This window comes from Microtetraspora glauca, from assembly GCF_040656155.1.
In the GTDB taxonomy this organism is placed as follows: domain Bacteria; phylum Actinomycetota; class Actinomycetes; order Streptosporangiales; family Streptosporangiaceae; genus Microtetraspora; species Microtetraspora glauca.
Map to the genome: position 1 here is coordinate 1 of NZ_JBFALK010000003.1, position 56,218 is coordinate 56,218.

At 70.1% G+C, this 56,218-nt stretch carries 52 protein-coding genes, 2 pseudogenes and 1 riboswitch (1 of these 55 cut by a window edge); of the genes and pseudogenes, 29 read left to right on the forward strand and 25 right to left on the reverse strand.

Annotated features, from left to right (window positions below; genetic code table 11):
* Positions 1 to 398 precede the first annotated feature (398 nt).
* From AB0I59_RS06215 to AB0I59_RS06235, 5 genes are read left to right on the forward strand one after another with little or no spacing between them, the layout of a single operon-like run.
* Positions 399 to 1,259, forward strand: a complete 861-nt coding sequence (locus AB0I59_RS06215) for a branched-chain amino acid ABC transporter permease (RefSeq protein ID WP_358130637.1) — start codon at positions 399 to 401, stop codon at positions 1,257 to 1,259.
* Positions 1,259 to 2,275, forward strand: coding sequence for a branched-chain amino acid ABC transporter permease (locus AB0I59_RS06220; protein ID WP_061252620.1), 1,017 nt, complete (start codon positions 1,259 to 1,261; stop codon positions 2,273 to 2,275). Before AB0I59_RS06215 ends, AB0I59_RS06220 begins: the two co-directional genes overlap by 1 nt.
* Positions 2,272 to 3,042, forward strand: coding sequence for an ABC transporter ATP-binding protein (locus AB0I59_RS06225; RefSeq protein ID WP_061252619.1), 771 nt, complete (start codon positions 2,272 to 2,274; stop codon positions 3,040 to 3,042). The genes AB0I59_RS06220 and AB0I59_RS06225 overlap by 4 nt, the downstream gene beginning before the upstream one ends.
* Positions 3,023 to 3,730, forward strand: coding sequence for an ABC transporter ATP-binding protein (locus AB0I59_RS06230; protein ID WP_061252618.1), 708 nt, complete (start codon positions 3,023 to 3,025; stop codon positions 3,728 to 3,730). The genes AB0I59_RS06225 and AB0I59_RS06230 overlap by 20 nt, the downstream gene beginning before the upstream one ends.
* Before the next feature lie 28 nt (positions 3,731 to 3,758).
* Positions 3,759 to 4,985 (forward strand): ABC transporter substrate-binding protein, encoded by a 1,227-nt coding sequence (locus tag AB0I59_RS06235; RefSeq protein ID WP_061252617.1) that lies wholly within the window; start codon positions 3,759 to 3,761, stop codon positions 4,983 to 4,985.
* Positions 4,986 to 5,115: 130 nt separating this feature from the next.
* Here AB0I59_RS06235 and AB0I59_RS06240 read toward each other — a convergent pair whose 3' ends face one another.
* Positions 5,116 to 5,880: an SDR family NAD(P)-dependent oxidoreductase gene (locus tag AB0I59_RS06240; protein ID WP_358130642.1), complete on the reverse strand. Its 765-nt coding sequence runs from the start codon at positions 5,878 to 5,880 to the stop codon at positions 5,116 to 5,118.
* A 263-nt stretch (positions 5,881 to 6,143) separates the two neighbouring features.
* On the opposite strand from AB0I59_RS06240, the gene AB0I59_RS06245 reads away from it, so the two are divergent.
* Positions 6,144 to 7,361: a hypothetical protein gene (locus tag AB0I59_RS06245; protein WP_358130645.1), complete on the forward strand. Its 1,218-nt coding sequence runs from the start codon at positions 6,144 to 6,146 to the stop codon at positions 7,359 to 7,361.
* Between the two features lie 113 nt (positions 7,362 to 7,474).
* Here the strand turns inward: AB0I59_RS06245 and AB0I59_RS06250 are convergent.
* A pseudogene (locus tag AB0I59_RS06250) lies at positions 7,475 to 7,634 on the reverse strand (response regulator); the annotation flags it as partial.
* A 17-nt stretch (positions 7,635 to 7,651) separates the two neighbouring features.
* Positions 7,652 to 7,846, reverse strand: a complete 195-nt coding sequence (locus AB0I59_RS06255; protein ID WP_358130648.1) for a DUF6131 family protein — start codon at positions 7,844 to 7,846, stop codon at positions 7,652 to 7,654.
* A 312-nt stretch (positions 7,847 to 8,158) separates the two neighbouring features.
* Between AB0I59_RS06255 and AB0I59_RS06260 the strand changes: the two genes are divergently transcribed.
* The 3 genes from AB0I59_RS06260 to AB0I59_RS06270 are packed head-to-tail and all read left to right on the forward strand — an operon-like array spanning position 8,159 to position 11,157.
* A complete protein-coding gene (locus AB0I59_RS06260) occupies positions 8,159 to 8,335 on the forward strand; it encodes a hypothetical protein (protein ID WP_358130651.1) in 177 nt (58 codons plus the stop codon).
* 27 nt (positions 8,336 to 8,362) lie between these two features.
* Complete coding sequence (locus tag AB0I59_RS06265) at positions 8,363 to 8,809, forward strand: ATP-binding cassette domain-containing protein (RefSeq protein ID WP_358130654.1); 447 nt, start codon at positions 8,363 to 8,365, stop codon at positions 8,807 to 8,809.
* Between the two features lie 56 nt (positions 8,810 to 8,865).
* Complete coding sequence (locus AB0I59_RS06270) at positions 8,866 to 11,157, forward strand: hypothetical protein (protein WP_358130657.1); 2,292 nt, start codon at positions 8,866 to 8,868, stop codon at positions 11,155 to 11,157.
* 124 nt (positions 11,158 to 11,281) lie between these two features.
* Here the strand turns inward: AB0I59_RS06270 and AB0I59_RS06275 are convergent, their stop codons facing one another.
* A complete protein-coding gene (locus AB0I59_RS06275) occupies positions 11,282 to 12,037 on the reverse strand; it encodes an SDR family oxidoreductase (protein WP_358130660.1) in 756 nt (251 codons plus the stop codon).
* A 458-nt stretch (positions 12,038 to 12,495) separates the two neighbouring features.
* The gene (locus AB0I59_RS06280; protein WP_358130662.1) at positions 12,496 to 13,746 is read right to left on the reverse strand and encodes a low temperature requirement protein A; all 1,251 of its coding nucleotides are present in this window, start codon (positions 13,744 to 13,746) and stop codon (positions 12,496 to 12,498) included.
* Between the two features lie 324 nt (positions 13,747 to 14,070).
* Positions 14,071 to 14,261: riboswitch (cobalamin riboswitch) on the forward strand.
* 229 nt (positions 14,262 to 14,490) lie between these two features.
* Here AB0I59_RS06280 and AB0I59_RS06285 point away from each other — a divergent pair.
* Genes AB0I59_RS06285 through AB0I59_RS06300 form a run of 4 tightly spaced genes read left to right on the forward strand, consistent with a single transcriptional unit; the run spans position 14,491 to position 19,224 of the window.
* Entirely contained in the window at positions 14,491 to 15,708 is a 1,218-nt protein-coding gene (locus AB0I59_RS06285) for an ABC transporter substrate-binding protein (protein WP_358130665.1), read from the forward strand.
* Positions 15,705 to 16,781 carry a FecCD family ABC transporter permease gene (locus tag AB0I59_RS06290; RefSeq protein ID WP_358130667.1) on the forward strand — a complete coding sequence of 359 codons (1,077 nt, stop codon included), beginning with the start codon at positions 15,705 to 15,707 and terminating at the stop codon, positions 16,779 to 16,781. The genes AB0I59_RS06285 and AB0I59_RS06290 overlap by 4 nt, the downstream gene beginning before the upstream one ends.
* A gap of 2 nt (positions 16,782 to 16,783) precedes the next feature.
* Positions 16,784 to 18,679 carry an ATP-binding cassette domain-containing protein gene (locus tag AB0I59_RS06295; protein ID WP_358130670.1) on the forward strand — a complete coding sequence of 632 codons (1,896 nt, stop codon included), beginning with the start codon at positions 16,784 to 16,786 and terminating at the stop codon, positions 18,677 to 18,679.
* Complete coding sequence (locus tag AB0I59_RS06300) at positions 18,676 to 19,224, forward strand: DUF7676 family protein (RefSeq protein ID WP_061252611.1); 549 nt, start codon at positions 18,676 to 18,678, stop codon at positions 19,222 to 19,224. Before AB0I59_RS06295 ends, AB0I59_RS06300 begins: the two co-directional genes overlap by 4 nt.
* A gap of 81 nt (positions 19,225 to 19,305) precedes the next feature.
* On the opposite strand, the gene AB0I59_RS06305 is transcribed toward AB0I59_RS06300, so the two are convergent.
* A complete protein-coding gene (locus tag AB0I59_RS06305; protein ID WP_358130673.1) occupies positions 19,306 to 21,261 on the reverse strand; it encodes an aconitate hydratase in 1,956 nt (651 codons plus the stop codon).
* A gap of 586 nt (positions 21,262 to 21,847) precedes the next feature.
* Here AB0I59_RS06305 and AB0I59_RS06310 point away from each other — a divergent pair.
* The 3 genes from AB0I59_RS06310 to AB0I59_RS06320 all read left to right on the forward strand — a co-directional run bounded on the left by AB0I59_RS06310 (position 21,848) and on the right by AB0I59_RS06320 (position 23,363).
* Positions 21,848 to 22,258, forward strand: a complete 411-nt coding sequence (locus AB0I59_RS06310) for a L,D-transpeptidase (RefSeq protein WP_358131579.1) — start codon at positions 21,848 to 21,850, stop codon at positions 22,256 to 22,258.
* Between the two features lie 129 nt (positions 22,259 to 22,387).
* Positions 22,388 to 22,714, forward strand: coding sequence for a pyridoxal-phosphate dependent enzyme (locus AB0I59_RS06315; RefSeq protein WP_358130676.1), 327 nt, complete (start codon positions 22,388 to 22,390; stop codon positions 22,712 to 22,714).
* Between the two features lie 13 nt (positions 22,715 to 22,727).
* Positions 22,728 to 23,363 (forward strand): pyridoxal-phosphate dependent enzyme, encoded by a 636-nt coding sequence (locus AB0I59_RS06320; RefSeq protein ID WP_358130679.1) that lies wholly within the window; start codon positions 22,728 to 22,730, stop codon positions 23,361 to 23,363.
* Between the two features lie 103 nt (positions 23,364 to 23,466).
* On the opposite strand, the gene AB0I59_RS06325 is transcribed toward AB0I59_RS06320, so the two are convergent.
* Genes AB0I59_RS06325 through AB0I59_RS06335 form a run of 3 tightly spaced genes read right to left on the reverse strand, consistent with a single transcriptional unit; the run spans position 23,467 to position 25,579 of the window.
* Positions 23,467 to 23,709, reverse strand: coding sequence for a hypothetical protein (locus AB0I59_RS06325; protein ID WP_358130682.1), 243 nt, complete (start codon positions 23,707 to 23,709; stop codon positions 23,467 to 23,469).
* 53 nt (positions 23,710 to 23,762) lie between these two features.
* A complete protein-coding gene (locus tag AB0I59_RS06330) occupies positions 23,763 to 24,641 on the reverse strand; it encodes a carbohydrate kinase family protein (protein WP_358130685.1) in 879 nt (292 codons plus the stop codon).
* Positions 24,642 to 24,646: 5 nt separating this feature from the next.
* Positions 24,647 to 25,579, reverse strand: coding sequence for a pseudouridine-5'-phosphate glycosidase (locus AB0I59_RS06335; RefSeq protein WP_061252605.1), 933 nt, complete (start codon positions 25,577 to 25,579; stop codon positions 24,647 to 24,649).
* A gap of 119 nt (positions 25,580 to 25,698) precedes the next feature.
* Here AB0I59_RS06335 and AB0I59_RS06340 point away from each other — a divergent pair, with 119 nt between their 5' ends.
* The 5 genes from AB0I59_RS06340 to AB0I59_RS06360 all read left to right on the forward strand — a co-directional run bounded on the left by AB0I59_RS06340 (position 25,699) and on the right by AB0I59_RS06360 (position 30,966).
* A complete protein-coding gene (locus AB0I59_RS06340) occupies positions 25,699 to 26,601 on the forward strand; it encodes a LysR family transcriptional regulator (protein ID WP_061252604.1) in 903 nt (300 codons plus the stop codon).
* Positions 26,602 to 26,682: 81 nt separating this feature from the next.
* Positions 26,683 to 27,645 carry a M55 family metallopeptidase gene (locus AB0I59_RS06345; RefSeq protein ID WP_358130689.1) on the forward strand — a complete coding sequence of 321 codons (963 nt, stop codon included), beginning with the start codon at positions 26,683 to 26,685 and terminating at the stop codon, positions 27,643 to 27,645.
* Between the two features lie 163 nt (positions 27,646 to 27,808).
* Positions 27,809 to 28,921 (forward strand): ABC transporter substrate-binding protein, encoded by a 1,113-nt coding sequence (locus AB0I59_RS06350; protein ID WP_358130692.1) that lies wholly within the window; start codon positions 27,809 to 27,811, stop codon positions 28,919 to 28,921.
* Between the two features lie 391 nt (positions 28,922 to 29,312).
* Positions 29,313 to 29,453: a hypothetical protein gene (locus tag AB0I59_RS06355; RefSeq protein WP_358130695.1), complete on the forward strand. Its 141-nt coding sequence runs from the start codon at positions 29,313 to 29,315 to the stop codon at positions 29,451 to 29,453.
* A 274-nt stretch (positions 29,454 to 29,727) separates the two neighbouring features.
* Positions 29,728 to 30,966, forward strand: coding sequence for an MFS transporter (locus AB0I59_RS06360; protein ID WP_061252601.1), 1,239 nt, complete (start codon positions 29,728 to 29,730; stop codon positions 30,964 to 30,966).
* 19 nt (positions 30,967 to 30,985) lie between these two features.
* Here AB0I59_RS06360 and AB0I59_RS06365 read toward each other — a convergent pair whose 3' ends face one another.
* Complete coding sequence (locus AB0I59_RS06365) at positions 30,986 to 31,576, reverse strand: TetR/AcrR family transcriptional regulator (protein ID WP_061252600.1); 591 nt, start codon at positions 31,574 to 31,576, stop codon at positions 30,986 to 30,988.
* A 188-nt stretch (positions 31,577 to 31,764) separates the two neighbouring features.
* Here AB0I59_RS06365 and AB0I59_RS06370 point away from each other — a divergent pair, with 188 nt between their 5' ends.
* Positions 31,765 to 34,158: a beta-glucosidase family protein gene (locus AB0I59_RS06370; RefSeq protein ID WP_358130698.1), complete on the forward strand. Its 2,394-nt coding sequence runs from the start codon at positions 31,765 to 31,767 to the stop codon at positions 34,156 to 34,158.
* A gap of 168 nt (positions 34,159 to 34,326) precedes the next feature.
* On the opposite strand, the gene AB0I59_RS06375 is transcribed toward AB0I59_RS06370, so the two are convergent.
* The 9 genes from AB0I59_RS06375 to AB0I59_RS06415 all read right to left on the reverse strand — a co-directional run bounded on the left by AB0I59_RS06375 (position 34,327) and on the right by AB0I59_RS06415 (position 44,028).
* On the reverse strand, positions 34,327 to 35,778 hold the full coding sequence (locus tag AB0I59_RS06375; RefSeq protein ID WP_061252598.1) for an aldehyde dehydrogenase family protein: 1,452 nt from the start codon (positions 35,776 to 35,778) through the stop codon (positions 34,327 to 34,329).
* Positions 35,775 to 36,443 carry an HD domain-containing protein gene (locus AB0I59_RS06380; RefSeq protein WP_061252597.1) on the reverse strand — a complete coding sequence of 223 codons (669 nt, stop codon included), beginning with the start codon at positions 36,441 to 36,443 and terminating at the stop codon, positions 35,775 to 35,777. The genes AB0I59_RS06375 and AB0I59_RS06380 overlap by 4 nt, the downstream gene beginning before the upstream one ends.
* The gene (locus tag AB0I59_RS06385; protein WP_061252596.1) at positions 36,440 to 37,717 is read right to left on the reverse strand and encodes an NAD(P)/FAD-dependent oxidoreductase; all 1,278 of its coding nucleotides are present in this window, start codon (positions 37,715 to 37,717) and stop codon (positions 36,440 to 36,442) included. The genes AB0I59_RS06380 and AB0I59_RS06385 overlap by 4 nt, the downstream gene beginning before the upstream one ends.
* Before the next feature lies 1 nt (position 37,718).
* Positions 37,719 to 38,039, reverse strand: coding sequence for a 2Fe-2S iron-sulfur cluster-binding protein (locus tag AB0I59_RS06390; protein ID WP_061252595.1), 321 nt, complete (start codon positions 38,037 to 38,039; stop codon positions 37,719 to 37,721).
* A 19-nt stretch (positions 38,040 to 38,058) separates the two neighbouring features.
* Entirely contained in the window at positions 38,059 to 38,826 is a 768-nt protein-coding gene (locus tag AB0I59_RS06395; protein ID WP_358130704.1) for an SDR family NAD(P)-dependent oxidoreductase, read from the reverse strand.
* 4 nt (positions 38,827 to 38,830) lie between these two features.
* The gene (locus AB0I59_RS06400; RefSeq protein ID WP_358130707.1) at positions 38,831 to 40,654 is read right to left on the reverse strand and encodes a PEP-utilizing enzyme; all 1,824 of its coding nucleotides are present in this window, start codon (positions 40,652 to 40,654) and stop codon (positions 38,831 to 38,833) included.
* Between the two features lie 37 nt (positions 40,655 to 40,691).
* A complete protein-coding gene (locus tag AB0I59_RS06405; protein WP_061252593.1) occupies positions 40,692 to 41,801 on the reverse strand; it encodes a PEP/pyruvate-binding domain-containing protein in 1,110 nt (369 codons plus the stop codon).
* The gene (locus AB0I59_RS06410) at positions 41,798 to 43,057 is read right to left on the reverse strand and encodes a cytochrome P450 (RefSeq protein WP_358130709.1); all 1,260 of its coding nucleotides are present in this window, start codon (positions 43,055 to 43,057) and stop codon (positions 41,798 to 41,800) included. Before AB0I59_RS06410 ends, AB0I59_RS06405 begins: the two co-directional genes overlap by 4 nt.
* 194 nt (positions 43,058 to 43,251) lie before the next feature.
* Positions 43,252 to 44,028, reverse strand: coding sequence for an IclR family transcriptional regulator (locus AB0I59_RS06415; protein WP_082776441.1), 777 nt, complete (start codon positions 44,026 to 44,028; stop codon positions 43,252 to 43,254).
* 508 nt (positions 44,029 to 44,536) lie between these two features.
* Between AB0I59_RS06415 and AB0I59_RS06420 the strand changes: the two genes are divergently transcribed.
* A complete protein-coding gene (locus tag AB0I59_RS06420; RefSeq protein WP_061252836.1) occupies positions 44,537 to 45,091 on the forward strand; it encodes an EF-hand domain-containing protein in 555 nt (184 codons plus the stop codon).
* A 16-nt stretch (positions 45,092 to 45,107) separates the two neighbouring features.
* Here the strand turns inward: AB0I59_RS06420 and AB0I59_RS06425 are convergent, their stop codons facing one another.
* Positions 45,108 to 45,389 (reverse strand): radical SAM protein, encoded by a 282-nt coding sequence (locus AB0I59_RS06425; protein WP_358130714.1) that lies wholly within the window; start codon positions 45,387 to 45,389, stop codon positions 45,108 to 45,110.
* 202 nt (positions 45,390 to 45,591) lie between these two features.
* The gene (locus AB0I59_RS06430; protein WP_358130716.1) at positions 45,592 to 46,086 is read right to left on the reverse strand and encodes a hypothetical protein; all 495 of its coding nucleotides are present in this window, start codon (positions 46,084 to 46,086) and stop codon (positions 45,592 to 45,594) included.
* Between the two features lie 277 nt (positions 46,087 to 46,363).
* On the opposite strand from AB0I59_RS06430, the gene AB0I59_RS06435 reads away from it, so the two are divergent.
* A complete protein-coding gene (locus tag AB0I59_RS06435; protein WP_358130719.1) occupies positions 46,364 to 46,921 on the forward strand; it encodes a TetR/AcrR family transcriptional regulator in 558 nt (185 codons plus the stop codon).
* A gap of 71 nt (positions 46,922 to 46,992) precedes the next feature.
* Complete coding sequence (locus tag AB0I59_RS06440) at positions 46,993 to 48,657, forward strand: alpha/beta fold hydrolase (RefSeq protein WP_358130722.1); 1,665 nt, start codon at positions 46,993 to 46,995, stop codon at positions 48,655 to 48,657.
* A 228-nt stretch (positions 48,658 to 48,885) separates the two neighbouring features.
* Here the strand turns inward: AB0I59_RS06440 and AB0I59_RS06445 are convergent, their stop codons facing one another.
* Positions 48,886 to 49,536 carry a DUF6461 domain-containing protein gene (locus tag AB0I59_RS06445; RefSeq protein WP_061252588.1) on the reverse strand — a complete coding sequence of 217 codons (651 nt, stop codon included), beginning with the start codon at positions 49,534 to 49,536 and terminating at the stop codon, positions 48,886 to 48,888.
* A gap of 215 nt (positions 49,537 to 49,751) precedes the next feature.
* Here AB0I59_RS06445 and AB0I59_RS06450 point away from each other — a divergent pair, with 215 nt between their 5' ends.
* The 3 genes from AB0I59_RS06450 to AB0I59_RS06460 all read left to right on the forward strand — a co-directional run bounded on the left by AB0I59_RS06450 (position 49,752) and on the right by AB0I59_RS06460 (position 51,692).
* Positions 49,752 to 50,708: an alpha/beta fold hydrolase gene (locus AB0I59_RS06450; protein WP_358130725.1), complete on the forward strand. Its 957-nt coding sequence runs from the start codon at positions 49,752 to 49,754 to the stop codon at positions 50,706 to 50,708.
* A 97-nt stretch (positions 50,709 to 50,805) separates the two neighbouring features.
* Positions 50,806 to 51,081 carry a hypothetical protein gene (locus AB0I59_RS06455; RefSeq protein WP_358130728.1) on the forward strand — a complete coding sequence of 92 codons (276 nt, stop codon included), beginning with the start codon at positions 50,806 to 50,808 and terminating at the stop codon, positions 51,079 to 51,081.
* Positions 51,078 to 51,692 (forward strand): hypothetical protein, encoded by a 615-nt coding sequence (locus AB0I59_RS06460; RefSeq protein WP_061252585.1) that lies wholly within the window; start codon positions 51,078 to 51,080, stop codon positions 51,690 to 51,692. Before AB0I59_RS06455 ends, AB0I59_RS06460 begins: the two co-directional genes overlap by 4 nt.
* Before the next feature lie 153 nt (positions 51,693 to 51,845).
* Here AB0I59_RS06460 and AB0I59_RS06465 read toward each other — a convergent pair whose 3' ends face one another.
* On the reverse strand, positions 51,846 to 52,883 hold the full coding sequence (locus AB0I59_RS06465; protein ID WP_061252584.1) for a LacI family DNA-binding transcriptional regulator: 1,038 nt from the start codon (positions 52,881 to 52,883) through the stop codon (positions 51,846 to 51,848).
* 401 nt (positions 52,884 to 53,284) lie between these two features.
* On the opposite strand from AB0I59_RS06465, the pseudogene AB0I59_RS06470 reads away from it, so the two are divergent.
* Positions 53,285 to 53,533, forward strand: a pseudogene (locus AB0I59_RS06470) (DUF993 family protein); the annotation flags it as partial.
* Positions 53,534 to 53,651: 118 nt separating this feature from the next.
* Here the strand turns inward: AB0I59_RS06470 and katG are convergent.
* Together katG and AB0I59_RS06480 are read right to left on the reverse strand one after the other, a co-directional pair.
* Entirely contained in the window at positions 53,652 to 55,883 is a 2,232-nt protein-coding gene (gene katG, locus AB0I59_RS06475; RefSeq protein ID WP_061252582.1) for a catalase/peroxidase HPI, read from the reverse strand.
* A gap of 33 nt (positions 55,884 to 55,916) precedes the next feature.
* Positions 55,917 to 56,218 carry the 3' portion of a Fur family transcriptional regulator gene (locus AB0I59_RS06480; protein ID WP_061252581.1) on the reverse strand. The gene runs 130 nt beyond the window's last position, so only the last 302 of its 432 coding nucleotides appear in the window; its start codon lies beyond the right edge, outside the window; it ends in the stop codon at positions 55,917 to 55,919.

Consider the following 56,218-nt stretch of genomic DNA (forward strand, 5'->3'; position numbering starts at 1 on the left):
GGGGAAAGCCGGGGGCGGCGGGCGGGGGGGGGGCTTTTTCGCCGCCCGGGGGGGCCGGGCCGCCCCCGGGCCCCGGGGGGGGGCGCGGGACCGACACGCCGCGCTGACCGGGCAGGTCGCGGCGGGCGGGCCGCACCGCCCGCACCTCGCGGTCCGGGCCGGCTGAGCCACCCGGCCGCACTTCGCGGTCCGGCGGGGCCGCCCGCCCACTCGCATCGGTGTCCGCACCGGTCACGGCGTCCATCGGATCGATGGGCGCCGTTTTCGGCATGCCCGAAGGCCGGCGCCCTGATCACTCTCCGCCGATCGTGTCTCGCCGCATCGTTGCCAAATCGGGACCGTGGCGTCTATCCATTGGACGTTAACATCCTGACGACTAGTGGCTTGGAGGCGTCACCGTGTGGCAACAGATCATCAGCGGGTTGCAGGCGGGAAGCTGGTACTCCCTCATGGCACTCGCCATCGTCCTGGTACTGAAGGCGACCGACGTACCCAACTTCGCCATGGCTGAGCTGGGATTGTTCCCGGCCTTCTGCATCTGGGCGCTCATCGACGGGGCGAACCTGTCGTGGTGGCTGGCGGTCCCGATCGGGTTGCTCATCGGCATCGCGCTGTCCGTAGTGGTGGAACGAACGGCTATCCGTCCGATCTTGGCGGAGAACCACTTCGCCACGGTCCTGATGACGATCGCGGTCTTCGTCGTGATCAACGCGATCGTCCAGCTCGTGTGGGGATCCGAGCCTCGCAAGATCGACTCCCCGTTCGCGGGCTCGTTCACCGTGGCCGGGCAGGTCGTTGCCTACGAGCAGCTGGTCAGCGTCGCGGCCGGGCTGGCGGTGATGGTCGGGCTCATCCTCTTCTTCCGTACGCCGCTCGGCGTGCAAATGCAGGCGATCGCGGAGGACCGCGTGACGCCGAGGCTGCTCGGCGTCTCGGTCACGACGGTGTTCCGCACCTCGTGGGCCCTGGCCGGGGCGATCGCCACGATCGCGCTGCTGCTGCAGGGTCAGGCCTCCCTGCTCACCGACCAGAACGGCTCAGGGCTGCTCATCAAGGGCTTCGTCGCGGCGACACTCGGGGGGTTCTCCAGCATCACCGGGGCGTTCGTCGGCGGGCTCGCGCTCGGCGTCGCGGAGAACCTCGCGGGCGCGTACATCTCGACGTCGAGCAAGACCGCGATCGCGCTGCTGGCCATCGTCGTGGTGCTCTCGATCAAGCCGCAGGGCCTGTTCGGCCGCCACCAGGTCCGGGAGGTCTGATGACACCCTTCGCCGTGTTCTCCGGTTCGCCGTGGCGGATCGCCGGCGCGGCCGGCGCCCTGGCGGCGGCGCTCGTCCTGCTCGCGCTGCCCGGCCTGGTCAACCCGTACCTGCTCTTCCAGGCGTGCCTGGTCATGGTGACGGCGACAGCCGGGCTCGGGCTCGTCCTGATCATGGGGTGGTCGGGCCAGATCGCCCTGTCCCAGGCCGGTTTCCTCGGCGTCGGGGCGTACGCGACCACGTACCTGGTCGCGCAGGGCTGGGCCTGGCCGCTCGCGGCGGTCACCGCGGGCCTGATCGCCGCGCTGTTCGGCGTGCTGATCGGGCTGCCGGCCACCCGCCTGCGCGGCTTCTACCTCGCGATCGCCACGCTCGCGTTCGCCGAGCTGATGATCCGCGTCTTCGTGGAGGCCACGCCGATCACCGGCGGCATCGCCGGCACCGCCGTGGAGGCCGTGGTCCTGCCCGGGATCGACGTCGACGGCAGCCGCTGGTACCTGTGCCTCGGCGTGGCCGCCGTCACCACCGCCGTCGTCATACGCATCGGACGCGTCGGGCTCGGCAGGCGGCTGCGGGTCGTGCGCGACGCGGAGATCGCCGCCCCGTCACTGGGGGTGAGCCCGATGCGCACGAAACTGCTGGCCTTCGCGCTGTCGGCGTTCATCGGCGGGATCGCCGGGGCGCTGTACGCGCAGTGCCTGTCGTACCTGACACCGGAGATCTTCGACATGGGGCTGCTCATCGAGTTCCTGATCGTCGCGTTCCTCGGCGGCGTGGGTTACGTCACCGGCCCGTTCCTCGGCGCGGTCGTGGTGGTCGTGCTCCGTGATCTGCTGCAGGACCTGGGGAGCTGGCAGCGGCTCGGGTACGGGCTGATCCTCGCGCTGGCCATCGCGTTCCTGCCACGCGGGCTGGCCTCGCTGCCCGACCGGCTGCGGGCCAGGCGCCCGGCTCCGCCCGCGCCCGAACCCCCGCCCGTGTCCGGGCCGGCCGACCTGACGGGAGCCGCCCGGTGAACGCGCTCGAACTGTCCGGGATCGCCGTGCGTTTCGGCGGCAACGAGGTCCTGAAGGGCGTCGACCTCGCCATCGGCCCCGGGTTCACCGGGCTGATCGGCCCGAACGGCGCGGGCAAGACGACGGTGTTCAACGTGGTGACCGGCTACGTCCGGCCCGTCGCGGGGTCGGTGCGGATCGCCGGCGAGCCGATCCCCTCCGCCCGCCCGGCCGTCGTGGCCCGCAGGGGCGTGCGCCGCACGTTCCAGACTCCCCGGCTGGTGGCAGAGCTGTCGGTCGAGGCGAACGTGCTGGCCGGGCTGGACGCCGAGCTGACCCGCGGCGGCGGGCTGGCCGACTTCCTCGGGATCTCGCGCAAGTCCCGGGCCGCCCGGGAGCGGGCGCGCGAGCTGCTCGACGCCTTCGGGCTCGCCGACCGCGCCGCCGAGCCCGTCGGGAACCTGCCGCTGGGCAGCCAGAAGATCGTCGAGGTCGCCCGCGCGCTCGCGCCGCAGCCGCGCGTCGTGCTGCTCGACGAGCCCGCCGCGGGCCTGTCGGCCGCCGACGTCGACCGGATGGTGGCGCCGCTGGCCGAGATCGGCGAACGCGACGAGTTGTCGATCCTGATCATCGAGCACGACCTGGAGCTCGTCTCGCGGCTGTGCCCGCGGGTCGCGGCGTTGCACTTCGGGCGCATCCTGGCGGACGGCACTCCGGCCGAGGTCGTCGCCCACCCCGATGTCGTCAAGGCTTACCTGGGAGCCGGCGTTGCTACTGTCGATTCGTGAGCTGACCTCCGGCTATGGCCGAGTTCCCGTGCTGCGCGGGGTCGACCTCGACGTGGCGGAGGGCGAGATCGTCGCGCTGCTCGGGGTCAACGGCGCGGGCAAGTCCACGACGCTGCGCGCCGTTTCCGGCGTGCTGCCCACCTGGTCGGGCTCGGTGAGCTTCGACGGCACCACGCTCGGCGGCCGGACCCCGGAGGCCAGGGCCAGGCTCGGGCTCGGCCACGTCCCCGAGGGCCGCGGCATCCTCTCCTCCCTCACCGTGCGGCAGAACCTGCGCCTGGGCGCCACCGCCCGCGGGCGCGGCGCCCGGGACGTCGCCCAGGACGAGGAGCGGCTGCTGGACGTGTTCGACGCGCTCCGCGACAAGCTGGCCGCGCCGGCCGGTTCGCTGTCCGGGGGGCAGCAGCAGATGCTGGCCGTCGCCAGGGCGCTGATCGGGCGGCCACGCCTGGTGATGGTCGACGAGATGTCCTTCGGCCTCGCGCCGATCCTCGTCACCCAGTTGCTCGGGCTGGTCGCGCGGTTGCGGGAGGAGTCGGGCACCGCGTTCCTGCTCATCGAGCAGAACTCGGCCGTGCTCGACATCGCGGACCGCGCTTACGTGCTCGCCGGCGGAGCCGTGCGCACCTCCGGCCCCGCCCACGAGCTCGCGGACTCGGAGAACCTCGTCCGCGCCTACCTCGGCTGAACACTCGCACCATCTGACTGGAGGGTCCATGAGGCCACGACGGTTCCCGCTCACCGCCCTGCCCGCCCTGCTGACCGCGCTCGCCGTCGTAGGCTGCTCGTCCCAGGCGGCCGCGCCGTCGGGCGCGGGCGGGGGCGCGGCGGTCCAAGGTGTCACGGACGACACCTTCACCATCGGCACCACCCTGCCGCTCTCCGGCGGTGCCGCCACCTCGGGGAAGGGCTTCGAGGCCGGGCTGAACGCGGCGGTCAAAGAGATCAACGACAAGGGCGGGCTCCAGGGCCGCCAGGTGAAGCTCGTCGTGCTCGACGACGGGTTCGAGGCGGCGCGCAGCGTCGCCAACATCCGCCGGCTGGGTGACCAGGAGAAGGTGTACGCGGTGGTCTCCCCCGCGGGATCGGCCAACATCCCGGGCAGCTATCCCTACCTGGCGCAGAAGGGCATGCCGCTGTTCGCTCCGGTACTGCCGCCCGACCCGAAGCAGGACTCGGTGTTCCTGCTCGGCACCAGCCAGCGTGACCAGGCCAGAGTGATCGTGGACTTCCTGGCGGGCAAGGGGATCAAGAAGGTCGCCGTCATCGGGCAGGACAACGAGCTCGGCCACTCGATCCGGGACGGGGTCAAGGAGGAGGCCGCGAGCACGGGGGTCGAGGTCGTCGCGAACGAGACCACCGAGCCGAACTCGACCGAGGTGAGCTCGGCGGTACTCAAGGTCCGCGAGGCGAAGCCGGACGCCATCGTGCTCGGCACGGACAACACGCAGTCGGCGCTGATCATGAAGGCCGTCGACGAGCTGGGCTGGAAGCCCGCCATCATGGGCACCTCCTCGACCGTGACCACGGGCAGCGCGGGCACGGTGGGCCCGGCGGGGCCCGCGGCGAAGGGCGTCTACGGCACGTTCATCTCCGAGCTGCCGACGTCGGACGCGCCCGAGGCCGCGGCGTGGCGCACCGCGCAGCAGGCGGCCGCCCCGGACCAGGTGGGAAGCGCCTACGCCCTGCAGGCGTACGCCAACACGAAGATCTTCTTCGAGATCGTGACGCGGATGGGCGACGACCTGAGCTGGGCCGACTTCCAGAAGACCGCCGAGTCGCTCAAGGATCACGCGTCCGGCATCTACCCGCCGATCACCTTCGGCCCGGCCGCCGCCGGCGGACACGTCGGTACGACCGGCGCGAAGGTGGCGGAGTGGGACGGCTCGGACTGGAAGCCCGTCAGCACGGACTGGCTGGAGCCCGGCACGTCCGTGTCCTGACCGGACACCGGCTCGACCGCCGGGGGCGCGTGGTGTCCGTCGCACCACGCGCCCCCGGCGCACTCGTACCAGCCCATGCCCATGGCGGGGCCGCGATCGGCCCCGCCTCGTGCTCCGGGTTCCCGTTCGATCAGGCGTTGGTGACGCCGAGGCCGAGGCCGCCGTCGATGGTGAGCACGCCGCCGGTCGCCCACGCCGCCGTGATCAGGTACTCGACGGCCTCGGCGACCTCGTCGGCGGTGCCCGCGCGGCCCAGCGCGTGCGCTGGACCCAGCGAGCGCATGCGTTCGGCGGCGGTGGCGTCGTCCATGAGCCCGGCCCGCTGGTTGATCTCGGTCAGCACGCCGCCCGGACGCACGCAGCCCACCCGCACTCCCTGCGGCCCCAGCTCCGCCGCCAGGACTCCGGTCAGCGTCTCCAGCGCGCCCTTGGTGGCGGCGTACGGGGAAGCGCCGGGGAAGGCGCGCTGAGTGTGCACGGAACCGAAGAAGACCACGGCGCCGGAGCGCTCCCGCAAGTGCGGCAGGGCGAGCGCGGTCAGCATCATGGGGCCGATCGTGTTGGAGGCGAACACGTCGTGCAGCGCCTGCTCCTCGAGTTCCTCGAGCGGGCCGCGATACATGTTGCCCGCGGCGTGCACCACCGCTTCCAGCCCACCGCCGTGCTCCACCGCCCGGGCGACCATCCGCTCGCGGTCCGCGGCGACGGTGACGTCGGCGACGACACCGCACGCGCCGGGGCCCGCCCGCCGGACGACCGCCTCGACCTTGTCAGCGCGCCGGCCGGCCAGGGTCACCTTCGCCCCGGCCTTGACCAGCCGGTAGACCACCGCCTCACCGATTCCGGAACCACCCCCGGTGACGAGCACCGGCATCCCTCCGAGCGAACGCCCCACCGAAGCCTCCTGACCTGTCTGTGTTAGACGGGATGCTAACGACGACTAAACCGTGACAGGAAGCCGTCACCACGATTTAATCGGCGTTATGGGTCTAGTTACTAGCGAACTGGCCCCGTCGGACTGCCGGCCGGTGAGCCTCTTCTGGGCCAGTGGCCCGGACCCTGTTGAGCCCGAGGACGGGCGGACATCTTCCCCGCCGTCCGGGACGAAGGTGATGAGCCGAGGGGTGAACCCCGCCTCCGATCGGCGACAATCCCATCGTGATCCCTCCCGATGTGACCATGTGGCTGGCCGGTCCGCACGAGGACGTGGAGCTGCGGCGGCGGGAATCCCGGGTCAGCGTGCATCGCGGAAGCCGGGCCGAGGTGCTGATCGACCACGTGGACGAGGACGTCGCCGCCGTGCACTTCGAGCTGGCCGTGGACCGATACGTCGCCGACGGATACTCCCCTCGCACGCAGGCGGCCGCGCGCGGCGTCCCGGGCACTCCGCCGGACGACGCCGGTTACGCGTTCGCCTTCGCCGCGAAGGTCGGCGGCGCCCGAGGCGAGCTCATCAAGGCACAGGCGGTACGGCTGTGGGAGGACGATCAGGCGGCACGGGACGCGGAGCGAGCGGCGATCGAGGCGATCGACTTCCAGGTGTCCTTCTACGGGCTGTTGGACGACCACCTGCTCCTGATCCCGGACGGACCCGCGATCCACGCGTACATCGACGGGCACGACGTGGTCTCACTCGTCGACGGGTTGGCCACCGCCAAGGGCATGACACCGGGCCGGCTGGGCTTCGACCCGAGGTGCGATCCCTGGCGGATCGATCTCATGGGCCGGCACCGGCTCCGGAGCCTGCTCGCCGGCGAACACATGAGCCGGCTGCGCTCGCTTCGGATCCGCACCTGGGGCGGCACCGCCCATCTCGACCCGGTCCTGAGCTCCTACTCCGCCGGTGACCGGCTCAGCCACCTGTGCCTGTGGAGCCAGCGCGACGACCTCGTCGAAGCGCCGGTCGCGGGGCGATACCCCGGCCTGCGAGCACTGGAGTGTCCCGCGTGGCAGGTGGCGCGGCTGCTTCGGGACGGGGCGCCCCGGCTGCACACGCTCGTGGCGTTCGGCACCGACGCGGACACGCCCTCCCTGCTGGACATGCTGGCCGACCTCTCCCTGCCCGCCCTCCGCCACCTCGCTCTGTGGGAAACGGACGTGGATCCCACGACGCTGGGCGCCTCCCCCGTCGTCGCGAGGCTGGCCACCCTCGACCTGTGGAAGGTCAACGACGCCCACCGGTTCGACTTCTCCGCCCTGCTACGGCATCGGCGGGACCTGGCGCATCTGGAACGGATCGTCGTCCCCGGGCACTGCGTCCCCTCCACCACCGTCAGCAGGTTCGCCGACTGGCCGCAGGTGACCTTCGCCGACTACGACCGCCGGGAACTGCTCGCGCTCGACCTCGACACCCGGGGGTACACGAACGCCATGTGAGCCGGAACGGCGCTTCGTCGCCCGTACGCCGCAGGCCGTGTTCACGCCTGGACGCGCAGGAACGTCCGCCACGGGTGCCGATGTTCCGCCGATGAACTGTTTGGTGTGGGACACCTGTCCTTCGGCGGATAGCCGACCGCCCCGGCTCCGTCCGCCTGCAGTTCACGGGCGTAGAGCTGCTCTCCATGCTGCGACAGCACCAGCACAGGAAATCGGGCCCTCGCGGCGTGCCTGGATGGCGGCCTGCAAGCCCTCGTCGGTGAACGACGGCGGCCAAGGACCACGGGCGATCACCAATAGTGGCGTCGTCCGCCAACCGCGTGTCCGAGTGCTCCAAGGATCCACAGGACAACCCCGATCACCAGCAGCACTATCCCGATAGCCCACAGGACGTAGATGCCCAACGCGAAACCGAGGATGAGGAGGATGATTCCGAGAACGATCATTGAGCCCTCCGATCTTCCAGGAGGAGTAGTAACGTCCATCTGCCCGCCTGGTCACCAGATATGCCGCTGTACCGCGCCAAAACGCATCCCATAGGGTTTGAGCTGCACATTCTTCAACGCATCTGAGCGGCTCGGTGGTACTTGTCGATCAACCCACGAGTACCTTCCGACGCTTGGTCGGGCCTTCCAGGCGTACGACAGTCCAGGACGAGGCCGGTGAGGAGTACTACGCCGTCCCCGGCAACTGCGACATCGAGCGCGTCCTGGCCGATCTGTGGCTACGCGCCCACGGCTGGCCGGGTGGGCTCGGGCGAGGGGCTACCCCGGCCGGCGAGCGTCGCGTTCACGGGGATGGGCGAGGCACTCGCCAACCCTCACGTGTTCGACGCGCTCACCCTGCTGACAGACGCAGGCTACGCCGGAATGTCCGCACGACGGGTGACCGTGTCCACCGTGGGGTTCGCACCGAACCTCACCCGCCTGGTCGACGAGCACCCGCAGGTGACGATCACGCACGTCCGCAGTTGACGGGAAGGAAGAAGAGAAACACCACCGATGTCCACGAAGTCCGCCATCACACTCCGCGACCTGACCTTCGAATGGCCATACGGCAGCCTCGCACTCTCCGGCGTCAACGGCACCTTCGGCACCGGCGGCACGGGCGTGATCGGGCGCAACGGCGCTGGGAAGTCGACGCCGCTACGCCTGATCGCAGGCATCCTGCGGCCGAGCACCGGCCAGATCGACACGATCGGCGAGGCCGGCTACCTGCCTCAGACACTCACGCTCAGGCATGAGACGACGATCGCCGAGCTCCTCGGGGTCGAGGAGTTCGTACGCGCGAAGAGAAGTCGAGGAGCAGCGAGAGCGCGGCAGATGGGACCGCCTTCTCCCTTGCCCGGAACCTTCCACACACCTATTCACGCACGTCAGACTCCGCCGCTCCCGCGTGGAGCGGGGACGTCACGCGCCCGTGCGGAGTCTGTCGGTGGGAGGCGGTAGCTTGTCGAGCACCCTCCGCCGGGCGCCTTCGGCCCTTCACCCCCAGGAAGCAGCACGTGCGTCGTCATCGTTTCGGGCGGTTCGCCGCCTCGGTCGCCGCCGCCTACACGGCGGCGGCCGTCCTGTTCGGCGTCGTCGCGCTGGTCACCGGCGACGGCGCGCTCCTCGCCCGGCTGCTCACGTTGGGGCAGGTGGGACGGCTCTCCGCCGGATGGGGCGTGCCGCTCGGCGTCCTGATCGCCGCGTTCCAGGGCTGGGCATTGTGGCAGATCCTGCGCGGGCGGGCGGCCGGACCGGTCCCGGCGGCCGGCCGTTCCGTGCGCCGGCTCCGGGCGGTGCTGTACCTCAGCGCGGCGTTGGGCATGCTCGACTCGATCCCGGTGGACCTGCCGTGGTGGACGGAGTTCGTCGCCGGGGTCGGGTGGCTCGTCCTCGTCATGCTGTTCTTCGTCGTCCTGCGCGGGACCGCGCGGGTGACGGCGGCCCTCGCGGCGGCGGCCGTGGCGCTGGGCGAGGTGAGCTGGATCGGCTCGGAGGTGGCCGACCACTTCGACGTCCCGGCCGCCGAGCGCATCTTCGGGGTCGCCGGGCTGTACGGGCTGCCCTGGACCCTGGGCATGGCGCTGCTCCTGATCGCCCAGGCGGCGGACGGCAGGTGGAGCCGGGCCACCGTGTGGGCGGGGTTCTGCTCCGTGGCGGTGCCGTACCTGCTGATCCCGTTCTCCACCCGGCTGTCCTTCGCCCTGGCGAACGACAGCCTCGGACCTGTGATGTACGGCCTGGCCACCGCGACCGCCCTGCTGACGGCGGTGTGGCAGGCGCGTTCCGCCCACGAGCTCTCCGGCCCTGCGCCGGAGCCCGTGGCGCGAGCGGCCCGGCCGGAACCGGCGTCGCTCCGCTCGCGGCCGCTCGCCGTGGCGGCGGTCGCGCTGCCCCTGCTCCCGTTGGCGGTCGGCCTCCTCGACGGCACGCCGCCGTGGGCCGGAGTGAACAGCTCGTTCGGCTGGTTCTCCGCGACGGGCGGCCTCCTCGCCGTCGTGCCGGCCGCGATCGCGTCGCTGGTCGACACCGTCGCCGGGACGGGCGCGCTGTCGGTGCTGGTCCTCGTCGCGGTCCTGCGGAGGACGTTCGGCCTGGTGCGGGCGGCGGTACTCGTCCTGCTCGCCGCCGCCGCGGTCGAGGTCGTCATCGCGCTCACCTTGCTCGCCCCGCGCGACGATCCCGGATACGCCGCTCTCCCGAGCGAGTCCGGCACGGTGTACGACCTGGTGTCCTCCTTCGCGTCCGGCCTCGTGCCGTACGGCGACCACTCCGGGGTCGCGCGGCTGTGGTTCGGCGGGGCCTTCGCCGCGGCGGCCGTTCTTCTCCCGCGATCGCTGCGGCGGTCGGGCGGGCGACCGCGCTCGCGACTCCGGACGGTGGCGACGGTCGCGGCGGCGGCCGCCCCGCTGTGCTTCCTTCCGATGGCCGACCACGGAGGCGGCCCGGTCACCGCCGCCCGGGAGTGCGCGGGGCCGTGGCCGGGAGGGCCCAACCGGGCCGCGCCGACCGGTGAGAAGGCCTTCGTCTGCGCCGTGCGGGGCTCCTCCGGCGCGCTGAAAGTCGCACCCGACCTCCCGGACCGGTTCCTGGTCGCCTACGGCCGCCGGTTGTGCGACGTGCACGCCCGCGACGACCCGGCCGAGCTCGCCCGCGTCCACCGCACGGACGGCGTCCAGGTCCGGGAACTGAACTACGTCCTCGCGGACATCTGCCCGAGCGCCGCCACCGTCGTCGCGGCGGCGCGCGAGCAGGAGGAGCGGGAGATGCGGGAGTGGGAGGAGGAGCGGCGGCGCGTCTGCGCCACCGCGCGCCGCCACCGACCCCTGATCAGACCGGTGTCCAGGGTCGTCCAGCGGGACCCGGTGGCGATGCCGGACTACGGCGCCCTGGAGGCGTACGAACCTGACATCGCCGGGGAGGACCCCGAGGCGAACGATCCGACCTACCAGGACGACCTGCTGACCGTCGCGCCGGGGTTCCTCGGCCTCGACGTCCACTCGGACATCCCGCTCTGCGTCACGACCGAGACGTACACGCGCCGCCCGCCCGTGGAGGCCAGGGGATGGCAGCACGTGGTCGAGGTCGGCCACCCCAGCGTCAGCGGCGAGATCAGGTTCGCCCACCCGTTGGGCGGCGACCCGCTGCCCGACCTCGCCGTCCGGGGCAGGGGCCACTACCGCATCCGGATCCATTATTCCTGGGACAGGTCGAGGGACGGCGGGGCCGTCCGGCAACGGCTGCTGATCATGTCGTACCCGGGACGGGGTGACCGCGTCGTCGTCCACCGCGCCCGCGGCAAGCCCTGACCGCTCCGCCTCGGCACGCCGTCATGGCGTTGCGGGTGCCGATGGCACGATGGTGCGGGCGCGGGGTCGATATCGGGCATGGGATGACCTTTCGTGGCCTATTGAAAAGCCCGGTGAGACGCCGTTACTTCTTGGGCGCGGTCCGGCCTGGCCAGTCGCGGTAGCGGGTCTGACCGAGGATCGCGTCGTCGCCCGGCACCAGGGACCGCTCGCTCAGCTCTGATCCGAAGTAGCGCGCGTGCGGGTCGGTGACCACCTCGCGCGGGTCGCCCCAGGCGGCCAGGGCGTCGCGGAAGAAATCGTCCATCCTGAACTGCTCGGGCCCGGCCACCTCGACCCTTCCGTTCAGCGGCGATCCCACCGAGATCCGGCCGAGCGTCTGAGCGACGTCGTCGCCCGCGATGGGCTGGAAGAGCACATGCGCTATCCGGACCTTGCCGTCGTCGGTCGCCTCGCCGGCGATACTCCGGGTGAACTCGAAGAACTGGGTGGCGTGCACGAGCGAGAACGGGATCCCCGACTTCTCGATCAGTTGCTCCTGCGCGATCTTCGCCCGGAAGTAGCCGTTCTCGGGCATCCGCTCGGTCCCCACCACCGACAGCGCCACATGGTGACCGACGCCGGCCGCCTTCTCCGCGGCGAGCAGATTGCGCGTGGAGGTCTCGAAGAACTCCAGCACCGCGGCGGCTTCGAAGGATGGGGAGTTCGACACATCGATCACCACTGAGGCGCCCGTCAGTACCTCGGCCAGGCCTTCGCCGGTGAGGGTGTTGACGCCGGTGTTCGGCGACGCCGCCACCGCCTCGTGACCGTGCTCCCCCAGCTTCGCCACCAGCTTCGACCCGATCAGACCGGTCCCGCCGACTACCACGATCTTCATGACACGCCTTCCTGCTCCGCCGGTGCGCCTTTTGCCGGCCGATCGCCGGCTAAGACAGGGCAGCCTCCGGGCTTGCGACAACCGCCGTGAGAATCTTGTGATGTCAGTGCCATACCTACCCACTGACCTGCGGCGATACTGAGTTGGATGCCCTTCGGTGACGATTCGCGCCGTCTGGGTCGGCGAGAAGACCGCTCTCATTGAGGGTGTCCGCGGCGTGCTGTCGCCGGCTGCCTTCGGGATCCGTCGTCGCGAGCGCCGCGTCGGTGGCACCCGCCGCGAGCGAGGTGCACGTCCGCCCGCGGCCGCGTCTCCGCCGCGAGGACGCCGACCCCGCGCCCGGCGACCGGACCGCGATCCGGGTCCCTCCATGCCGATGACGAGGACCGACGTGACGATCTGTTTCCCTGACGCGTACATGGCGCTCCCGACTGCGGGAACGCGGGTAGCGCCGTGATTTATGACATTTGTGGATCGTCCGCGAGAGAGGCGGATCGCGGGGTACCGCCGGCGACGCGCGCGTTGGCCAGGATCGTGACAGCGACCAGCACGGCGCAGATGCCCGCGATCGACGCGACCACGGCCGCCACGCCGATCCGGGACGCCATGAGCGGCAGCAGCAAGATGGCGGTGGCACCACCCAGAACCGCGGCAGGGTTGATGACAGGCTCTGTGACGACAAGTACCTGTACCGCCAAGAGGAGAGCGAGATAGGCGAAGACCGGGATGGCGACGGCGTACCCGAGTGCCGGCGGAGCCGCCACCACCCCGTGCCCGCTCTGCTCCACCGCGACCTCGAGCCCAGCGCCGAGGGCGGCAAGGGCGGCGAAGATGCCGTAGTGACCGTATCCCCACAAGTAGGACCGATGACGGCGGTCACTGAGACCCTCACCAGCCTGTACGAGGAAGTACAGCCACCAAAGAGCGAACAGCAGGACGAGGCTGGAGACAGCGATGACGATGAAGGGACCGCTGATCCTGCCCGATTCGAGCGCTGCTTCGACCCCCCTGCTCGCGGCGAGGACGCTCTCGCCGAGCAGAATGATCGTGAACAGGCCGTAGCGTTCGGCGATGTGGTGCGGGTGCCAGTTGGTGGCCCTGTCCCGCTCCGCCCACCGTGGCACCGCGAGTTCCAGGACGACCAGGCAGGCGAAGGACGGCAGCTCGATCGATGAGGGGAGGGCTCCCGTCGCCGCGAGGAAGAAGCGAAGCAGCCAGCCCATCTGCACGAGGCTGATGCCGGCGGCGTAGCGCAGCGCGGTGCGGCGGCTCGCCGGGTCCTCGAAACCGGCCCGCAGCCATTGGGCGACGAGCGCCGTCCTCATGACGAGGTAGCCCAGCGTGACGATTCCGTAATCGGAGTGACCGGCCGCGGCCGGCACACCGGCGGCGAGCACCAGCACGCCCGCCATCTGCACCATGGTCAGCAGCCGATAGGCGACATCGTCGGTGTCGTAGGACGAAGCGAACCACGTGAAGTTCATCCACGCCCACCAGATCGCGAAGAAGACCTGGAGGAACGGGACCAGCCCGGCGAGGCCATGACCGTCGGCGACGCTGTGCGCGAACTGGGCGGTGACGACCGCGACCGCGACCACGAAGGTGAGATCGAACAGCAGCTCGAGCGGGCTCGAAACACGGTGCGGCTCATCGATGGCGCGCGCGCTCATCCGGACCCGGATCCGGATGGTGGTGCCGGCTGGTGGCAAGATCTCGCTCCTGTCGCTCCGCGACGTCCGGTCGTCTGAAAGACAGTGCGGCGTTCCGATCTGTGACAACGCGGCGCCGAGGTCGCAGCATATGGCTTGTCGTCGCGCTGTCAAAGACCACAAGGCTGTCCGGCCTGCAGCGTTGTCGTGTGCGGGATCGCCACGGCACGCAGGCCGAGCTCCGCGATCAGGTCGAGCCCCTCTTCCCGGTACGACTCGGCTCCCACCTGGGAGATGCCCGGTTGTCGGCGAGGTCGTCGGCGGTGGCGCGACCAGCCAGGCGCGGTAGCCGGAACCATCCGCACGAACCCGGTCCTTGGTGAGCTATGCGTCGTATGCGACCATGGTCGCGAAGGCGACGGCGGAACGAGGAAGCCGGTGTGAATCCGGCGCGGTCCCGCCACTGTGATCGGCGAGCGAACCCCGACGACGCCACTGCCCTTACGCGGGTGGGAAGGCCGGGGCGAGCTTCGACCCGAGAGCCAGGAGACTCACGCGGTCGCCTCCTCACAGAAATTGGGGCGGATCTCCCCAAGAGAGGACGGTGGCCGCCATGCCGTGTAACCGGCGTAAGGTCCTTCTCCCTGCCCGCGGTACGGTTACCGGCTTTCCAGTCGGCTGCTTCATGGCTGACGGTCGCGGAACCGGCCGCCGTGGCGGGACTCTCCTGGTGATCCGGCTCCTCGCCCGCCGCGTCGCGCTATCGAGGAATGGCGGTCGCGGCCCGTTCCCAGGAGACCATCGATGGGTATCCCCCGCCCGATCCACAGCGCGCTGCTCGCCGTCCTGCCCGCGATCCTGCTCACCGCCACCGCCTGCGGCGGAACCGAACCGTCCGCGTCCCCCGCGACGGCCGCCTCGGCGGCTGAGGGTCGCTGCGTCACCTCCTACGACGCGAACGCGGACTACTTCCCGGTCAAGCAGACCCTGACGCACGCCACCAACTTCACCCTCACGTACGCCAAGAACTACCAGGTCGTCACGGTCAAGGAGCCCGCACCCGGCGCCAAGCCGGAGACGTACGTGCTGGTGCGCTGCGGCACGCCCGCCCCCGAGCTGACCGGCGGCCTCGCCGGCGCGGTCACCGTCGAGACGCCCATCGAGTCGCTGTACTCCGCCTCCACCACGCACCTGCCGTTCATCACCGAACTGGGCGTGCTGGACCGGCTCAAGGCCGTGGCCTCCGCCGGATACATCACCTCCCCCGAGGTGCTGGAGCGGGTGAAGTCCGGCGCGGTCACCGAGTACGCCTCCGGACAGGAGATCGACACCGAGAAGGTCATCGGCGCGAGGCCCGACGTGCTCATGACGCAGGGCACCGAGGACAAGGCGTACGGTCCGCTGCGCCAGGCCGGGATCAAAGTGGTAGCCAACGCCGAGTGGCTGGAGTCCACCGCCCTCGGCCGGGCCGAGTGGATCAGGCTGATGGCCGCGCTCACCGGCACCGAGTCCACGGCGAACGAGGTGTTCGGCAAGATCGAGTCCGACTACACGTCGCTCACCGCCAAGGCGAAGGCGGCCACCCCGGTCGCCGTGCTGCCCGGCCAGATGTACCAGGGCCAGTGGTCGATGCCCAACGGCGGCAGCTACGTCGCCGGACTGATCAAGGACGCGGGCGGGACCTACCCGTGGGCGGACACCTCCGGCTCGGGCGGCACCACACTCGACCTGGAGGCGGTGCTGGCCAAGGCCAAGGACGCCAAGGTGTGGCTCGCCATCGTCAACGAGTGGAAGACCCTCGGCGATGTGAAGAAGTCCGACGCCCGCTACGCCACGTTCTCCGCGTACGGGACCGGTGAGGTGTGGTCGGCCAACAAGACCATGGGCCCGGGCGGCGGCAACGACTACTGGGAGCGCGGCGTCGCCCGTCCCGACCTGGTCCTGGGCGATCTGGTGGCCATCCTGCATCCCGACCTCGCGCCCGGCCACGCGTTCACCTTCTACCAGAAGATGACCAAGTGACCGCAGCGGCACTGACGACCGTCCCGGCGGCGGCTCGCCGCCGGACGGTGGTCCTCTCGATCATGGTGATCGCGGTGCCGGTCACGTTCGCGCTGGCCGTCACGCTCGGTTCCACCGCGATCCCCCTGTCCCGGGCGCTGCCCGCGCTGCTGCGCGACGGCACCGCCGACCCCGCCGTCCGCGAGATCATCTGGACGGTGCGGCTTCCGCGCGCGATGACCGCGGCCCTGGCCGGAGCCGCCCTGGGCGTGGCCGGGGTGCAGATGCAGACGTTGTTCCGCAACCCGCTGGCCGAGCCGTACATCCTCGGGGTGAGCTCCGGCGCGAGCCTGGGCGTCTCACTGATCATCATCGGCTGGGGCGGGACGGCGGGCGCGTTCACCGCCGGCGTGGCCGGGCTCGGCCGGGCCGGAGTCGTGGTCGCCGCCTCCGCCGGGGCGGCGGCGGTGCTCGCTCTCGTGCTCGCGCTGTCGCGGCGGGTGCGGTCCGTGGTCACGCTGCTGATCGTCGGGGTGATGGTCGGCTCGGCCGCCACCTCGATCATCACGGTGCTGCTCGTGTACACCGACCCGCAGCGCGCCCAGCAGTTCATCAGCTGGGGCTTGGGCAGCTTCGCCGGGACCACGTGGCCCGATCTCGCCATGTTCGGCCCGGTCTGTCTGGTCGCGCTGGCGGCGGCGCTGGCCGGGGTCAAGCCGCTCAACGCGCTGCTTCTCGGCGAGAACTACGCCCGCACGATGGGGGTGCGGGTGCGGCTGACCCGCACGCTCACCCTGCTGGTGTCCTCCGTGCTGGCCGGCGCGGTGACCGCCTTCTGCGGGCCGGTCGCCTTCCTCGGCCTGGCCGTACCGCATGTGGCCCGGCTGACGCTGGGCACCGCCGACCATCGGCTGCTCCTGCCCGGGGTGGCGCTGCTCGGCGCCGCGGTGGCGCTGCTGTGCTGCGTGGCCGCCCAGGTGCCGGGCGGCGGGGTCGTGCTTCCCCTCAACGCGGTGACCACCATCCTCGGCGCGCCCGTGGTGATCGCCGTACTGCTGCGCAGCCGCGCGGCCCGTACCGGACTGGCGGTGTGACCATGGACGATCGGGGTTTGCGCCTGGACGGCGTGTGTGCCGGATACCCGGCGCGGCGCGGCCACGGTGAGCGGCGGGTACTGGACGGCCTGGACGCGACCGCCGCACCCGGTGCGCTCACCGTGCTGATCGGCCCGAACGGTGCGGGCAAGTCCACCCTGCTGCGGACCATGGCCGGACTGCAGCCCGCCCTGGACGGGCGGGTCCTCATCGACGGCGCCGCGATCGAGTCGGTGCCGGCGAGTGAGCTGGCCCGGCGGCTCGCCGTCGTGCTCACCGAGCGGGACCTGCCCGCCCTGCTGACCGCCCGAGAACTGGCCGGGCTGGGACGGCACCCGCACACCGGGTTCACCGGACGGCTGTCGGCCGCGGACGGCGAGATCGTCACCTGGGCGCTGGAGGCGGTCCACGCCGTCCATCTGGCCGACCGTCCGGTGACCGAGCTGTCCGACGGTGAGCGCCAGCGGGTGCTGGTCGCCCGCGCCCTGGCGCAGCAGCCTTCGGCAATCCTGCTGGACGAGCCGACCGCGTTCCTGGACGTCACCTCCCGGGTGGCGCTGATGGGCCTGCTGCGCCGCCTCGCCCGCGAGAGGGGGCTCGCCGTCGTGGTGTCCACGCACGACCTGGAGCTGGCGCTGCGGGTCGCCGACCGGATCTGGCTGCTCGCCCCCGGCGGCCTCCTGCACGCCGGGACGCCGGAGGAGCTGACCGCCCGGGGAGTGATCGGTGCCGCCTTCGACGGCGACGATCTGTCCTTCGACCCCGCCTCCGGCGTGTTCGTGCTCCAGACGGGCAGCGGAGGAAGAGTGCGTGTGACCGCCGACGACATCCACCGCCCGCTGCTGGAACGCGCGCTGGCCAGAGAAGGCTGGCGTACGGCCGCGGTCCGCCGTACCGGCGAGGCCGCTGTACGGTCTGCCCGCTGCGATGCCGGTGCTGATTCCGGTGCTGATTCCGGTGCCGGACCCGGTCCCGATGGCGAGGCCGTCGAGCTGGCGGTACGGCGTACGGGCAACGGATACGTGGCGGCCTTCGACGGCGACGTCATCAGGTTCGCCACGATTCCCGAGCTCGCGGCGTGGAGCCGCCACGCGGCCGACACGCTGCGGGAGACACCTCCGACGCTGCGGCCCGCCACTCCCCTGACCGTGTCAGGCGCGGTCTCCGACGTCTCCACGGTCGGCGGCTACTTCGAACTCGGCATCGGTGAGGTCGAGGCCGGGTGGCGGCCACTCACCGACCTGTTCACCGATACCGGCGTCCTGGAGAAAAGGATCGCCGACGTCGCCGAGCGGCTGAACACCACCGAAACCCGGGTTGCCGCCTCGATCCTGTTCCAGGGGATCGCCGCCCGCCTCTGGTCACCTCCCCTCGGCGCGGCGATCGCCCACGACCTGCTCATCGACCTGGATCCCGGACGGATCCACTGGCAGGCGGCGCCCAGCGGACCGCTGCCGCTGCGCGCCACAGGCCTCGACGGATGGCAGGTCCGCGACCCGGCACGGGTCACAGAACGGCTGCACCACACCGTGGTGACCGGGCTGTTGGAACCGCTCGCCGCGGCGTTCCAGGCTGTCGTGAAGATCGCACCGGGCCTGCTGTGGGGCAACGCGGCCTCCGCGCTGGCCGGGACCGTCCGCACCCTCGCCCGCGTACGCCCCGAACGAAGCGACACGGCCGTCACGCTGGGCCGCGAGCTGCTGGACCTGGGCCCACTGCGCGACACCGGTGAGCTGGCGGAACCGGCGCCCGGCCATCCGTTCTTCGTCCGGCGCAGCTGCTGCCTGTACTACCGCCTGCCCGGCGGCGGTAAGTGCGGCGACTGTGCCCTGATCGCCCCCGGCACGCGGCACGAGCAGTGGGCCCGTGCCATACGAGAATCTCAAGGAGCCCGATGAACCACACCGTCGTCGAAGAAGAGGGCACCGGCACCCTGCACGTCTGGGAGCTGCCCACCGACGAGCAGACCCTCCTGTCCCTGGTGAAGGACATCTTCGACAAGTACTGGGAGCACATCTGGTTCGGCGTGATCATCCAGGGCGCCGCCTGGGAGGTCGCCGCACCCAACGCGCCCGAGCGGATCAGCCTGTACGACGGCTATGTCACCGTCGACTTCGGCCGCTGGCACTTCCATCTGTGCATCGGCGAGCACACCGCCAGCGGCCCCGAACTCGGCCGGATCCGCCGCTGCGCCCGCGCCGAGATGTACCGCCGCGTCGGCGCCGACGGCAGCCCGACCTCCTGGGGCGTCCGCCTCTTCAACGGCCGGGACGAGCAGCTCATGACCGTACTGCTGCCCAACCCGTTCCTCACCGACCGCCAGCAGGTCCTCGACCCGCCGGACTTCACCCGGCTGGCCGCCTGGGACGAACTCCGGGCCACCTACCTCGGCCTGGAGCCCGACCCGCTGGACCGCACCGGCAAGGGCTTCGCACACGGATGAGCGGGATCGTCGTCGACCCACCGGCTGCTGCTGTGGCAGCAGCCGGTAGGTCCCGCTCCTCGACCACGACGCTCGGCCTGCTCACGTCACGGTCTGCGCCTTGATCAAGGGGATCTGCCCACCGGCGAGCACCATCGCGATCTGGCGGGGAGAGAGCCGGTGGCGGACGACGACGTCGGCGCCCGTGGTCGCGTCGCGTACGACGAGGTCTCCGCCCCTCTCCAGCGCGGCGCGCAGGTCCTCCAGGGACAGCTCATCGCCCTGGCTGATGCGGTCGTAGTCCTCCGGGTCGGTGAACTCCAGGGCCAGTACGCCGAAGTTGGCGAGGTTCTGCCAGTGGATGCGGGCGTAGGATTTCGCGATCACCGCGCGCAGCCCGAGGTAGCGGGGTGCTATCACGGCGTGTTCACGGGACGACCCCTGGCCATAGTTGGCGCCCGCGATGACGACGTGCGGTCCGGCTCGATGTGCTCGTGCGGGGTAGCTCTCGTCGATCTGGCCGAAGGTGAACTCGGCGAGCCGTGCGATGTCACTGCGGAAGGGCAGGACACGGGCCCCCGCGGGCAGGATCTCGTCGGTGGAGACGTCATCGCCCAGTTTGATCAAGACAGGGCCGCACAGCCGGTCCGGCAACGGATCGAAGTCGGGCAGTCGCCCGATGCTGGACGCCTTGACCAGCTCGACCCGCCGCGCCTCGGCAGGGGCGAGGGGCGGCTCGAACATGCCTTCGGGGGCGACGGCCCGCTTGGGCAACGTGAGGGCGGGATACTCGATCCCCAGCAGGTCGGGCAGCGTCCTCGGGTCCGTGATGCGTCCGGTCAGCGCGGCGGCCGCCGCCGTCTCCGGAGAGCACAGCCACACCGAGTCCTCCTTGGTTCCCGACCGGCCCGGGAAGTTACGCGGTACGGTGCGCAGACTGTTGCGGCCGACCGCGGGCGCCTGCCCCATGCCGATGCAGCCCATGCATCCGGCCTGGTGCAGCCGCGCGCCGGCCCTGATCAGGTCGAGGGTGGCCCCCATGCGGGTGAGGTCGGCGAGGATCTCCCGCGAGCTCGGATTGATGTCCACCGACACCTGTGGATGTGCCTGGCGACCCGCCAGGATGGTGGCGACGATCGCGAAATCCCGCAACCCCGGATTGGCCGAGGAGCCGATCACCACCTGGTGGACGTCCTCGCCGGCGACCTGGCGTACCGGGACGACGTTGCCCGGCGAGGTGGGCGCGGCGATCAGCGGTTCGAGGACCGACAGGTCGATCTCCTCGTGAACGTCGTAGCGGGCGCCGGGATCGGGAAGGATCTCGACGAAGTCGCCGGCTCGCCCCTCGGCGGCGAGGAACGCGCGTACCTGCTCGTCGGCGGGGAACACGGACGTGGTCGCGCCGAGCTCCGCGCCCATGTTCGCGATGACGTGCCGGTCCATCGCCGACAGCGCGGCCAGCCCCGGTCCGTGATACTCGATGATCCGGCCCACCCCGCCTTCGACGCCGTGACGGCGCAGCATCTCCAAGATCACATCCTTGGCCGACACCCACGGCGGGAGCGTGCCGGTCAGGCGCACTCCCCAGATCTCGGGCATCGTCAGGTACAGCGGTTGCCCCGCCATCGCCATGGCGACTTCCAGCCCGCCCACGCCGACGGCGAGCATGCCCAGCGATCCGGCGGCACAGGTGTGGGAATCAGAGCCGACCATCGACGCGCCCGGAACCCCGAAACGCTGCATGTGCGTGGGATGCGACACGCCGTTACCGGGCCTGGAGTACCACACCCCGAAGCGGTGGCAGGCCGAACGCAGGAACAGATGATCGGCCATGTTCCGTTCGTCGGTCTGCAGCAGGTTGTGGTCGACGTACTGCACCGATGTGCGGGTGCGGACCCGGTCCAGGCCGAGCGCCTCCAGCTCCAGCATCACCATCGTTCCCGTCGCGTCCTGCGTCAGGGTCTGGTCGATGCGCAGCCCGATCTCTTCCCCGGGTGTCATCACGCCGTCCACGAGGTGGGCGCCGATCAATTTCTGGGTGACGTTGAGTCCGGTCATGGCTGACCTCTATGAACACGAACCGCCGGCACGGTCAAGTGGCACGGTCGAGTGGCTCGTTGAGTGGCTCGTTGAGTGGCTCGTCGAGGCCGAGGTGCCCGTACGGCACCCCGCAGTGCCCCCACGGCCCACTGTACGGCGACGCCGGAAACGCACGGGTATGGCGACGTCGGCGGATGTCGAGCAGCGCGATCGTCGGGCGGGCTGGTCAAGTGGATTCGCGGCGCCCGGGGAGGCTGCCAGTTGATCACCGAGGTGGCTTCGGCGGTACAGCACGTGCCGTCCTATGACCTGCAGGGATGAAACATTCGGCACCCGCAGGACCAGTAAGCACTTGGGCCGGCCGCTTGAGCACTTCGGTTGGCGGAGGGCTGCAGGGATGGGGCGAAGCCGCCTCGATGCGGAAGAGAGGTCGGAATATCCTGATTTATGCAGAGAGCGACGGTGATCAGAAGTGGCCCACCAACGCCGAATCTCACGCTCACACGTTCGTGACGCCGCCCGGCTCGTACTGGCCGGTGCACTCGCTGCCGTCCTGACGCTGGGCGCCGGTCCCGCCCGGGCGGCCTCCGTGGGCCACGTTTCTGTGATCGACGCGGCGACACACCAGATGACCGTCACAGATCACGGTCAGACGGTGATGACCTTCACCGCGGGCTTCGGAAAGCCCGGCTTCCGCACACCGACCGGAACGTTCCACGTGCTTGGCAAGGACGCGGTCATCACGATGACCTCGTGCAGCGCGAACATCACGTGTAATCCGCGTAATCCCAACTACTACGACCTCGTGGTCCACTGGGCGGTGCGCCTGACCGGTTCCGGCCTGTTCGTCCACGCGGCGCCCTGGGATCCCGCCATCGGCCGGGCCGACAGCTCCCACGGCTGCATCCACCTGAGCACGGAGGACGCCCACCGCTTCTACGATTTCAGCCGGGTCGGCGACACAGTGATAGTCAAGAACGCCGGCGGCCTCGTCGGCGGCCCGAGCGGTCCGTAACGCCCCTTACGCCTCGGCGTCGAAACGAGGATCCACGGGTCCCCTGCCCGGCTCACCTCCCAGTACGGGCACCGGTCGCCGGGCGTTCGCCCGAATGGAACAGCGCCGGCGGCGCTAGGCTGCTGTGTCGTGCAGGAGACGCGCCTCGACACCGCTCGCATCCGCGCGGCTCGCCGGGTGATCGACCCGATTTTTCTCGACACTCCGATGTACCGCTGCGAGGCGCTGGAGCCCGCCCTCGGGTGCACGGTGAGCATCAAACTCGAAACGGCGAACCCGGTCCGCAGCTTCAAGGCCCGCGGCACCGAGGTAGTCGCGAGCCTGCTCGCCGACAGTGGCTCGCGAGCCGTGGTGTGCGCCAGCGCGGGCAACCTTGGCCAAGCCCTCGCTTGGTCCGGTCGCGGCCGCGGGCTCGACGTCACCGTCGTCACGCTTCGCGCCCGCGGCCAAGCTTGATCGCATCCGGGCGTTGGACGCCAGGTTGGAGTTGGTTGACGGCGACTTCGACATGGCTCGCGAGCGGGCGGCGGCCGTCGCGCGGTACGACGGCATCCGGCTGGTCGAAGACAGCCTGGACATCGAGACCTGTGAGGGCGCGGCAACCATCGGCCTGGAACTGGTGGACACCGTGCCGTCGTTCGACGCCGTCCTGATCGCTCTCGGCGGCGGGGCGCTGGCCACCGGTGTGGGTCATGTGGTGAAGGCCTGGGCGCCCGAAGTCGAGGTGATCTGCGTCCAGCCGCTGGGCGCACCGGCGATGACACACTCGTGGCGCCAACGGCGCGTCGTCACCACCGACTCGACCAACACCATCGCTGACGGCGTCGCCGGACGGCGTCCCATCCCGGCCGTCCTGGACGACCTCCTCCTGGTCGCTGACGACGCCGTCCTGGTCCAGGAGACGTCGATCATCGCCGGTATGCGGATGCTCCTCGACCACGCCGGCCTCGTCGTCGAACCGTCGGCCGCGCTCGGCATCGCGGCGATCCTCGAAGACCGTGACCGCTTCGCCGGCCGACACGTCGTCACCATCGTGTGCGGCAGCAACGTCGACGTAGACGCCTACCACCGCTGGGTCGGTGCGGCTCCCGTCCACAGGTCTTGACAATTACTCCGTCGAGCTTTGGCTCGCGTGGCGAATACCATGCAGTTGAGCCTGTGGGTGCCAGAAAGTCAGCCACCCTAAGCGACCCGCGCGTGCTCCTCGATCAGCCCGCGGCAGACCGGCACGAGAGCGACCATGAGGACGGCGACTCCTCCTCACCGGCCGCCGCTGGAGCGACCCGCGGTGGCGTTGTCGCCGGATTACCGGTGTCGTACCAGCGACCCTGGATGACCTGTCCGTACACCGCGCGGCTGCCCGCGTAGGCGTTGGTGGAGTCGGTGAGGTAGATCCCGCCGGTGCGGTGCTCGTACCAGCGCTCCAAGGGCCGAAGCCCAGCCCGGCCCATGATGAAGAGCGTCGAGTTCGAACCGGGGCAACCTCAGCGCGGTCGCAGTCGGGTCAGCCGCCGGTCGCGGAGGCTCCCGGTGAGGACAAGACCCGAGCGGCCGACGCGTGCCCTCGCACCGCGGCTTCACGAAGATCCCGAGACCGAAGGTACCCGCTCAGGAAACCTGCGGCGAACGCGTCCCCCGCCCCTGTCAGGTCGCGAACGTTCCCGACCGCGGGGACCTCCACCTCACATCTGGGCCGATCAGGGGCATCGATGATCGTCGCCTGAGAGCCCGACTTCGTCACGACCGTCGTCAGGGGAAGGCGCTGCCGCTCCGTTCCGGTCGTCACGTCACCGAGCAGTCCGAGAAAGGTGGACTCGTCCTTGTTCGCCAGGAGGAAGTCCGGTGCGAGCTCCGCCATGAGGTTCAGGAACCGGTCGCGGCCGAACCGCGAGAGCATGCCCGTGGAGGACGCGTCGACGGAGACGAGGCCGCCGGCGCCTTTCACGCGCCGGATCGCGTCGATCGCCGCGCTCCCCGCCGGCTCCCCGTTGAACGAGTACGCGGGGACGTGGAGAAGCGAAAGCCCGGACAGCCACTCGTCCGGCACCACGTCCAGAAGGGTCGACGCCCCCCGATTGGGAAACATGGTCCGCTCGCCGTCGCCGTCGATCAGAACGACGACGGTGCCCGTTTCGCCGCGCCGGACCACGCGCACGTCCACGCCGTCGTTCGCGAGGTCAAGGACCACCCGCTCTCCGACGGGATCGTCGCCGACGCAGCCGATGAAGCGCGTCGGCCATGCCCTCGTGGCGAAGCTCGCGACGTTCGCGGCACTCCCCCCTCTGCGGCGGAAGACCCTCGCCTCGGTGTCGGTGCCATGGCGAACGGGCCCCTCAAGCCAGACGATGACGTCTTCGACGAGATCGCCGATCACTCCGAGCATGATCGTTAAGCCTGGTCCCGGTCAGACTCGGCGGACAGCGCCGTCGCCACCTTCGCGGCGAGAGCGGCATTGCCGCGGTAGACGTCCACGTTGACCTCCAGGCTCCGCCCGCCCGTGTCCCGCTGGATGAAATCGAGCAGGAACGGCGTCGCGGCGTTGCCGCCGATCCCCTGCCGATCGGCCTCCGCCCACGCCCGGCGCAGCACGTCGTCGAGTACGTCCGGCGGCAGTTGCCGCGACTCCTCGACGGGATTGGCGAGCAGGACCGCCTGCCGCAGCCCCAGCGCGTCGCGCGAGGAGATGATCTTCGCGGCCTCCTCGGGAGAGTTCACCGAGTAGTGCAACTCATATCCGGAATCGGAAACGTAGAAGCCGGGGTAGCGGCGGGTCCCGTACCCGATGACGGGGATGTTCAACGTCTCGAACCGCTCCAGGGTCGCCCCGATGTCGAGGATCGACTTCACGCCCGCGCTGATGATCGTGATAGGTGTCCCGGCGAGGGTGGTCAGGTCCGCCGACTCGTCGAACGTCTCGGAGGCTCCGCGGTGGACGCCGCCGAGCCCGCCGGTCGCGAAGACTCGCACGCCGGCCCGGTTCGCGAGGTACGCGGTCGCGGCGACGGTCGTTCCTCCGTGCCGCCCGAGCGCGGCGACCACCGGCAGGTCCCGCAGGCTCGCCTTGTCGATGTCGTCGGTGTCCGACAGCACCGCTATCTGCTCGGCGGTCAACCCGACCGTGGGAACGCCGTCGTAGACGCCGATCGTCGCGGGGACCGCTCCCGCCGCCCGAATGAGCTCTTCCGCTTCGAGGGCGACCGCCAGGTTCCTGGGCCGCGGAAGGCCGTGGGTGAAGATCGTGGATTCGAGCGCGACGACGGGCGCGCCGGTTTCCACCGCGCGCGCGACGTCGCCGGAGACGTGGATCGCAGGACGTGACATACGTTCAGAACCTTCTTCGAGTCGCCCGCGGAGCGTGGCGGGAGCACGTGCCTCACAGGCTAGGAAGGCCCACGGTCAAGAACCAGAATGAAAAATGCGATCTGCGATAGCTTCACGCTATGAAGTTCACCCTCAGGCAGGTCGAGGTCTTCCTCGCCGTCGCCGAGTGCCTCCACTTCGGCCGCGCCGCGGAGAAGCTGCACATCTCGCAGCCCACGGTGAGCCAGGAGGTCGCCCGCCTGGAGCGGTCCGTCGGGCTCGCCCTCCTCGACCGCAGCCGCCGCACGGTCACCCTGACGCCGGCGGGCACGGTCATGGCGTCCGAGGGCCGGCTGCTGCTCGACCAGGCGGGCTCCCTCATCGGGAAGGTCCTGCTCCATGAGGAATCGAGGATGAACACCGCTCGCCTCGTGGCGTCCCCGAGCATCGTGAACCGCCTGCTCCCCGCCGTCCTGAGCCAGGCGGAGATCGACCTTCCAACCCTGAAGATCGAGGACGTGGCCGTCGAGACCGGCGCCGTCTCGTCGGCTCTCGCGGCCGAGCTCGCGGACATCGGCCTGGGGCGGTTCCTCGACGACATGCCCGGCTTCAAGAAGGAGACGATCGCCGACGAGCCGGTCTTCGTCGCGGTCAGCCGCGACCATCCGGCGGTCAGGCTGCCGGGCATCGCGCTTCGCGACCTCGCGGACGTCCCCCTGCTCCTGTGGCCGAGAGAGCAGCATCCGAGGTACTACGACTTCGTCCTCGCGATGTGCGCCGACCGGGGGCTCGAACCGCACGTGATCGTGAGCCCGCCCAGGATCGTCGGCTCCCGCCTCTACCTGCTGTCACAGGGCCGGGCGTTCTCCCTCGTGCCCGGCTCGACGACCGGTCATCTTTCCGGGGACGTCGTCGCGGTCCCCCTTCAGGAGCCGGCGGCCCTTCCCCTTGAGATGCAGTGGCGGTCGGACGACCGGCGAACAACACTCCTCGCGCTGCGCGAACTCGTCCGCGGAAAGGCGGCGGAGCTGGAAGACCGTTGACGCCTCCGGCCGTTCACCAACGCGCCATAGCGCACAAGGCTGGCCCGGGTGCGCTGATGCCGGTCGGCCCCGACCCCTGCCATGTCCATCCTGACCAGCGCCATCAGCCTGACCTCGGCACGGCATGACCTGCCCCGGCCTGAGGCTGTCCGCCCGTCAATCGCCGCGACCAGCGCGCCGCACCTCCTGCTTGCCGAAGCGCGTAAGGTTCGGGGTGTGAAAGTGCTGATCTCTGTTGACATGGAGGGCATCTCGGGGATCGTGCATTCCACCGAGACGAATCCGGGGCGGCACGATTACGAGCGCGGTCGGGCCTTGATGACGGCCGAGGCGAACGCCGTGATCGCCGGCGTGCTGGATGCCGAACCCACTGCGGTGGTGTGGGTCGCCGACGCTCACGGGCCTTTCCGCAACATATTGCCGGAGGAACTTGACCGGCGGGCACACCTGGTTCGTGGCAAGCCGCGCCCGCTGGGCATGCTGGGCGGGCTCGACGAGCACACCGATGCGGTTCTGTTCGTCGGCTACCACGCCCGAGCCGGTGGGGGGCCGGCCGTGCTGGCACACACCATGAGCGATGACATCCTCGATGTGCGTGTGGCCGGACGTTCCCTGGGCGAGATCGGTCTCAACGCCGCCATGGCCGGCCATCTGGGCGTGCCGGTCGTGCTGCTCAGCGGCGATGACACCGCCTGCGCCGAACTACGTGATCTGGTTCCCTCGGCCTTCACTGTCGCGGTCAAACAAGCCCTCGGGCAGGCGGGCGCCATCACCCTGCACCCTGAGGAAGCCCGGGAGCGGTTGCGCCAGGCGGCCGCCGACGCAATCACGCGGCGCGCACTGGTTTCGCCTCTGACCATTGCCGGGCCGCTTGAGGTCGAAGTCGATCTTCACAGCCCGGTCACGGTTGATCTGGCGACACTCGTGCCGGGTGTTTCACGTGCTGAAGGCGGCCGTACGATCACGTTCACCGCCGCCGACTTCAACGACGCTTACCGGCTGGTCATGCTGCTCGTGCAACTCGCCACCATAAGACCCAGCTAGGGTCTGTCGCGAAAGTGGATCAAGATCGTAGATGATCACGTTCCAAGGGACGTGGTGATCTGACGAACGGCCGGTGGGAACGACTGGGGCCGTCGCTGCCGGTGGGCGATACTCTACGATCCGGCCAACTGCCACCGAATCATCACACGAGAGACGCCAACGCATGAATACGCCGCCATCGCCACCTGGAGCGGAGCGGACTGACGGATCATCCGTCCGGATCGGCGTTCTCGTTCCGCTGACTCGGCCTGGCTGGGTCGAGGCAGGCCGACACTTGCTCGCCGGACTCGAGCTGGCCGTTCGCGAAGTCAATGACTCCGGCGGAATCGTCGGAAGACCACTCGAACTGGTGGTCCGAGACACCGCGGCTGATCCACAGAGGGCCGCGGCGGCCGTAGATGAATTGGCTCGCCTGGGCGTGGCTGCCTTGGCTGGGGAGTATCACAGCGTCGTCGCTCGCGCGGCCGCCGCCAGGGCCGACGCCCTCGGCCTGCCGTTCCTCTGCTCGTCAGCGGTTCTCGACGCGCTCACCGAACAGCCGACGGAATGGGTCGCGCGCCTCGCCCCGGCGCAGTCCCACGGCTGGCAGATCTACGCGGACTTCCTCCTCAGCGCGGGCCACAGTCGAGTCGCCGTAGCGGCCGAGCCGAGTGTCTACTGGGCATCTGGCACCCGCATTCTCCGGGACTACCTCGCTCCCCGCGGCGGCACCGTCATCGAACTCGACATGCGCGCGCTCACCCCCACGGCCGTGTGCGACGAACTCCTCGACAATCGCGCGACGGCCCTCCTTCTTCTGGTCGGCCACCCGGAGCCGGCAGTGTCGATCGTCACGTCTGTCCGCCACGACCAGCGCCTCGCCGAGATCATGATCGGCGCTCCGGCCGGGCAACCGGAGTTCACCGAATGGGCGAGGTTGCTGGGCGACGACGGCGCCGCGATCCCGTTCTTGCGCTACCTGCCCGAGCGCCTCAGCCCACTCGGTGCGCGAGTCGAGACGGCCCTCCGCGAGCGGCTGGCAGAAGCGCCCTCCTTCGTCGCCTTCGAGGGCTACGACACGGTCGCCGTGCTCGCCGAGGTGCTGCGTTCTCACGGCGCGGATCGGGCGCGCACTGCCGAATCCTGGCCGCGCGTCGCGGTCGAAGGCACCCGCGGACAGATCCAGTTCTCTCGCACGCCAGGCATCAGCGTTTGGCAATGGGCGTGGACGCCCATCCAAGTCGTCGATCGAGATCCGGCGGAACCCGATCGCTTTCGAATCCTCCACGTCGGCTGAGAGACCACAGAGGTCCGATCGCCCAGATCTGCCCGAACGTGAGGTTGTCTACCTGTCTACGAGTCAGTACCAGGTTCTGTTGCGACCGTGCTGGTCATAGCCACTCATCGATGGCTGCGACCAGCACGGTGGCGTCATAGCGAACGGCGAGCTTGTCGTACCGCGTGGCGCCCGCGCGCCGGCGGCGTGCCGATGAGCGCGCACGAGCGCTACGCCGAGGCGAACAGCGCCGAAGCGGCAGCCGGACGGGGCACGGCGGATCACGGCGGATCACGGCGGATCACGTCCCGACGTGACATGTGTAACGATCCAGCAACAAGATCTACCGAGTACTCGGTCTGATAGCTCATGCTCCTCGTCAGCGATACCCTCGCGAGATTCGGAGCCCCCCATGAAGCCGAACCGCCGACACGCCGCCTTCCTCGCCGCCCTCACCAAGGGCAAGGTCAGCATCACCCCGATCGACGCCGACTGGACGGCCGACCCGGCGACCTACGCCGCGACCTACGCACGCCTCGCCGGTCTGCGCTGACCCGTCCGGGCCCGTCGTGCCGTCACTGGTACGGCCGGCCCGGGCGACCTCGTCCCCCTGAGGCGGCCGATGCCCTCGTCGCCAGAGGCTTCGAAGTGCGGGTCGCGAAGGGCGCCGGGCACACGATCCATCGTCACCTTTTCGAGGACTTCATGGCAGGTCTCGACGGCTGTATCCAGACCTTCCCGGCACGGCCTCCGCACGAGGCGAACCACCGCGCCTCTCCCGTCCTCGGACCGTCGCAACCACTGATGCCGATCAACCCTGGAGCATCATGACCGTCAGGACCACTCCCCAAAGGACGAACCAGACCGGCCTCTTCGGACTCCTGTTCGTCGCCAACACCGCGATGTTCGCGGTCTACTTCGGCGTGGGCGGCCCGCTCGTGCAGAGCGCCGTCGCCCTCGCCGACCCCGTCGACAAGGTCGCCAACGCGGGCATGGTCGCCGGGGTCAGCGCGATCTTCGCGACCGTGTTCAACCCGATCGGCGGCGCGCTCTCCGACCGGACACGCTCGCGCTTCGGCCGCCGGAACCCCTGGCTGCTGGGTGGCGCGCTGGCCGCGTTCGCCGCGCTGTGGCTCCTCGGCACAGCGAGCACCGTCACCCTGATCCTCATCAGCTGGTCCATCGCCCAGGCCATGATGAACCTGTTCCAGGCCGCGCTCACGGCCATCGTCCCGGATCGGGTGCCGAGAGAGCGGCGCGGCATCGCCTCGGCGGTCGCGGGCGTCGCGACCTCGGTCGCCGCCGTCGTCGGCACCCAGGTGGCGGCGAGGTACGCCGGCTCGCTCGCGGGCTTCCTGCTTCTGGGCGGGGGCGTGGTCGCCTCCGCCGTCCTGCTGGTGCTGTTCAGCAGGGACCCCCGCCCCGGGGAGTACGAGATCGTGGTCAAGGAGCGCCGATCGCCCCTGGCCGTGCTGGCGGATTTCTTGTCCGCCCTGGGACATCGCGACTTCATGTGGGTGTTTCTGGGCCGCGCGCTCATGATCCTCAGCTACTTCATGGTGCTGATGTTCCAGCTCTTCATCCTCCAGGACCACATCAGGATGCCGTCGGGCCTGACGCCTGTGGAGGGTGTGGCGGCCCTGACCCTGATCAATGTGATCGCCTCCGTCGTCGCCACCCTGATCGGAGGTCCGCTGGCCGACAAGCTGCAGCGGTACCGGCTGTTCGTGTTCGTCTCCAGCGCGATCTCCGGGCTGGCGCTGCTGATCCCTCTGGTGTCGCCCACCTGGACCGGGATGGCGATCTTCTCGGCGGTCTCCGGAGTGGGCTTCGGTACCTACATGGCCGTCGACACCGCCCTGGCCACCCTCGTCCTGCCCAACCCGGAGAACGCGGCCAGAGACCTGGGCGTGCTCAACATCGCCAACGCCGGACCACAGATGATCGCGCCCTTTGTGGCCGCGACCATCATCGAGCTGAGCGGCTACCCGGCTCTCTTCGCGACCGCCATCGTGGTGGCGGTCGCGGGCGCGCTGACCGTGCTACGCGTCAAAGCCGTCCGCTGAGGGGGACGCGGCGAGGCCGTCACGAGGGACGCGGTGCGCCTTTCAAAAGGGAGAGAAAAGCACGGAACAACCCCGGCATGTCGATCTCGTCGGGGGCGAGCAACCACTGGAGTTGCAGGCCGTCCATCACCGCGAACATCAGCGGCGCCGCCTGCTCGGGCGTGAGGTCGGCGGGCAGCTTGTCGCCGAGTTCGGCTCGGATCACCTCGGCCATCCAGGCACGGGAGGTTCCGTAGCGCTCCTTGAAGAAGTCCCTGGCCGGGTGGTCCTCGATCACGCTCTCCGCGGAGAGCACGGTGAAGGACTGCACGATGCCGCGGCGCTGCGCGTTGTACTCCACCAGGGCGGCCACGGTGTCCAGCGTGATCGCCCCGCCCTCGCCCGGCAGCACGAGCACGTCGAGGTTGCGCTCGTCGCGCAGCCGCAGCACCTCGGCGAGCAGCCGGTCCTTGCTGGGGAAGTAATGCAGCACACCCTGCTGGCTGAGGCCCACCCGTTCGGCGATCGACGCGATCGACGCCCCCGTGTAGCCGCGTTCGGCGAACACGTCGAGCGCGGCCAGCAGGATCTCCTCCCGCCGGCTCTCGCGTGTCCCTCGGCGCCGCACCATGGATCACTCCCTCTCGTCGCGCCGAGCCTAACGCGACCAGCGGACATAACGATTACATATCTTGACCTACCGACCATTCGGTAATCGCAGGCATACTCCGGGGGAAAGCGCATCACAGCGAGATCCGGAGAGATCGGCGTGATCGTGGGCACAGTTCTGGTCACTCACATCAAGGGGGTTCGCTGACCGTGTCGGGAACCGAGCACGACGACATCGTGGAACAGGCGCTGAGCAAACTCGACCTGGACACCAAGGCGCGTATTCTGGCCGGTCAGGACATGTGGAGCCTGCCCGCGGCGCCCGGCGCCGGCCTGGAGTCGATCGTCATGTCGGACGGGCCGATCGGCGTCCGGGGCGCCAGATGGACGGCCGACGACCCCTCCATCGCCCTGCCGAGCCCGACCGCCCTGGCCGCGACCTGGGACGTGGAGCTGGCCCGCCGCGTCGGCAACCTGCTGGCACAGGAGGCCCGCCGCAAGGGCGTGCACGTGCTCCTGGCACCGACCGTCAACCTGCACCGCTCTCCCCTCGGCGGGCGCCACTTCGAGTGCTACTCCGAGGATCCGGTGCTGACCGGCGAAATCGCCGCCGCGTACGTCACCGGAGTCCAGGAGGGCGGGGTCGCCGCCACGGTGAAGCACTTCGTGGCCAACGACTTCGAGACCGAGAGGATGACCGCCAACGTCCTGGTCGGCGAACGCGCCCTGCGCGAGCTCTACCTCGCGCCCTTCGAGGTCGTGGTGAGGAAGGCGGGGCCGTTCGGCGTCATGGCGGCCTACAACCGCGTCAACGGCCCCACCATGACAGAACACGACGAGCTGCAGAACAAGGTCCTGCGCGACGAGTGGGGATTCGACGGCGTGATCGTCTCCGACTGGACGGCCGCCCGCGACACGATCCGCGCTGCGCTCGGAGGACTCGACATCGCCATGCCCGGCCCCGTGACCGTGTACGGCCCGGCGCTCGCGGCGGCCGTACGCGCCGGAGAGCTGGACGAGGAGGTCGTGGACGAGCACGCACGCCGGGTGCTCACCCTGGCCCACCGGGTGGGCGCCCTGGAGGACGCGCGCCGCGCCGACCCCCTGCCGGCCGTCGACGGCGAGACGCTGGCCCGTGAGGTGGCGGCGGCGTCGTTCACGCTGGTGCGCAACGACGGCGTGCTGCCGTTCGGCCCGGACACGAGCGTGGCTCTCATCGGAGGAGCGGCCAAGGATGCCCGAGTGATGGGCGGGGGCAGCGCCCAGGTTTTCCCCTCCCATGTCGTGTCGCCGTACAAGGGGTTCGCCTCCGCCGGGGTCCCGATGGCGTACGCCCGCGGGGCCGACCCGAGCGGCCGGTTCAACCCGGCGCGGTTCCCGCTGCGCGCGGTCTGCCGGGCGGAGGACGGGCGGGTGCTCGGTGACTTCGCGCTGTCCGAGGGCGCGATCCAATGGCTCGGCGAGATGCCGGAAGGGGTCCCCTTCGAGAGGCTGCGCAGCGTCGAGATCACCGGGACGTTCACCCCCGAAGTCGGCGGCGTGCACCGGCTCTCGATCGAGGGGGTGGGCCGCTTCCGGCTCGTGGTCGGTGGACGGACCTGCTTCGACGGGGCGATGGTGCCGGAGAGCGACGATCCGGTCGCGTTGTTCATGGCGCCGCCGCACACCGTCGTCGACGTGGAGCTGCCCGCCGGCGAGCCGGTCGACGTCCGCCTCGAACACACGGTGCCCCGGTCCGACCTGCTGTCGTTCCCCTTCGTCGGCGCCACGCTCGGTCACCGGGAGCCGTCGCTCGACCCGGACGAGCTGATCGAGGAGGCCGTACGGACCGCCGCGGCGGCGGACGTCGCCGTGGTCGTCGTGGCCACGACCAAGGAGGTGGAGAGCGAGGGCTTCGACCGCACGTCGCTGAAGCTGCCCGGCCGCCAGGACGAGCTGGTGTCCCGGGTGGCCGCGGCCAATCCGCGGACGGTCGTCGTGGTCAACGCCGGCTCACCCGTGGAGATGCCGTGGCGGGACGAGGTCGCGGCCATCCTGCTCACCTGGTTCCCCGGCCAGGAGGGCGGGCACGCGCTGGCCGACGTGCTGCTCGGCCGTACGGAGCCGGGCGGCCGCCTACCGACCACCTGGCCGAGCGTGCTCGAGGACTGCCCGGTCGTCGACGTCACCCCCGTCGACGGTGTGCTGCGGTACGAGGAGGGCGTCTTCGTCGGCTACCGCGCCTGGGAGCGGTCCGGCAGGGCTCCCGCCTTCGGATTCGGAACCGGCCTCGGATACACGACCTGGCACTACGCGTCCGCCGAGTACGCCGACGCGACGCTCACCGTCCGGGTGCGGAACACCGGCGACCGTCCCGGCCGCGAGGTGGTGCAGGTCTACCTGGCGCCCGCGACGCCCGACGAGTCCCGGCCCTCCCGCTGGCTGGTCGGGTTCGCCGTGGCCGAGGCCGGCCCTGGCGAGACCGCCGAGGTGTCCGTGGAGATCCCGCGCCGCGCGGCCGAGGTCTGGAGCGAGAACGGATGGCGCCTGCTCTCCGGGGACTACGTGCTCCAAACCGGGCATTCGCTCGACGACATCCGCCTCACCACCGCCCTGACCCTGTAGGAGAGCGCGTCACTCACGCACGGGAGACTCCCAGCGGCTCACACGCCCGTTTGACGTTGCGCCGCCCTGCTTCTCCGTCTCGATGAACGGATGCACGTTCGCCGGGTCCTTCTTCGCAAGCCCGGCCGCCGTGCTCGCATCCGCGTACAAGTCGATCTCCGGGACCGTTCAGGCGGATGCCCGGCGGTGGATCGACTTGTACGCGATGTACTGCTCCAATCCCTCGACGCCGTACTCGACACCGAGGCCGGAGTCGTGGCGCCCGCCGAACGGCGCCGCGTGGTTGGAGGCGAAGAAGTTGATGCCCACCGATCCGCTGTCGATGCGCTCGGCGACGGCCTGCGCCTTGCACGGGTTCGAGGAGAACACGATGCCGCCCAAGCCGAAGCCGGTCGCGTTCGCGATGCCGATCGCCTCGTCGATGTCGACGTATCGCTGCACGGTGACCACGGGGCCGAAGATCTCCTCGCGGGCCACGCGCATCCGCGGTGTGACATCGGCGAGCACGGTGGGCTCGATGAAGAAGCCGGGGCGATCAGTGCGGGCATGTCCCCCGGTGGTGACGCGTGCCCCTTCGGCGCGAGCCGAATCGATGAACTCGGACACGATCTCGAACTGGCGGCGCGTGGCGACCGGCCCGAAGATCGTGTCCGGGTCGAACGGGTCGCCCTGAGGTGCGGCGGCGATCGTGCGGGTCACGCGGTCGACGATCTCGTCGTACCGCGTATCCGGTGCCAGGATCCGGGTCGAGATGTAGCAGGTCTGGCCGGTGTTGCGCATGCAGGAGCGAATGAGCACCCGCGAAAAGTGGTCGAGGTCGGCATCGTCGAGGACGATCGCCGCGGACTTGCCACCGAGTTCCAGCGTGACCGGCCTGAGCAGTTCTCCGCAGGCGGCCGCGATGCGCCGGCCGACGCCTGTCGATCCGGTGAACGCCACCTTGTCGACGCCTGGATGCCGCACGAGGGCATCGCCGGTCAGCCCTGTCCCTGTTACCAGGTTGACGATTCCGGGGGGCACGCCGGCATCGGCTGTCGCCTCGACGACGAACCGGATCGACAGTGGCGTGGCCTCGGCGGGCTTGATGATGGTCGCGCAACCGGCCAGCAGCGCGGGCGCGAGCTTGATCGCGACGAGGTTGATCGGGAAGTTCCAGGGTGCGATGAGCGCGCAGACACCGATCGCGTCTCGGCGTACCAGCGTCTCTCCGACGCCGGACGGAAAGGGGCGGATGTCCTCGCGCTCCAACTCTGGAGCGAGCGAAGCGACGTAGCGGAAGATGGATGCGGCGTTGGCGGCGGCTTCGCCGGTCTCGGAGATGGGCGAGCCGTTCTCGCGCGTGTTGGTGATCGCGATGGGTTCGGCGCGCTTCTCGATCTCGTCGGCGATCCGCCGCAGCACCTCCGCTCTTTCGCTCGGGCGGAGCCCTGGCCACGGCCCGGTGTCGAAGGCACGGCGCGCCGCGGCGACCGCGGCGTCGAGGTCGTCCGGGGTAGCCGCAGGGACGCTGCCCCACGTCTCCTCCGTCGCAGGGTCGACGATCTCGATGCGCTCCGAACCTGTGGACGGCACCCATGCCCCATCGACGAAGTGGTCGTCCACATGCGCCCAGGGCATCATCGCAGCACGTCCGTCTTCAACAGGGCTTCGGAGCGTGCCAGTGAGGCCAGGGCCATCTCGATGGCCGCCTGTGTGAGCAACTCGGGCACGATCTCAGCGCGCAGCCGGTCGCAGTAGGTCGCCGGGTCCATCGAGAACCACCCCGAGGCGAGCGCGATGCCGACATGGTCGAATCGCCACAGACGGTCGGCGTCCCGCACCAGCGCGTCTTCCAGCGAATACGCTTCGGCTCTCGTGTCGTGACCGTCGATGATCGCGGCGACTCGCTCGATGAAGGCGTCGTCGTATCCCAGCGGCGGCAGCACCTCACGGGCGATCTCGCACCCTTGCTTCTCGTGCTCGTACCGGATGGCGGCCTTGCGCCAGTCGCCGGTGAAACCTTCGGCGATGATGCGTGACTCGTCGACCCGCCCCCAGCCGACGTCGTGCAGCAGGATCGCCACCCTGACGAGTAGCGCGTCCGCCTCGGGATGGGCGTCGCAGAGCCGCTCGGCGTACGCGAGGGACACGGGCAGGTGGATGTCGTTGGACCGTACGCGGGTCTCCGGCACGACCGCCGACCAGATCGCGTCCAGGTCGGAACCGCGTGCCGGGGTGAGTGCGATCGGCGAGGTGTCGACCGGCCCGCCGGCCGGAACCGGGGCCGCGGGGAGGGGCGTTGTCATGATGACGGGTTCCCTTCGTCGGGAGCGGTGGCTTCGGCGAGCAGTGACTTCAACGGCGCGCCCGGGTCGGCGACGGCGTCGGGAGGCAGCGACACTCCCCTGCTGAGCGCCTGTTTGACGGCCATGAAGTCGAGTGGAACGTTGACGCAGTCCGCGGCGATCAGGCGGTCACCGCGGTAGTACAGGACCGAGTGCTTGAGCGGGTCGGCGGGGCTGCGGACGACGGAGCGGTCGTAGCCGGATGAAAGGCCCGCGATCTGCAGTTTGAGGTCGCCTTGGTTCGACCAGAACCACGGGATGCCCGCGTACTCCTCCTGCCGGCCCACCAGGGCATGGGCCGCGACCTTGGCGTGCTCGATGGCGTGATTGACGCTCTCGAAGCGGACGCGCCCGCCCGCGGGCGAGCCGGGTACGGGGTTGGGGAGGTTGGCGCAGTCACCGACGGCGAGTGTCGTGCCGTCGGAGGCGACGGCATGGCGATCGACGACGATGCCGTCGTCGCATCGCAGCCCCATCGCCTCGGCGAGTTCGGTGTTCGGGATGACACCGACGCCGACGAGGACGATGTCGGCCGCGATCTCCTCACCACCGACGCGGACGGCGCGTACCTTGCCGTCGTGGCCGACGATCTCGTCCACGGCACTGCCGAGCCGGATGTCGATGCCGGCTCGACGATGGTGGTCGAGGATGAACCGCGAGGTCTCGGCGCCGACGGCACGCGCCACCAGCCGATCGGCGAACTCCAGGAGCGTGACCCGCTTGCCGAGGCTGTGCAGGCTGGCGGCGGCCTCGATGCCGATGAACCCTCCGCCGATGACGACCACGCGGCCCGCTCCCGGCGTGCGGGCCTTGAGATCGAGCGCGTCGTCGGCGTTGCGCAGGTAGAGCACCCCGTCCAGGTCGGCGCCGGGAACCTCGAGCCGCCGGGCTCGTGCCCCGACGGTCAACGCGAGCCGGTCGAACGGGAACGCGCGCCCACTGGCCGACCATGCGGTGCCCGTACCGTCCGGTGTGACATCGATCTTGTCGACGCGTTCACCCTTGACGACGGTGATGCGATGCTCGTCCCAGAATTCCTGGCTGCGGAAGATCAGAGATTCCTTGGTGATCTTGTCTTGGAGGAAATCCTTGGACAGAGGGGGGCGCTGGTAGGGACGGTGATTCTCGTCTCCCAGCAGGGTCACCGGCGCGGCATACCCCAGCGCCCGCGACGACACCGCCAGCTGGACCCCCGCCTGGGAGGAGCCGATGATCAACAGGCCGTTCTCGCCCATGTCAGACCTGTGTCTCGGGCAGCGTGACGCCCAGGTCCATGCCCTCGGTGACCCGGATCTGGCACGACAGCCGCGATGTGCCGGCGCGGTCGACGGCCGTGCCCCACAGCATCTCGTCCTCCATCTCCTCCATCGGCGGGAGGGAGGCGAAGTCGTGCTCGTCGACGATGACATGGCAGGTCGCGCACGACAGCGACCCACCGCACTCGGCGACGATGCCGCCGATGCCGTTGCGTACGGCGGTCTCCATCACCGAGTCGCCGATGTTGGCCTCGATGGTTCGCGTGTCGCCGTCGGCGGCGGCGAAGGTGATCTTCGGCATGCTGCTCCTGGTGGTGGTCTCAGATGAACTGGCGGCCGCCGTCGACGACCACGGTCTGTCCGCTGACGTAGGCGGCGCCGGGTCCGGCGAGGAAGAGCGCGGCGCCGACGACGTCGTCCGGCTGGCCGGCGCGTCGCAACGCTCCCCGGTCGACGCCGTAGGACTCGGCGTTCTCCATGAGCCCGTAGCTGGCCTCGGTGAGCGTGAAGCCGGGGGCGATCGCGTTGACGGTGATCGAGCGGCGGCCGAGCTCCTTGGCCATGACCCGGGTCATGGCGATGACCGCGCCCTTGGAGGCGACGTAGTGGGCCCACTGCTCCGAACCGGAGTAGACGGTGGCCGAGGACAGGTTGACGATCCGGCCGCCCTCGGGCAGGTACGGGCTGGCCGCCCGCACGACCAGCCACGGTCCCTTGACGTTGACCGCCATCACCCGGTCCCACTCGGCGGGATCGATCTGCTCCAGAGGTGAGCGGCTCACGGTGGCGTACAACGCGGCGTTGTTGACGAGCACGTCGATCTGCCCGCCGCCGAAGTCCGCCACCGCGGCGGCGAGCGCTTCGGTGGAGTCGACGGAGGTCACGTCGACGTGTCCGTGCCAGGCGGCGGCGCCCGCTTCCTTGACGAGCCGGGCGGTCTCCTCGGCTCCGGCGGCGTCGATGTCGGCGACCGCGACGGCATATCCGTGGGCGGCGAAGCCCAGGGCGAAGGCGCGGCCGAGGCCGCCGGCCGCTCCCGTGACGAGTACGGTGCGGCCGGCGCCTGTGGCGTCCGGGATGGTCGGCACGATCTCAGTCCTCGAGGATCTCGACACGGCCGGCGTCGCCGTCGACCCGGATGAGCTGCCCGGTACGGATCGTCGTCGATCCGTTGCCGGTTCCCGTGACAGCGGGAAGGCCGTACTCGCGGCAGACGATCGCGGCGTGGCTCATCATGCCGCCGATGTCGGTGACGGTCGCCTTGATCTTGCCGAAGATCGGCCCCCACGACGGCGCGGTGATCGTGGCGACGAGGATCTCGCCCTCCTGGACCTCACTCAGCTGGTCGGCGTGGTGGACGACGCGGGCGCGTCCCTCGGCGACGCCTGGCGAGGCGGACATGCCCGTGATGGCGGTGTCGTCGCCGGAGTCGTCGCCGAGCCACTGCTGGACCTGCTCGGTCGTGATGCCCCACAGCATCATCGTGAACGGCTCGGTGATCTGGGCCGGCGGCGTGTTGAGCGCGGGCTGCGGACGCCGGCTGCCGAGGGCGTCGATGATGCCGCGGCGGCGGTCGATCTCCGCGGGCCAGTAGCTCGGTCCGGTCGGCTCGGCGCCGACCGCCCATCCGGTCACGAGGTCGAACAGAGCGTCGCGCACCTCGCCGCGGGTGAGGTACAGCAGGTCGCCCTCGCCGGCCCAGAAGCCGGCCGCCACGAACACCCTGCTGAGCTCGCGGACCTTGCGCCAGAACACCCCCATCGTCCAGTGCTCGATGTAGAAGTTGTGGTTCTCGACGTACGGGTACGCGGTCACGGCCAGACCGTGCTTGACGTCGAAGGCGGCCAGGTTCTCCCCGTCGAGCAGCGACCGGTACTCGGCCACGATCCGGTCGCGCTCGGCGACGAGCTCGGCGATCGGGCGGAGGATCCGCTGCCCCTCGCCGACGCGGCGGATGTAGTCCTTGATGTAGCCGAGAGGGATCTCCTGGTGCTCGATCCAGTACTTGTCGTGTCCGTAGAAGCCGTTGCCGACGGTGAAGTTGAACCAGGGGTCCTGAGCGGCGCGGTAGGCGTCCAGCCACTGCCGCCCACCGGAGAGGTCGCCGACGCGGGCCAGGGTCCCCTCGACGTCGTCGGTGTTCTCGAACGCGGACTGCAGGCCGAGCTCGACCGCGAGCGTGGCGAGCTTCTTCAGCTCGTCGTCGGGACGGAACAGCTCCATGTCGACGCCCTGGACCATCTTGGCGATGGCCTGGTCGGGGATGCCGGGGAAGACCTGCTTGGCGAAGGTGAAGAAGTCGAGGTAGGCCAGATAGCCGAGGTTGAGGAACTCGAAGTGGTACTGCCAGTTCTGGTAGACGAGCTGGATCAGCCGGTCGTAGTTCTCCATCAGGACTTCGGAGCCGTCCTTGGCCTTGCCGCTGACGATGTCGTCGAACGGCACCATCTCCGGGAGGCTCGTGAAGGTCAGCGCCTCCAACTCGTCGATCGTGGCGCGGACCTTGATCTTCCACTGCTCCAGCAGGCTGTCCCAGTTCTGGAAGTAGTGGCCGACGCGCCGCTCGAACTCGGGCACCCGGGCCGGGATCTGCTCCTCGGGTACCGGCACGGGGCTCATGTAGAGGTAGCCGAGGTGGATCTTGAACTCGATGCCGTTGGCCGGTGGAATGAGCAGGTGCCGGGTGTTGTACTGGCCCAGGCACTTGACGGCGAACTCGCCGCCGATGGTCTCGAACGGCTTGAACACCGTCGGCCAGTGCTGGCTGTCGCAGAACCAGAACTTCTCGTCGTCCGAGCCGCTCAGGTTCTGGAACACGAGGTTGTAGGGGTAGAGCTTCTCCCAGCCTTCGGCGCCCGGAGGAACCGGCAGCTCCGATGGCCGCGGGAAGGACTTCACTGCGGGTTCGACGGTCATGGCTATCGGGGTCCTTGTCGTGAGGGGGGTGGCCGGTTCAGTTCGTCACGCCTGCGGCGCGGCCCGCGGTCAGATGCGCGGTGATGCTGCCGAGACTGAAGCCGACGCTGGGCGGCGACGCCTTCGCCGGTGCGGCGACCGGCTTCGGCTTGGACGAGTGGACGGTCTCCGGTCGTGACTGCAGCAGGAGCAGGTTCTGTCCGTCAGGAAGGTCGGCGTCGAGCGCCCACTCGATGTCCTGCGGGCACCCGTAGTGCCGTTCGGCGCGCTTGGCGAGTTCGGAGACCGCTCTGACCTGGTCGTCGGTCAGGCTCCGGACCGCTCGCCTGGCCGCGTCCACGTCACGCTCGACGAGCCGGCCGCCGGCGCTGTCGGGCACCAGCTCGATGTGCTTGTCGCCGACGTGCTCCTCGACGACGCACAGCAGCACCTTGTCGACGACGATGTTGTCCGGTGTGACGTGGCCGGAAACGACCGCCTCGCCCACCCCCCATGACGCGTCGATAGTGATCTTCGAGCGGTCCCCGTTGCGGGGGTTGAGCGTCATCGCCACTCCGGCGACCCGGGCATGGACCATCTTCTGGACGGCGACGGCCATCGAGAGCCCGTCTTCGGGGACGGCGTTCCTCAGCCGGTAGGTGATGGCCCGGCTGGTGTAGAGCGAGGCCCAGCACTTGCGGATGTGTTCGTGGACGTCGCGCTCGTCGACGAGCCACAGGTAGGTGTCCTGCTGGCCGGCGAAGCTCGCGTCCGGCAGATCCTCGGCGGTCGCCGACGACCGGACGGCCACCGGCACCGGCCGCTCGAACCGCCCCTGGAAGTCCGCCCACGCCTCGATCACCGGGCGCCGAAGCCGCTCGGGCACCGGCCGCGAGCAGATCTCGTCGCGGATGGCCGCCGATACGGAGTCGACGCTGGCAACGTCGTCGGGGTCGATCTCGTCGAGCGCTTTCACGATCACGTCACGTAGCCCGGACTCCTCGACGAACGCGTCGTACAGCGCGGTGGTCACCGCGAAGCCCGGCGGCACAGGCATACCGGCGGCGGTCATCGTGGCCAGGGAGGCGCACTTCCCTCCCAGGAGGGCGTGGTCCGGCGCGATTCCGCCGTCGAAGAACTGGACGTACCTCGTGTCGACGTCGCTCACGCGCGGGCCTCCCACTCCACCGGGACGCTGATCGGAGAACGGAACGAGAGGTTGGGACCGAAGACGATCTGCTCGTCCTCGCGCAGCCGGACATCCGGGATGAGGCGGGCGACCTCCTCGATCGCGATCCTGGCCTGGAGCTTGGCGAGCATGTTGCCCAGGCAGTAGTGGATGCCGAATCCGAACGAGAGGTGCTCGCGCGCGTTCGGCCGGGCGATGTCGAGGGCTTCCGGGTCGTCGAACTTGGCGGCGTCCCGGTTCGCCGATCCCATGACGAGAAGGATGTCGGCCCCCTTCGGGATGTCGACGCCGCCGATCCGCGTGTCCACCAACGCACGGCGCCGCCACGCCACGATCGATCCGCTGTGGCGCAGCACCTCGTCGATGGCCGCAGGGATGAGGGAGGGCCGGTCGACGACGCGCCGCCACTGATCACGGTGTGACAACAGGACGCGAAGGGCGTTCGAGATCAGGGTCGTGGTCGTCTCATGGCCGGCGAACAGCAGGCTGTAGACGACGGAGGCGATCTCGTGGTCGGTGATCTCGTCTCCGGCTGCCTGGGCACGCACGAGGTCGCCGACCAGGGAGCCCCGCTCGTGCTCGTGCGCGTCGGCCACCAGGCGGAGGCATTCCTGCCAGTAGTCGACGAGGTTGTGCGCGTGCGGGACCTGCTCCTGGTCGCTCAGGTCACCCCAGGTCATCGCGGCGCGCGAGTCCGACCAGCGCTTGAAGGTGTCCACCTTGCCGGTGTCCGCCCCGATGAGCGTGAGGATGGTGACCGTCGGGACGTCGTAGGCGAGGTCGCGGACGAAGTCCCCGGTCGCCTTGGGCCGAGCCAGCATCCGCTCCAGCAGGGTGACGACGTGCTGCCGGATGCTCGGCTCGAGCGCCTTGTAACGGCGCGGCGTGAAGGCCTTGGCGGCCACCTTGCGGATGCGGGTGTGCTCCGGAGGGACACGTGCCGACAGGCCCGAATAGGCCGTGAATCCGCCGTCGAGCATGATCTGCGTGGCTTCCGGCCCACGCTCACGGACCGGCGCCTGGGCGTTCTCACTGCTGAAGGTCTTCCAGTCCTCGAAGACCGCCTTGACGTCGTCGTACCGCGTGACCACCCAGCATCCGATGCGCTCGTCGAACATGACGGGCTCTTCGGAACGCAGCGCCGCGTACGCCGGGAAGGGGTCGTTCTGGTCGAACGGCTCATACCCGTGGTGGACGGGACACGATCGCGGGACGGCGGTGAGGTTTGCGGTCACGCTCAAACTCCACTTCAACTCGGGCATTTCCGAAGTTTCATCAGTGTGAGGCCGATATGCTGCTGGTCACAATGCGCGGTTTCCATTCAACGGAAGCGAGCGTGCGCGCAGGGTTCTCCGGACAGGCGTGATGTGAGCGCGCGTCCCATGCGTTCTTGTGGATGGGGAGCACGCGAGCCGCGTCCCGGGACGGGTCAGCCGCGCTGCCGTGGATAGCCGGACGGGTAGCGGGCGATGGCCGCCTCGATGCGGGAGGCCACACCGCGCAGGACTGACAGGTGTCGCGTCAGCGTCTTGCCCTGCGTCGACAGCAGGACCAGGCCCACCGACGCCTCGACCTGGTCGGATCGCCCCGCAACCGGCACGGCGATGGAGCAGGCGCCGGCACGAGCCTCCTCCAGCGTGATGGCGTAACCCTGCTCGGCGATCTGCGCCAGCTCATCGGCCAGGCCTGCCGGATCAACGTGCGTCCGCACGGTACGGGCCTCCAGATCGCCGTGGAGATAGGCCTCGCGAAACCACGGCTCCTCGTAGGCCAGCAGCACCTTGCCGACAGCCGTCGCGTGGAGCGGCAGCCGCCCGCCGATGCGGGACGCCCGCGGCACACGCTTGGAGCTGTAGACCCGGTCGACGTACAACGCCTCGTTGCCCTCACGAATCGCGATATGGGACGTCTCTTGCGTGAGAGAGAACAGGTCCTGCAGGTAGGGCCGCGCGGTGTCGCGCAACCGTCTGCCCGCGCTTTGCGACAGCTCCCACAGGCGCAAACCGACGTGGTAACGCCCTTGGTCGTCTCGCGCGAGAGCTCCCCATGCGTGCAGTTCGCCCAAGAGACGGTGGGCCGTGGAGACAGGCAGGCCGGTCAGCTCCGCCAACTGCGACAGCGACAGGCTCGGCCCATGGGTTTCGAAGGCTTCGAGAATCGACAGGACACGTGACGTGACCGATCGTCCCGACTCGTTCGCGCGCACACGGCCTCCGTCCAGTCGTCGGCGTCAGCCGAGCATGACGCGCTGCGAGCCGAGGTCCGCCGGGCGACCGCGGCACGTGCGCGCGCCGTCTCCTTACCGCCCCGGTGAGGAGACGGTCGTGGACGCGCGAACCGATCAGCCGGTGAGCCTGTTCACCTGTCAGCCGGAGCCGGCCCATCGCCCGTGTCAACGCCGTGCGGAACGAGCCGCCGCAGCTTGTCGCCATCTTTGACGACCGAAGCGGTTCCGGGCAAGGCCGTCGGTCGCAGGCCGTGCCCATCGGCGATCCTGACGATCGCGCTCTGGTCGTACTCCGCGTGGGCGCGGCGGTCGTGACGACCACAGTGCAGGGCCCGCGCCCGTACGGAAAGTCACAGGAAGTAGCAATGCAGTCACTGATCAGTGAATGCGGTGAATCTCTGTGGCGATAGCACACTTGATTGACGGCACACGACTGTAGGAGCGCATGCAACCACTGTGGTTCCGTGACAACGATCGGAGCAGGGTCATGTCCAGTGAGTTCCAGCGCCACAAGATCTCCAACGTGTTCCACCTGATGGACACCGACCACAACGGCGTCCTGGAGGAGTCGGACTTCGCCGCGCTGGCCGAGCGGTGGGCCTCCTACCGGGAGGGAACCGACCGGCACCTGGTCCAGGCGCTGATGATGGGCTGGTGGGCCACCCTACTGGCGGCTTCCGACGAGGACGCCGACCCCGCGGAGGGCGAGGTCTCCCTGGAGGGGACACTGCGGGTCGTCGACCGGCTCGGCGACATGACCTCCTCCGTCGAGGGCACCGCCAAAGCCATGTTCGAGATCATCGACGAGAACGGCGACGACCTGATCTCGGCCGAGGAGTACAACCGGCTCATCGAGGTGTGGAACGGGTTCCCGATCGACACCGACACGACCTTCTCACTGCTCGACCTGAACGACGACGGATACCTGACCAAGGAGGAGTTCATCCTGCTGTGGACGCAGTTCTGGGTGGGAGACAACCCGGACGAGCCCGGCACCTGGATGTTCGGCCGCTTCGAGTTCCCCGAAGCGCGCGTCGGGTGAGACGCGGATCGTCGCGTCAGCCGCCCTTCAGCCGCCCTTCCGCCGAGCGGAAACCGGGGGCGTGGAGGGCGGCGGTCGCACCGTCCAGGCTGAGCGAGATCACCGAGGCGCCCGCGTCGCGCAGGCGGGACAGGCTCGCGGTGGTCAGCGCCGGGGTGGCAGAAGGCGACACGGCCGGGGTCAGGCCGAGTCGGCGGGCCTCGCGGACCAGGTCGTACAGGTCGGTCCGTTCGAAGGGGTCGCCGCCGGTGATGACGAAAAGCGGGGCGGGGCGGCCGAAATCGGTGACCTGGCGCATCAGCCCGGCCGCCTCGTCGGTGGTCAGCTCGGCGGGGTCGCGCGCGAGCCTGGCCTCGGCCCGGCAATGCAGTCAGGCCAGCGGGCAGGCCGGGTCGCCTCCCAGATCACGATGAACGAGGCCGAGCCGACGTCGCGGTGCACATGGCGCAGGGGGCGGGTCCGCCGCGAGCTCACCGCCCGACCCTCCGCGATCTGCTCGCTCATGGCCGGGGCGACGCCAACACCGCGCCCACGGTGACGAAGGCGGCGCCGGTGCTCATGAGCACCGCGCCCAGGCCGACAGTCAGGGAGGTGACCTCCCATGCCTGGTAGGCGGTCATCAGCGAGGCGCGCAACGTCTCGCCCATGAACGCGGTCTCGCGCAGGGCGGTGAGCTCGTCGTCCTTGCCTCCGGCGGCGTGCAGTTCGGCGCTGACTTCCGCGTAGGTGCGCCCTTCGGTGGCGCGGAGCACGTTGCCGCCGATCATGTCAGCGAACGCGCGTGCCTGCGGGCCGTTCTCCACCCGTCGGCCGACGTGCGCGCCGAGCTCCGCCGGCAAGCCCTCGTCCGGAAATGTGATCTTCTGGCGGATGAGCTCGTCCCGGATCTGCCCCCTCCCCTGCAGGCCCCGGGCCGTCATGACGGCCCCGGCCGTCACGGTGGCGACACCGACGGCGCCCACCAGCGTCGCCGCCACTCCGCGCAGGTCTTTCATGAATGGTCTCGCTTTCACCCAGTAGAGGCGGACCCGCTGTACGGGCCCGCTTGGAGCGTCCAGCGTCCAGCGGGCGCGGAAAAAGGGCCTGTCGCCCCTGACATTGCCCCCGAAAGCCCCGAAAGCGGGACGGAATGGAATGGCAACCTCAAAGACGACGAGCACCGGCTTGCCGCGGCCCTCGAGGGCGCAATGATCGGGCCGGGCGCGCGTTACGTCAGACGTGAGCCACACGAGACAAGTTGAAAAAATATATAGATCGGTCTACTTTCACGGCATGGGACAGAAGGGAACAGCGACGCGGGTCCGGATACTGGCCGCGACGCAGGAGTTGGTCGAGACCGGGGGATACTTCAGCGCCGGGCTCAATCAGGTGATCGCGGTCAGTGGCGCGCCCCGCGGCTCGCTCTATTTCCACTTCCCCGACGGCAAGGATCAGCTCGTCGGCGAGTCGGTACGGCGTGCCGGCCAGGCGATGGGCGCCGCCTTCGAGGGCATGGCCGAGTCCAGCGCGTCCGTGGCGGAGTCCGTCGAAGGAGTGCTGCGGCACCTGGGCGATCGATTGGAGGAATCGGGCTGGCAGAAGGGGTGTCCGGTGGCCACCGTGGCACTCGAGATGGCCGCCGCCAGCGACCCGCTGCAGCAGGCCTGCTCGGAGGTGTACGCCTCGTGGACGGCCGCTCTACGCGCCCGGCTCGACGGGCGTCAGGACGCCGACGACCTCGCGGTCACGATCCTGGCCCTGATCGAGGGGGCGCTCCTGCTGGCCAAGGCACACCGCAGCAGAGAGCCACTGGATCGCGTCGCCGGCCGCCTCGCCGCCCTGCTGCGCTGACACGGGCCCGCGCGAGGCGGGCCCTCTTTCTGGCCTCAAAAATATGTAGACCGATCTATTAAGGAGTGTTCATGGACGCGATCGTCTTCGGGGCGACCGGTTTCATCGGCCGTTCCCTCGTCGCCGAACTGCTCGGCAGGGGACAGCGGGTGGCGGCGGCCGTACGGAACGACACCCTCACCCCCTGGCTGGACTCACAGGGCGTCGACACCGGCGGGCTGACCGTCGTCACCGCCGACATCACCCGGCCGCTCACGGGACTGCCCCGGGCGCGCGACGTCTACAACACCGCGGCGCGCTTCGCGTTCGGCCTCGGCGTGGAGGAGGCGCGGGCGACCAACGTGACCGGGGCGCTCAACGTGCTCGAATGGGCCGCCACGCTGCCCGAACTGCGACGGCTCGTGCACATCAGCGGGTACCGGGTGAGCAACGCCCGCCCGGACTACGCCAGGCTGGGCGCGTACGAGGCGTCGAAGGCCGAGGCCGATCTCGCGGTGCGCGCGCGGGCCCGCGAGCTGGACGTCCCGCTGACCATCGCCAATCCCAGTACGGTGATCGGCCCCGGCCAGCACATCGGCCTGGCGTCTCTCGTCGAAGACCTGTGGAACGGGCGGCTCCCCGCGCTTCCGGGCGGCCCCGACGTCTTCCTGCCGGTCGTCACGATCGACTACTTCTCGCGGTTCCTGGCCGAGCTCCCCACCTCGCCCGCGGGACAGGACCACTGGGTGCTCGACGACACGACGCCGCGCCTGCCCGAACTGGTCGCCGCGGTCGCCGACCATATGGGCGTGCGGGCGCCGCGCCGTACCATCCCCGTGGGCCTCGTGCGCCGCCTGCCACGGAAGATCACCGGTGCCGACCCCGAGACGCTGTCGTTCCTGTCGACCGACCGCTACCCGACGGCCTCGGCCCGCGCTCTCGCCGAAACGGCCGGCCTGGAGATGCCTCCTGCCACCGACGCCCTCCGCGCGTGGGCCGACGACCTGGTGGCCACCCGCTTCGGCGCCGCGTCACCGTGGCTGAGCCCGTACGGCTTCCGCGGCCGCACCTGGGCGGTGGGAGACGCTCACCGCCCCGCCCACGTCCTGCTGCACGGGCTGCCGATGAACGCCGACCTGTGGGCGCCCCTCTCCGCTCACCTGTCCGGCCCGATCCTGGCCCCCGACCTGCCCGGCCTGGGACGCTCGGCTCCCACCGCCCAGCCGATGGACGCGTGGCTCGCCGACCTGATGCGCCCGGTGCGGACCCGTCCCGCGCTGGTCGCGCACTCGCTGGCCTGCGGGCCGGCACTCCGCTTCGCCGTCGAACATCCCGGACGCGTCAGCACGCTTGTTCTCATCGCCCCCGCGTTCCTGCAGGCTCCGGCCCCGCGGCTCACCCGCTCAGCCCTGGCCGCGCCCATGCTGCGCCGCATGTCCGCCGCTCGCCTGGCCGCTACGCTCGGCGTTCCCGAAGGGCCGGAGGTGGCGAGCGCCGCGGCGGACCTGCGCCGTCCCGGGGTGGCGCGCCGCGTGATCGCGGCGATGCGCGCGGCCTTCGCCGAACGCGAGACGTCACGGTCGCTGCTGGAGCGGGTGAGCGTCCCGGTCGAGATCATCGTGGGCTCGGCCGACCCGCTGGCCGTAGGCGTCGACCTCCCGGTGACCGAGATCGCCGACGCCGGGCACTACCCACAGCTCACCCATCCGGCTCAGGTCGCCCGTCGCCTCGGCCTGGTCTCCGACCCGATCGGATGAGTGGTGACGATCAAGCTCCGCCCGGAACCGGGCCTGTCCGCGGTACGGCGGAGGGCTCGCCAGCTTGCGATGGAGAGCCTTGTTTCACCCGCGTTGTGTGGCGCGGAAGGGATCAGCCGCCGTCACGAAGCCCAGGGAGGGGAAACGACCCAGGTCGTGTCCTCGGCGTAGTGGCGGAGTGATCCTCCGGCAGCGGCCGGCTCACGGGTCGCGGCCGGTGTGTTCCGCTCACCTCGGTCCGGGAACGACTCCGCACAGGTAGGTGGACTCCTCCAGCAGCTGCGGCGTCAGCGTGATCCCGGTGAGGCGCTCGGCCAACAGGAACGCCGGCCCGTCGTGGGGGTCGGTGAGCCCTGGGTAGACAGAGTCGATCCGTTCCATGGTCTCCACGAGTTCGTCCGGCATCTCCTCTGAGTAGCCTTCCTGGTCTGGGAACTCGAACCGGATCTTTCCGTCTTCGACCCAGTGGGAGTAGCCCTCCTGGTGCACGAACTCGAACCGGATCTTTCCGTCTTCGATCCAGGAGAAGTAGTCGATCAGTTTGACCTCGAGGAAGTAGTGGGAGACGAGGCGGGTGCCCGCCGACAGCGGCATGACGATCTCTTCGGTGATGCCGAGCCCGCCGAGGGCCTCGACGACGAGCACCCAGTCGCCGACGGCGACGGCACCGAAGAACATGTTCTTCCCGTCGTAGCTGGAGTAGGCGGTCTTCGTCAGCTCATCGAGCCTCATGCGAGAGCAGTCTTCAACCCGGACGCCGAGCCGGGTCACCAGTTCCTCAGGCGTCAGGCCGCGGACATAGGTGAAGCAGTAGGCGTCCGCCAGATCGGGATAACGCCCGCGGGAGAACCAGGAGTAGTCGTCAGGAGTCGCGATCATCCCGTCATGCTGGCAGCACCCACCGACACAATGAGCTCATCCCGGGCAGCGCCCGCGTCCCCCGCCCCGCCTCGCTGCCCGGTCTCACGTCAGGAGGTGCCAGGTAGGCGAGAACTATGGGAGTACGGCGGCTTCGAAACTGATCCACCAGTCGCAGGTCGTGATCCCCCGCGAGGATGGCCATACGCCGGACGGCGATTCCTAGCATGCGGGACATGACCGAAAAGCGGGGACGCCGATGGCCCCGAATCATCATGTGGACCGCGGCCGTGTTCGCGATCCTGGCGGGGGCAGGCTTCGGATACGAGACGGTCGCGCGCGGCGGGGACGCGGACCGCCATCCGCCGCGCGGGCGGCTGATCGACGTCGGTGGCCATCGCCTTCACCTGTACTGCACCGGCACCGGCGGTCCGACGGTCATCCTGGAGGCGGGCCTCGGGGAGTCCAGCGCGAGCTGGGCGGACGTCCAGTCACGGATCGCCGCGCGCACCCGGGTGTGCAGCTACGACCGGGCCGGATACGCGTGGAGCGAGGAGGGGCCCGGGCCGCGAACCGCCGACCGGGAAGCGCGCGAGCTGCACACGCTGCTCGATGCCGCCGGGGAGGCCGGGCCGTACGTGCTGGTCGGGCATTCCTACGGTGGCGCCGTCGTGCGTGTGTTCGCGCATCACTGGTCGGACCAGACCGCCGGCCTGGTGCTGGTCGACAGCATGGACGAGAGCGGCGTGGGAGAGCTGCGAGTCGCGCGGCCCCTGGTCGCCGCCCAGTTCACGGCCTACGAACTCGCGGGGCGATTCGGCCTGCTCCGGCTGCTCGGCGGATCCGCCGCGGCCCCTCCGGACGCACCCGAGATCGCGGTCAGGGACGCGGCCGTCGTCTACGGCCCGGCCAGCATGGCCGCCGCCCGCGCCGAGGGCTGGTCGACGGTGGACAGCGCGGCCCAGGTCGCCGCGACGGTACGCGCGGGTGCCTGGCGTGACCTCCCTGTCGTGGTGATCGTGGCCAAGGGGCAGCCCGAAGAGGTCGTCGCCCACCACCGCGGTCTCGCCGCGATGTCGGCCCGCGGCCGTCTCGTGGTGGCCGGGACGGCCGAGCATTACGTGCAGTACGCCCAGCCGGACCTCGTCGTCGACGCCGTCAGCGAGGTCGCCGGCAGTGCCGACCGGGGTTGAGCCCGCCGGGTGATCTTGTCAGGGCCGGTGCCGCCGACCCTCGGACAGTGTCAACGAATTCTTGACATGGGGGTGGTGTCAATGAATCATTGACACCATGAATCGTCCCGCCTTTCGTGCCCCCTTCCCCGGGCTTCCGGCCATCTCCCTCCTGCTTCCGCTGATGGGGATCCTGCTCGTGGCGCAGGCCGCGCTCGACAGCTGGGTGCTGTTGCTGCTCTTCGTCGTCGTCGGGTTCGCGGTCTTCGTCGTGGGGGTGGTGACGGCGGCCTCCGCCGGGCGCAACGGGGCCGTGTCCGCCGCCGACGCCGCCCGCCTGGAGGAACTGGAGCCGCTCCCTCCCACCGCCGACGATGAGGGGGACCGGCGATGAGCGCGTCCGGGAGCCACCTCACCGACGATCAGGCGAGCGCCATCCGGGAGGCCGTCGCCGAAGCCATGCTGGCCGCGTGCGAGCAGGGGCGCAAGGGGCTCGACAACGACCCGGACGCCCACCTGCTCATGGTCGCCGCGTCCAGCGTCGCCGCGCAGGAGACCAGCAGGCTGCTACGCCAGTCGATCACCGGCGCCCGTACCGCCGGGCACAGCTGGGAGACCCTCGGACGGCTGCTGGGCATCAGCCGCCAGGCCGCCCAGCAGCGTTTCGGCACTTCGGCCGCCGACCGCAAGGGCTCCGTTCCGGGCGACACCCCCACCCACAGGATGCTCACGCCACTGCACGCCTTCAACGAGATGGAGGCGTTGGAGAGGGAGGGCCTCCGCGGATGGCATGCCGTCGACTACGGCTACCTCTTCCACCTCGTCGAGGCCTCGCCCCACAAGTGGGAGCACCGGCGGCTGTGGTGGCCCTCGCGCCGCCGCCGGTACCTCATGGAGGAGCAGGGGTGGGAACTCATCGTCCCGTCCGACTTCGACTCTCCCTGGGCCTACTACAAGCGCCGCCTGAACGAACCCGCCGAGCCGGCCGACCGGGACTGCCAGTAAGGATCGGCACCACCCCGCCAGGCCGCGTCCCCGACCTCCAACCGAGACCCGCGAGGGCGAGCCCCGGCCGCAAGGTGGCACCCGCGAGGATGGCCGGGCGCCCATTCGGGACCGATCACCCCTGAAGGGGAGGTGCCACGGCCGCGTGGACGCTCACGGGCTCTCCCGCTCCTCCGGCCGCGCCCCGCCCGCGGTCGACTCGCGGACGACGAGTTCGGGCTGGAACATGACCTGCTGGTGCACATGGGTGTCGGGGTGGTCGCACTCGTCGAGGAGCAGTTCGGTCGCGATCCGGCCGAGCCGGTGCGTGGGCTGGCGGACCGAGCTGAGCGACACGGCCGAGGCCGCGGCGAAGTCGATGTCGTCGTAACCGATGAGCGCGACGTCGCGCGGGACGCGCACGCCCGCCTGCAGCAGTGCGCGCAGGAACCCCACGGCGAGCAGGTCGTTGGCGCAGAAGACCGCGTCGGGCAGGCCCGACTCCAGCAGCGACGCGGCGGCCTGCTGCCCCGCCCGCGCCGTCATCGAGGGCACCTCGACGTCCTCGATCACCGCTTCGGGGTCCAGGCCGGCGGCGGCCACGGCGTGCTCGGCGCCCTGCCGCCGATCGACGCACTGCCGGATCGAGCGCGGGCCGGTGACGTAGCCGATCCGGCGCGCGCCGAGGGACAGCAGGTGGGAGGCGGCCATCTGGCCGCCGGCGATGTCGTTCACGGCCACCGAGCACTGGTCCGGCCGGTGCGCGGGGTGGTCGACGAGGACGACGCTGATGCCCCGGTCGCGCAGCGCGTCGAGCCGGGAGGGGTCCTCGTCCGACGGGGTGATCAGCACGCCGCGCACGCGCTGCTCGGCGAGCACGAGGAGGTTGCGCTCCTCCTTGTCCCGCGAGCCGGCCGAGTTGCCGAGGATCACCGCGTAGCCGAGCTCGCTGGCCGCCTCCTCGACGCCGGCGGCGACGTCGGTGAAGAAGGGGTTGCCGATGTCGATGACCGACAGGCCGATGGTCCGGCTCTGCCCGGCGCGCAGCGTCGAGGCCGAGCCGTGCCGGACGAAGCCCAGCTCCCGGATGGCGCGCATGACGCGCTCGCGGGTCTCCGGTGCCACCCGCTCCGGCCGGTTGAGCACGTTCGAGATGGTCCCGGGGGACACGCCGGCGCGGGCGGCGACCTCCCGGATGCTGACGGTCCCCACTGTCCTTCTCGGCCCTCCTCGGACCCGCTCGGGCCTCGATTTATTAAAACGTCTTATCGCCGGATGGCCAGACCCTACCGCAATCGCCTGATCAGAGTGTCGGCACGGCGGTCCGCCCTCACGCGCAACGCCCAGGGGAGCAGCTTCTCCGTGCTCCCCGTCGACAAGCCGTGCGTGCGCGACGAAGCGTCCCGCTTCTGTTAAAACGTTTTGATAGATCGGCGAGAAGGGTGCGCCACGTCCTCCAGTGTGACCGCCCATGACCCTCGCCTTCACCCGTATGGCGGCGGGAGCCGAACGGGGCGCCCATTGACGCGCCACCAGCGGGGACCGTACCGGGTACCCGGGGCCGCGGCATGACCGCGATCGTCCTGCCCACACCGGAGCGCGACCTGGACGCCGCCACCGACGCGTTCCTCGCGCTCGTCCACGACCACGCGCGCCGGGTGGACGGGGTCAAGGTGTCGCTGCTCGACGCCGCCCGCGAGGTACGGCTGCGCGAGCGCCTGCCGGACGGCGTACGGCTCTACACCGGCGGCGACGTCGACTACCCGACCCTGATCGCGGGCGGCAGCCACGCGCTGCTCGGGATCTTCGATCCGATCGCCCCTGCCGCGGCGGCCGCCCTCCAGGCTCTCGACGCCGGGGACCCGGCGCTTCGCCGCCGGGATCGGCTGACCGGTCTCCGTCGGTCCGCGAGCCGGGTGCCCGCGCCGGTGATGCCAGGACGTCCAGGCCGACCGGCGCGGGCCGGCCTGGACGTCATGATCAGACGAGGTCGAACCGGTCGAGGTTCATCACCTTGTCCCACGCCGCGACGAAGTCGTGCACGAACTTCTCCTTCGCGTCGTCGCTCGCGTAGACCTCCGCGAGCGCGCGCAGCTCGGAGTTCGACCCGAAGACGAGGTCGGCACGGCTGCCGGTCCACTTGACCTCGCCCGTGGCGGCGTCGCGACCCTCGAACGTGTTCGCGTCCTCCGACGTCGCCTTCCACGTCGTGCCCAGGTCGAGCAGGTTGACGAAGAAGTCGTTGGTCAGGGACCCGGGGGTCGTGGTGAAGACGCCGAGCGGCGACTGCTGGGAGTTCGCGCCGAGGACGCGGAGGCCACCGACGAGGACCGTCATCTCGGGGGCGCTCAGGGTCAGCAGGTTCGCCCGGTCGATCAGCAGGTACTCAGCCGGCAGCCGGCTGCCCTTCCCGACGTAGTTGCGGAACCCGTCGGCGACCGGCTCGAGCGCGGCGAACGACTCCACGTCGGTCTGCTCGAGCGACGCGTCCACGCGGCCCGGCGTGAAGGGGACCTCGACGTCGAAGCCGGCGTCCTTGGCGGCCTGCTCGACGCCCGCGCCACCCGCGAGCACGATCAGGTCGGCGAGCGAGACCTGCTTGCCGCCGGTCCGGGTGGCGTTGAAGGCCTCCTGGATCCCCTCCAGGGTGCGCAGCACCGTCGCCAGCTCGTCGGGGTCGTTGACCTCCCACCCGCTCTGCGGCTCGAGGCGGACGCGCGCGCCGTTGGCGCCGCCGCGCTTGTCGCTGCCGCGGAAGGACGCGGCCGACGCCCACGCGGTGGACACGAGCTGGGACACCGACAGGCCCGAGGCGAGGACCTGGCCCTTGAGGGCGGCGATGTCCTCGGCGTCGACGAGCTCGTACGTCCGCTCCGGGAGCGGGTCCTGCCACAGCAGCACCTCGGTCGGGACCTCCGGGCCGAGGTAGCGCGCGACCGGGCCCATGTCGCGGTGGGTCAGCTTGAACCACGCGCGAGCGAAGGCGTCCGCGAACTCGTCGGGGTGCTCGTAGAAGCGCCGCGAGATCTGCTCGTAGACCGGGTCGAACCGGAGTGCGAGGTCGGTGGTCAACATCGAGGGCGCATGGCGCTTCGACGGGTCGTGGGCGTCGGGCACCGTGCCCTCACCGGCGCCGTGCTTCGGCTTCCACTGGTGCGCACCGGCCGGGCTCTTGGTCAACTCCCACTCGTAGCCGAACAGGTTCCAGAAGAAGTTGCTGGACCACCTCGTCGGCGTCGAGGTCCAGGTGACCTCGAGACCGCTGGTGATCGTGTCGCCGCCCTTGCCGGTGCCGTACGTGTTCCTCCAGCCCAGGCCCTGCTCCTCGATCGAGGCGGCCTCGGGGTCGGGGCCGACGTTGTCCGCCGGGCCCGCGCCGTGGGTCTTGCCGAAGGTGTGGCCGCCCGCGATCAGGGCGACGGTCTCCTCGTCGTTCATCGCCATCCGGCGGAACGTCTCACGGATGTCGCGGGCAGCGGCGATCGGGTCCGGGTTGCCGTTCGGGCCCTCCGGGTTGACGTAGATGAGGCCCATCTGGACCGCGGCGAGGGGGTTCTCGAGGTCGCGGTCGCCGGTGTAGCGCTCATCGCCGAGCCAGGTGGACTCGGGGCCCCAGTAGACGTCCTCGTCGGGCTCCCAGACGTCCGCACGACCGCCGGCGAAGCCGAAGGGCGTGAAGCCCATCGACTCCAGGGCGACGTTGCCGGAGAGGATCATGAGGTCGCCCCACGAGAGCTTCTTGCCGTACTTCTTCTTGACCGGCCACAGCAGGCGGCGGGCCTTGTCGAGGTTCGCGTTGTCCGGCCAGCTGTTGAGGGGCGCGAAGCGCTGCTGGCCGGCTCCGGCGCCGCCGCGGCCGTCGCTGATCCGGTAGGTGCCCGCGCTGTGCCACGCCATCCGGATGATGAGCGGGCCGTAGTGGCCGAAGTCGGCCGGCCACCAGTCCTGCGAGGTGGTCAGCACCTCCGCGATGTCCCGCTTCACGGCCGCGAGGTCAAGGGACGTGAACGCCTCGGCGTAGTCGAAATCCGCACCGAGAGGGTTGGCCACGGCCGGGTTCTTGGCGAGGATTTTCAGGTTCAGGCGCTCCGGCCACCACCGGTGGTTGCCGCCGCCCTGAGTCGGGTGCGAGGCGCGCCCGTGCGCGACCGGGCAGCCACCTCCGTCCTCCGTCTTCGCGTCTACGACGATTGCATCATGGTTCTCAGACATGTGAATCCTTCCGGACTAGGCGGATCACGGTGCTCAGGAACTGCGAGTGGTGGAACAGCCGGGGCACAGGCCCCAGTAGATGACGTCGGCCTCGTCGATCGAGAAGCCGTGGTTGTCGGACGCGGTCAGGCAGGGCGCCTCGCCGACCGCGCAGTCGACGTCAGCGACGACGCCGCACGACCGGCACACGACGTGGTGGTGGTTGTCGCCGACGCGTCCCTCGAACCGGGCCGGACTGCCGGCCGGTTCGATGCGCCGCACGAGTCCCGCCGCGGTGAGCGCGTGGAGGGCCTCGTACACGGCTTGAAGAGAGACATGGCCGACGCGGTCACGCA

Coding starts and splice junctions, on each gene's coding strand:
- AB0I59_RS06460 (WP_061252585.1), top strand. CDS start 51,078: ATGAGCGCGTCCGGGAGCCACCTCACCGACGATCAGGCGAGCGCCATC.
- AB0I59_RS06400 (WP_358130707.1), bottom strand. CDS start 40,654: ATGACCGTCGAACCCGCAGTGAAGTCCTTCCCGCGGCCATCGGAGCTG.
- AB0I59_RS06435 (WP_358130719.1), top strand. CDS start 46,364: ATGGGACAGAAGGGAACAGCGACGCGGGTCCGGATACTGGCCGCGACG.
- AB0I59_RS06275 (WP_358130660.1), bottom strand. CDS start 12,037: ATGAAGATCGTGGTAGTCGGCGGGACCGGTCTGATCGGGTCGAAGCTG.
- AB0I59_RS06390 (WP_061252595.1), bottom strand. CDS start 38,039: ATGCCGAAGATCACCTTCGCCGCCGCCGACGGCGACACGCGAACCATC.
- AB0I59_RS06340 (WP_061252604.1), top strand. CDS start 25,699: ATGAAGTTCACCCTCAGGCAGGTCGAGGTCTTCCTCGCCGTCGCCGAG.
- AB0I59_RS06360 (WP_061252601.1), top strand. CDS start 29,728: ATGACCGTCAGGACCACTCCCCAAAGGACGAACCAGACCGGCCTCTTC.
- AB0I59_RS06335 (WP_061252605.1), bottom strand. CDS start 25,579: ATGTCACGTCCTGCGATCCACGTCTCCGGCGACGTCGCGCGCGCGGTG.
- AB0I59_RS06440 (WP_358130722.1), top strand. CDS start 46,993: ATGGACGCGATCGTCTTCGGGGCGACCGGTTTCATCGGCCGTTCCCTC.
- AB0I59_RS06365 (WP_061252600.1), bottom strand. CDS start 31,576: ATGGTGCGGCGCCGAGGGACACGCGAGAGCCGGCGGGAGGAGATCCTG.
- AB0I59_RS06420 (WP_061252836.1), top strand. CDS start 44,537: ATGTCCAGTGAGTTCCAGCGCCACAAGATCTCCAACGTGTTCCACCTG.
- AB0I59_RS06450 (WP_358130725.1), top strand. CDS start 49,752: ATGACCGAAAAGCGGGGACGCCGATGGCCCCGAATCATCATGTGGACC.
- AB0I59_RS06355 (WP_358130695.1), top strand. CDS start 29,313: ATGAAGCCGAACCGCCGACACGCCGCCTTCCTCGCCGCCCTCACCAAG.
- AB0I59_RS06235 (WP_061252617.1), top strand. CDS start 3,759: ATGAGGCCACGACGGTTCCCGCTCACCGCCCTGCCCGCCCTGCTGACC.
- AB0I59_RS06260 (WP_358130651.1), top strand. CDS start 8,159: ATGGGCGAGGCACTCGCCAACCCTCACGTGTTCGACGCGCTCACCCTG.
- AB0I59_RS06305 (WP_358130673.1), bottom strand. CDS start 21,261: ATGACCGGACTCAACGTCACCCAGAAATTGATCGGCGCCCACCTCGTG.
- AB0I59_RS06265 (WP_358130654.1), top strand. CDS start 8,363: ATGTCCACGAAGTCCGCCATCACACTCCGCGACCTGACCTTCGAATGG.
- AB0I59_RS06330 (WP_358130685.1), bottom strand. CDS start 24,641: ATGCTCGGAGTGATCGGCGATCTCGTCGAAGACGTCATCGTCTGGCTT.
- katG (WP_061252582.1), bottom strand. CDS start 55,883: ATGTCTGAGAACCATGATGCAATCGTCGTAGACGCGAAGACGGAGGAC.
- AB0I59_RS06430 (WP_358130716.1), bottom strand. CDS start 46,086: ATGAAAGACCTGCGCGGAGTGGCGGCGACGCTGGTGGGCGCCGTCGGT.
- AB0I59_RS06380 (WP_061252597.1), bottom strand. CDS start 36,443: ATGACAACGCCCCTCCCCGCGGCCCCGGTTCCGGCCGGCGGGCCGGTC.
- AB0I59_RS06300 (WP_061252611.1), top strand. CDS start 18,676: ATGAACCACACCGTCGTCGAAGAAGAGGGCACCGGCACCCTGCACGTC.
- AB0I59_RS06220 (WP_061252620.1), top strand. CDS start 1,259: ATGACACCCTTCGCCGTGTTCTCCGGTTCGCCGTGGCGGATCGCCGGC.
- AB0I59_RS06345 (WP_358130689.1), top strand. CDS start 26,683: ATGTCCATCCTGACCAGCGCCATCAGCCTGACCTCGGCACGGCATGAC.
- AB0I59_RS06445 (WP_061252588.1), bottom strand. CDS start 49,536: ATGATCGCGACTCCTGACGACTACTCCTGGTTCTCCCGCGGGCGTTAT.
- AB0I59_RS06385 (WP_061252596.1), bottom strand. CDS start 37,717: ATGGGCGAGAACGGCCTGTTGATCATCGGCTCCTCCCAGGCGGGGGTC.
- AB0I59_RS06295 (WP_358130670.1), top strand. CDS start 16,784: ATGGACGATCGGGGTTTGCGCCTGGACGGCGTGTGTGCCGGATACCCG.
- AB0I59_RS06325 (WP_358130682.1), bottom strand. CDS start 23,709: ATGGGCCGGGCTGGGCTTCGGCCCTTGGAGCGCTGGTACGAGCACCGC.
- AB0I59_RS06425 (WP_358130714.1), bottom strand. CDS start 45,389: ATGCGCCAGGTCACCGATTTCGGCCGCCCCGCCCCGCTTTTCGTCATC.
- AB0I59_RS06285 (WP_358130665.1), top strand. CDS start 14,491: ATGGGTATCCCCCGCCCGATCCACAGCGCGCTGCTCGCCGTCCTGCCC.
- AB0I59_RS06255 (WP_358130648.1), bottom strand. CDS start 7,846: ATGGACGTTACTACTCCTCCTGGAAGATCGGAGGGCTCAATGATCGTT.
- AB0I59_RS06455 (WP_358130728.1), top strand. CDS start 50,806: ATGAATCGTCCCGCCTTTCGTGCCCCCTTCCCCGGGCTTCCGGCCATC.
- AB0I59_RS06375 (WP_061252598.1), bottom strand. CDS start 35,778: ATGATGCCCTGGGCGCATGTGGACGACCACTTCGTCGATGGGGCATGG.
- AB0I59_RS06350 (WP_358130692.1), top strand. CDS start 27,809: ATGAATACGCCGCCATCGCCACCTGGAGCGGAGCGGACTGACGGATCA.